Source organism: Simiduia sp. (assembly GCF_058345725.1).
The window spans coordinates 57220-114890 of record NZ_JBTUOC010000028.1 but is presented as its reverse complement, the minus strand read 5'-3'; the positions used below and the strand labels follow the sequence as shown (position 1 = coordinate 114890).

51 protein-coding genes (2 of these 51 only partly in view) are annotated in these 57671 nt (G+C 56.8%); 23 read left to right on the top strand and 28 right to left on the bottom strand.

Annotation, left to right across the window (positions count from 1 at the left end):
• Window positions 1-607: the 3' portion of a substrate-binding periplasmic protein gene (locus tag ACW8F6_RS06790; protein WP_491575102.1), read on the top strand. 197 nt of this gene lie to the left of the window's left edge; 607 of the gene's 804 nt are visible here — the last part of the coding sequence; its start codon lies beyond the left edge, outside the window; the stop codon is at window positions 605-607.
• A gap of 30 nt (window positions 608-637) precedes the next feature.
• Window positions 638-1066: a hypothetical protein gene (locus tag ACW8F6_RS06785; protein ID WP_491575101.1), complete on the top strand. Its 429-nt coding sequence runs from the start codon at window positions 638-640 to the stop codon at window positions 1064-1066.
• Window positions 1067-1308: 242 nt separating this feature from the next.
• On the opposite strand, the gene ACW8F6_RS06780 is transcribed toward ACW8F6_RS06785, so the two are convergent.
• The 4 genes from ACW8F6_RS06780 to rnhB form a co-directional block, all read right to left on the bottom strand.
• Window positions 1309-1851 carry a PEP-CTERM sorting domain-containing protein gene (locus ACW8F6_RS06780; protein WP_491575100.1) on the bottom strand — a complete coding sequence of 181 codons (543 nt, stop codon included), beginning with the start codon at window positions 1849-1851 and terminating at the stop codon, window positions 1309-1311.
• 604 nt (window positions 1852-2455) lie between these two features.
• Window positions 2456-3403 (bottom strand): acetyl-CoA carboxylase carboxyltransferase subunit alpha, encoded by a 948-nt coding sequence (locus ACW8F6_RS06775; RefSeq protein ID WP_491575099.1) that lies wholly within the window; start codon window positions 3401-3403, stop codon window positions 2456-2458.
• Between the two features lie 260 nt (window positions 3404-3663).
• Window positions 3664-7278 carry a DNA polymerase III subunit alpha gene (gene dnaE, locus ACW8F6_RS06770; RefSeq protein WP_491575098.1) on the bottom strand — a complete coding sequence of 1205 codons (3615 nt, stop codon included), beginning with the start codon at window positions 7276-7278 and terminating at the stop codon, window positions 3664-3666.
• A 2-nt stretch (window positions 7279-7280) separates the two neighbouring features.
• Window positions 7281-7901, bottom strand: coding sequence for a ribonuclease HII (rnhB, locus tag ACW8F6_RS06765; RefSeq protein ID WP_491575097.1), 621 nt, complete (start codon window positions 7899-7901; stop codon window positions 7281-7283).
• Between the two features lie 123 nt (window positions 7902-8024).
• On the opposite strand from rnhB, the gene ACW8F6_RS06760 reads away from it, so the two are divergent.
• The 4 genes from ACW8F6_RS06760 (at window position 8025) to ACW8F6_RS06745 (ending at window position 11466) form a co-directional block, all read left to right on the top strand.
• The gene (locus ACW8F6_RS06760; protein ID WP_491575096.1) at window positions 8025-8963 is read left to right on the top strand and encodes a Gfo/Idh/MocA family protein; all 939 of its coding nucleotides are present in this window, start codon (window positions 8025-8027) and stop codon (window positions 8961-8963) included.
• Between the two features lie 44 nt (window positions 8964-9007).
• On the top strand, window positions 9008-10102 hold the full coding sequence (locus tag ACW8F6_RS06755) for a DegT/DnrJ/EryC1/StrS family aminotransferase (RefSeq protein WP_491575095.1): 1095 nt from the start codon (window positions 9008-9010) through the stop codon (window positions 10100-10102).
• Window positions 10099-11253, top strand: a complete 1155-nt coding sequence (gene lpxB, locus ACW8F6_RS06750; protein ID WP_491575094.1) for a lipid-A-disaccharide synthase — start codon at window positions 10099-10101, stop codon at window positions 11251-11253. Before ACW8F6_RS06755 ends, lpxB begins: the two co-directional genes overlap by 4 nt.
• Window positions 11254-11334: 81 nt before the next feature.
• Window positions 11335-11466, top strand: a complete 132-nt coding sequence (locus ACW8F6_RS06745; protein ID WP_491575093.1) for a hypothetical protein — start codon at window positions 11335-11337, stop codon at window positions 11464-11466.
• On the opposite strand, the gene ACW8F6_RS06740 is transcribed toward ACW8F6_RS06745, so the two are convergent.
• Together ACW8F6_RS06740 and ACW8F6_RS06735 are read right to left on the bottom strand one after the other, a co-directional pair.
• On the bottom strand, window positions 11463-13655 hold the full coding sequence (locus tag ACW8F6_RS06740) for a discoidin domain-containing protein (RefSeq protein ID WP_491575092.1): 2193 nt from the start codon (window positions 13653-13655) through the stop codon (window positions 11463-11465). The two genes, ACW8F6_RS06745 and ACW8F6_RS06740, sit on opposite strands and share 4 nt — an antisense overlap.
• A gap of 639 nt (window positions 13656-14294) precedes the next feature.
• A complete protein-coding gene (locus tag ACW8F6_RS06735) occupies window positions 14295-15728 on the bottom strand; it encodes an aminotransferase class V-fold PLP-dependent enzyme (RefSeq protein WP_491575091.1) in 1434 nt (477 codons plus the stop codon).
• Window positions 15729-15859: 131 nt separating this feature from the next.
• Here ACW8F6_RS06735 and ACW8F6_RS06730 point away from each other — a divergent pair, with 131 nt between their 5' ends.
• Window positions 15860-16312 (top strand): Lrp/AsnC family transcriptional regulator, encoded by a 453-nt coding sequence (locus tag ACW8F6_RS06730; RefSeq protein WP_491575090.1) that lies wholly within the window; start codon window positions 15860-15862, stop codon window positions 16310-16312.
• A gap of 50 nt (window positions 16313-16362) precedes the next feature.
• Here the strand turns inward: ACW8F6_RS06730 and lpxL are convergent, their stop codons facing one another.
• The 15 genes from lpxL to rpsB all read right to left on the bottom strand — a co-directional run bounded on the left by lpxL (window position 16363) and on the right by rpsB (window position 31230).
• On the bottom strand, window positions 16363-17283 hold the full coding sequence (gene lpxL / locus ACW8F6_RS06725) for an LpxL/LpxP family Kdo(2)-lipid IV(A) lauroyl/palmitoleoyl acyltransferase (protein WP_491575089.1): 921 nt from the start codon (window positions 17281-17283) through the stop codon (window positions 16363-16365).
• Window positions 17283-18053, bottom strand: a complete 771-nt coding sequence (lpxA, locus tag ACW8F6_RS06720; RefSeq protein ID WP_491575088.1) for an acyl-ACP--UDP-N-acetylglucosamine O-acyltransferase — start codon at window positions 18051-18053, stop codon at window positions 17283-17285. The genes lpxL and lpxA (ACW8F6_RS06720) overlap by 1 nt, the downstream gene beginning before the upstream one ends.
• Window positions 18054-18063: 10 nt before the next feature.
• The gene (lpxA, locus tag ACW8F6_RS06715) at window positions 18064-18834 is read right to left on the bottom strand and encodes an acyl-ACP--UDP-N-acetylglucosamine O-acyltransferase (RefSeq protein ID WP_491575087.1); all 771 of its coding nucleotides are present in this window, start codon (window positions 18832-18834) and stop codon (window positions 18064-18066) included.
• Window positions 18835-18991: 157 nt separating this feature from the next.
• Window positions 18992-19429: a 3-hydroxyacyl-ACP dehydratase FabZ gene (fabZ, locus tag ACW8F6_RS06710; RefSeq protein WP_491575086.1), complete on the bottom strand. Its 438-nt coding sequence runs from the start codon at window positions 19427-19429 to the stop codon at window positions 18992-18994.
• A 79-nt stretch (window positions 19430-19508) separates the two neighbouring features.
• Entirely contained in the window at window positions 19509-20528 is a 1020-nt protein-coding gene (lpxD, locus tag ACW8F6_RS06705; protein WP_491575085.1) for a UDP-3-O-(3-hydroxymyristoyl)glucosamine N-acyltransferase, read from the bottom strand.
• A 141-nt stretch (window positions 20529-20669) separates the two neighbouring features.
• Window positions 20670-21185 (bottom strand): OmpH/Skp family outer membrane protein, encoded by a 516-nt coding sequence (locus tag ACW8F6_RS06700; RefSeq protein ID WP_491575084.1) that lies wholly within the window; start codon window positions 21183-21185, stop codon window positions 20670-20672.
• Window positions 21186-21246: 61 nt separating this feature from the next.
• Entirely contained in the window at window positions 21247-23895 is a 2649-nt protein-coding gene (bamA, locus tag ACW8F6_RS06695) for an outer membrane protein assembly factor BamA (RefSeq protein WP_491575083.1), read from the bottom strand.
• Between the two features lie 54 nt (window positions 23896-23949).
• A complete protein-coding gene (gene rseP / locus ACW8F6_RS06690) occupies window positions 23950-25302 on the bottom strand; it encodes an RIP metalloprotease RseP (protein WP_491575082.1) in 1353 nt (450 codons plus the stop codon).
• A 2-nt stretch (window positions 25303-25304) separates the two neighbouring features.
• Window positions 25305-26504 (bottom strand): 1-deoxy-D-xylulose-5-phosphate reductoisomerase, encoded by a 1200-nt coding sequence (ispC, locus tag ACW8F6_RS06685; RefSeq protein WP_491575145.1) that lies wholly within the window; start codon window positions 26502-26504, stop codon window positions 25305-25307.
• Window positions 26504-27337: a phosphatidate cytidylyltransferase gene (locus tag ACW8F6_RS06680; RefSeq protein WP_491575081.1), complete on the bottom strand. Its 834-nt coding sequence runs from the start codon at window positions 27335-27337 to the stop codon at window positions 26504-26506. Before ACW8F6_RS06680 ends, ispC begins: the two co-directional genes overlap by 1 nt.
• Entirely contained in the window at window positions 27330-28070 is a 741-nt protein-coding gene (gene uppS / locus ACW8F6_RS06675) for a polyprenyl diphosphate synthase (protein ID WP_491575080.1), read from the bottom strand. Before uppS ends, ACW8F6_RS06680 begins: the two co-directional genes overlap by 8 nt.
• A 16-nt stretch (window positions 28071-28086) precedes the next feature.
• Window positions 28087-28644 (bottom strand): ribosome recycling factor, encoded by a 558-nt coding sequence (gene frr / locus ACW8F6_RS06670; RefSeq protein ID WP_491575079.1) that lies wholly within the window; start codon window positions 28642-28644, stop codon window positions 28087-28089.
• Window positions 28641-29387, bottom strand: coding sequence for a UMP kinase (gene pyrH / locus ACW8F6_RS06665; protein ID WP_491575078.1), 747 nt, complete (start codon window positions 29385-29387; stop codon window positions 28641-28643). Before pyrH ends, frr begins: the two co-directional genes overlap by 4 nt.
• 119 nt (window positions 29388-29506) lie before the next feature.
• On the bottom strand, window positions 29507-30382 hold the full coding sequence (tsf, locus tag ACW8F6_RS06660; protein ID WP_491575077.1) for a translation elongation factor Ts: 876 nt from the start codon (window positions 30380-30382) through the stop codon (window positions 29507-29509).
• Window positions 30383-30486: 104 nt separating this feature from the next.
• Window positions 30487-31230 (bottom strand): 30S ribosomal protein S2, encoded by a 744-nt coding sequence (gene rpsB / locus ACW8F6_RS06655; RefSeq protein WP_491575076.1) that lies wholly within the window; start codon window positions 31228-31230, stop codon window positions 30487-30489.
• A 310-nt stretch (window positions 31231-31540) separates the two neighbouring features.
• Between rpsB and map the strand changes: the two genes are divergently transcribed.
• The 4 genes from map to nth are packed head-to-tail and all read left to right on the top strand — an operon-like array spanning window position 31541 to window position 36897.
• The gene (map, locus tag ACW8F6_RS06650; protein WP_491575075.1) at window positions 31541-32311 is read left to right on the top strand and encodes a type I methionyl aminopeptidase; all 771 of its coding nucleotides are present in this window, start codon (window positions 31541-31543) and stop codon (window positions 32309-32311) included.
• A complete protein-coding gene (locus ACW8F6_RS06645; protein WP_491575074.1) occupies window positions 32312-34990 on the top strand; it encodes a [protein-PII] uridylyltransferase in 2679 nt (892 codons plus the stop codon).
• Between the two features lie 60 nt (window positions 34991-35050).
• Window positions 35051-36235 (top strand): succinyldiaminopimelate transaminase, encoded by a 1185-nt coding sequence (gene dapC / locus ACW8F6_RS06640; protein ID WP_491575073.1) that lies wholly within the window; start codon window positions 35051-35053, stop codon window positions 36233-36235.
• Window positions 36235-36897 carry an endonuclease III gene (nth, locus tag ACW8F6_RS06635; RefSeq protein WP_491575072.1) on the top strand — a complete coding sequence of 221 codons (663 nt, stop codon included), beginning with the start codon at window positions 36235-36237 and terminating at the stop codon, window positions 36895-36897. Before dapC ends, nth begins: the two co-directional genes overlap by 1 nt.
• A 10-nt stretch (window positions 36898-36907) precedes the next feature.
• Here nth and ACW8F6_RS06630 read toward each other — a convergent pair whose 3' ends face one another.
• Complete coding sequence (locus tag ACW8F6_RS06630) at window positions 36908-37327, bottom strand: hypothetical protein (protein WP_491575071.1); 420 nt, start codon at window positions 37325-37327, stop codon at window positions 36908-36910.
• Between the two features lie 296 nt (window positions 37328-37623).
• Here ACW8F6_RS06630 and ACW8F6_RS06625 point away from each other — a divergent pair, with 296 nt between their 5' ends.
• The 9 genes from ACW8F6_RS06625 to ACW8F6_RS06585 all read left to right on the top strand — a co-directional run bounded on the left by ACW8F6_RS06625 (window position 37624) and on the right by ACW8F6_RS06585 (window position 48180).
• Window positions 37624-37962, top strand: coding sequence for an ArsC family reductase (locus ACW8F6_RS06625; RefSeq protein WP_491575070.1), 339 nt, complete (start codon window positions 37624-37626; stop codon window positions 37960-37962).
• 50 nt (window positions 37963-38012) lie between these two features.
• Entirely contained in the window at window positions 38013-39032 is a 1020-nt protein-coding gene (dapD, locus tag ACW8F6_RS06620) for a 2,3,4,5-tetrahydropyridine-2,6-dicarboxylate N-succinyltransferase (protein WP_491575069.1), read from the top strand.
• 303 nt (window positions 39033-39335) lie between these two features.
• Complete coding sequence (gene dapE, locus ACW8F6_RS06615) at window positions 39336-40469, top strand: succinyl-diaminopimelate desuccinylase (protein WP_491575068.1); 1134 nt, start codon at window positions 39336-39338, stop codon at window positions 40467-40469.
• Window positions 40470-40516: 47 nt separating this feature from the next.
• Window positions 40517-40999, top strand: a complete 483-nt coding sequence (gene moaC, locus ACW8F6_RS06610) for a cyclic pyranopterin monophosphate synthase MoaC (protein ID WP_491575067.1) — start codon at window positions 40517-40519, stop codon at window positions 40997-40999.
• Window positions 40996-41244 (top strand): molybdopterin converting factor subunit 1, encoded by a 249-nt coding sequence (gene moaD / locus ACW8F6_RS06605; RefSeq protein WP_491575066.1) that lies wholly within the window; start codon window positions 40996-40998, stop codon window positions 41242-41244. The genes moaC and moaD overlap by 4 nt, the downstream gene beginning before the upstream one ends.
• Window positions 41241-41693 carry a molybdopterin synthase catalytic subunit MoaE gene (gene moaE / locus ACW8F6_RS06600; RefSeq protein WP_491575065.1) on the top strand — a complete coding sequence of 151 codons (453 nt, stop codon included), beginning with the start codon at window positions 41241-41243 and terminating at the stop codon, window positions 41691-41693. Before moaD ends, moaE begins: the two co-directional genes overlap by 4 nt.
• A gap of 378 nt (window positions 41694-42071) precedes the next feature.
• A complete protein-coding gene (locus ACW8F6_RS06595) occupies window positions 42072-45047 on the top strand; it encodes a TonB-dependent receptor (protein ID WP_491575064.1) in 2976 nt (991 codons plus the stop codon).
• A gap of 107 nt (window positions 45048-45154) precedes the next feature.
• Window positions 45155-46666: a tryptophan halogenase family protein gene (locus ACW8F6_RS06590; RefSeq protein ID WP_491575063.1), complete on the top strand. Its 1512-nt coding sequence runs from the start codon at window positions 45155-45157 to the stop codon at window positions 46664-46666.
• Window positions 46663-48180, top strand: coding sequence for a tryptophan halogenase family protein (locus ACW8F6_RS06585; protein WP_491575062.1), 1518 nt, complete (start codon window positions 46663-46665; stop codon window positions 48178-48180). The genes ACW8F6_RS06590 and ACW8F6_RS06585 overlap by 4 nt, the downstream gene beginning before the upstream one ends.
• A 13-nt stretch (window positions 48181-48193) precedes the next feature.
• On the opposite strand, the gene ACW8F6_RS06580 is transcribed toward ACW8F6_RS06585, so the two are convergent.
• Together ACW8F6_RS06580 and ACW8F6_RS06575 are read right to left on the bottom strand one after the other, a co-directional pair.
• Window positions 48194-49708 carry a tryptophan halogenase family protein gene (locus tag ACW8F6_RS06580; RefSeq protein WP_491575061.1) on the bottom strand — a complete coding sequence of 505 codons (1515 nt, stop codon included), beginning with the start codon at window positions 49706-49708 and terminating at the stop codon, window positions 48194-48196.
• Window positions 49709-49776: 68 nt separating this feature from the next.
• Window positions 49777-50316 (bottom strand): dihydrofolate reductase family protein, encoded by a 540-nt coding sequence (locus ACW8F6_RS06575; protein WP_491575060.1) that lies wholly within the window; start codon window positions 50314-50316, stop codon window positions 49777-49779.
• Between the two features lie 242 nt (window positions 50317-50558).
• On the opposite strand from ACW8F6_RS06575, the gene ACW8F6_RS06570 reads away from it, so the two are divergent.
• Window positions 50559-51947, top strand: a complete 1389-nt coding sequence (locus ACW8F6_RS06570; protein WP_491575059.1) for an L-serine ammonia-lyase — start codon at window positions 50559-50561, stop codon at window positions 51945-51947.
• A gap of 11 nt (window positions 51948-51958) precedes the next feature.
• Here the strand turns inward: ACW8F6_RS06570 and ACW8F6_RS06565 are convergent, their stop codons facing one another.
• Complete coding sequence (locus tag ACW8F6_RS06565) at window positions 51959-53374, bottom strand: cryptochrome/photolyase family protein (protein ID WP_491575058.1); 1416 nt, start codon at window positions 53372-53374, stop codon at window positions 51959-51961.
• A gap of 56 nt (window positions 53375-53430) precedes the next feature.
• Entirely contained in the window at window positions 53431-54396 is a 966-nt protein-coding gene (locus ACW8F6_RS06560) for a DUF523 and DUF1722 domain-containing protein (protein WP_491575057.1), read from the bottom strand.
• An 89-nt stretch (window positions 54397-54485) separates the two neighbouring features.
• Here ACW8F6_RS06560 and ACW8F6_RS06555 point away from each other — a divergent pair, with 89 nt between their 5' ends.
• On the top strand, window positions 54486-54767 hold the full coding sequence (locus ACW8F6_RS06555) for a hypothetical protein (protein WP_491575056.1): 282 nt from the start codon (window positions 54486-54488) through the stop codon (window positions 54765-54767).
• A gap of 7 nt (window positions 54768-54774) precedes the next feature.
• On the opposite strand, the gene ACW8F6_RS06550 is transcribed toward ACW8F6_RS06555, so the two are convergent.
• Both ACW8F6_RS06550 and ACW8F6_RS06545 read right to left on the bottom strand, forming a co-directional pair.
• Window positions 54775-55581 carry a class I SAM-dependent methyltransferase gene (locus ACW8F6_RS06550; RefSeq protein WP_491575055.1) on the bottom strand — a complete coding sequence of 269 codons (807 nt, stop codon included), beginning with the start codon at window positions 55579-55581 and terminating at the stop codon, window positions 54775-54777.
• A gap of 31 nt (window positions 55582-55612) precedes the next feature.
• Window positions 55613-56827, bottom strand: a complete 1215-nt coding sequence (locus ACW8F6_RS06545) for a M24 family metallopeptidase (RefSeq protein WP_491575054.1) — start codon at window positions 56825-56827, stop codon at window positions 55613-55615.
• A gap of 306 nt (window positions 56828-57133) precedes the next feature.
• Between ACW8F6_RS06545 and ACW8F6_RS06540 the strand changes: the two genes are divergently transcribed.
• Window positions 57134-57671 carry the start of a substrate-binding domain-containing protein gene (locus tag ACW8F6_RS06540; RefSeq protein ID WP_491575053.1) on the top strand. 824 nt of this gene lie beyond the right edge of the window, so the window shows 538 of its 1362 coding nt (coding positions 1-538); its start codon is at window positions 57134-57136; its stop codon lies off the right edge, out of view.

Genomic DNA, 57671 nt, shown 5'->3' with positions numbered 1-57671 from the left:
GCAGCAGCTCGCGCGGCCAGTCACCTTTACGCGCGTGCCCCGACGCCGGATGGAGCTGTATTTAGCCGAAGGCAAAGCTCACGTCATGCTACTGGCCCACCCCAGCTGGATTTCGAACCCCCAAGCACTCGAGTGGACCAGTCCAATCATGACGGAATACGATTTGCTGGTGCAGCGCAAAACGCACACCTTTCCGGTGCATTCACTCGATGACCTTATCGGCAAGCGCATTGGCACCATACTTGGTTATCACTACCGTGGTTTGTCGGACGAGCCCTACCTCAGTCAGGTGTTGCGCGACGATGCAAAAACCATCGAAGCCAATTTTAAACGCCTTGCCAAGGGCCGCATCGATGCACTGCTAGACTCCAACATTCTCATTGAATACTTTTTGCGCCAGCAGCGCATGCACGATCGCTTCCAACTTGTCACCAGTTGGGGCATTGGCTACGAAATTGTCAGCGGCCTATCGCCCAAATCTCCGGTGTCTGCCGAGGCACTCTCCCAGGTTTACCAAGACCTGCACCGCACCGGGGCCATAGAAGCGGTCATTGAGAAATATGCCCCAGGCCACGCACAACTTGTCAGGCAGCTAAACTCGCCGTAGCATTGTGCGTTTTATATCAGGGAAGAGATCATGATAAATCACCGCGCACTCGCCGCTACGCTGCTTGTCTGGGTACTGTGTGTCCTAACGGCAACGGCCGCAGACAATGGCGAAACCATCGAAGGCTTTTTCGCCCGCGATGACCACCAACAAAAATTTCAATTGCTCCAGTCTAGCGGTCAGCTTGCCGAGCAAAGGCAGCACTACCTGGCCCAATGTGAAAAGCAAGCCAGCGACAGCGACGCCCCCATCCAATGCGACTGCTTTCAAAACGCCTTGCGGCAATTGAGCGATCAGCGTTTTTACTACGAAGCGGTGCTGGCCTACGAAGAATACATGGCACGCTTTCACGCCACACCCGAAGCGCGCGAGGCTCTCCGAGCTGAACAAGCCAAACGCCCCAACGCGCTGAAAGACATCGAGCAACAATGCTCGATGTCGACCGCGACACCCGAGTAGGACCATTGAAAGAGAATCAACCCTGCGCAGTTGCAGGCCGATGGCACAGCCTGTGAAACTTTACGCCCTATCCCTAGGGTCTTTGTCCCTAGGATCTTGCGCCGTGGAGTTATTGCACGAGACAGGCGACCACATCACTGCGCGACTGCGACTGTCTGCCACAGACAGAGGCAATCCAATCGGGCTGAAAATAACAGCCAGCCCGACTGAGTGTTAACATCGCCAGCTATTCGGCAGCGAGACTATCGGGCAGCGAGGGCAGCGCGACGCCTGGCGAGCAAACCCGCCAATCCCAATATCAATAGTCCCAACACACTTGGCTCGGGCAGTTCAGTACCGCGCACCCGCACATGGTGATCAGTAAAACCCGGTACATCTTCCAAAGACTCAATGGTGATCGAGTGCGAGCCTGCCCCAAAAATAAAGGAACCGCTGCTCCAAAGCGGGCTGGCAAATGCCACTTCCGGATCGGTTGTATAGTAGCCCGCATCAAAGGCACCCACACCCAGTTCATCGTAGTTGGGTAGATCTGCCGTTGAAAATATCAGGCCGCCAAAATCATAGACAGAGAATGACTCTCCAATAACGAAATGATCCGTAATATCAAATTTGACGGAAGTCGTCGAAGTCCACTCCCAAGTCGTTCCGAAAAATGATCCCGCCGAGCAGGGGTCGCAGACATCACCATGCCAGCTGCCATCCAACACCAGTGGCGTCGAAAATGAAAATTGCGAAAAAGACAAAATCCCGCCAAGCGCCACAGCCTTTAATAAATTGCCGTTCATAATATTTATTCCTTTAATGAATTACAAAAGTCACACCTATAGAGCACGGTAAAAGCGCGAACGCTAGCAGTACGCAATATTTGTTCCTTAGGGAAATTTACGCTGGCGTTACAACAACTTATCTTTCACAGTCGGCCTAGCCATCCGAAAAATGTAAATTCCTTCGACAAAAAAATGATTATTAAGAGGATTTTATTTAGAAAAATTTTGTATGGTGCGCTTTTTTGACACCACATTTCCGACCAAAGGATCGCCGCCGAGCCCTGACCCGCAGGCAGGGGGTGGTCACTAAAGCGGGGGAATGGCGGCGCGATAGTGTCTCTCGGCATCGGTATCGTGCAGTAGTGAACGTGGAATATTCCTAGATCCAATCACCTCCAGATTAGCGGCAATTTTCGACGTGTTAATCAGAGGTTTAAGGCATTAGTCAGCCGCGTCACCTACCCCGAAATTGACCGTCAGGAAAATAGACCCGTCACAATGTGCGGTAAATAAGGTGCACAGAAAGAGGTCTAATTAACACTCTCTGGCGCCGATCAAGGTACACCTAAAAAACACAAAAAAGGCCGCAAATGCGGCCTTTTTTGTACAGAGGATAAGTGCCTCAGTTACCGTAGCTCATCAGGCGCTGGTAGCGCTTCTCAATCAGCTCGTCGATACTCAAAGAGCAGAGGCGATCCATCTGTTCGCTCAATTTCCCCTGCAGGGTCATCGCCATCTGGTCGATATTGCGGTGCGCGCCGCCCAGCGGCTCGGGAATCGTCTCGTCCACAATGCCCAACTCTTCCAATACCGTCGAGGTGACGCCCATGGCCTTGGCAGCGTCGGGCGCTTTTTCAACGGTTTTCCAAATGATATTGGCACAACCTTCCGGGCTAATCACAAAATAGGTGGAGTATTGCAACATGTTCAGCTGATCGCCCACGCCGATGGCCAGCGCGCCACCGGAGGAGCCCTCACCTATCACGGTGCAGATAATCGGAGTGCGCAGGCGCGACATGACCGCCAGGTTCTGGGCAATGGCCTCACTGATGCCGCGCTCTTCACTGTCGATACCCGGATAGGCGCCGGGTGTATCAATCAGCGTGAGCACCGGCATTTTAAAGCGCTCGGCCATTTCCATCAGGCGCAATGCCTTGCGGTAGCCTTCGGGCTTGGGCATGCCGAAATTGCGCATGACTTTCTCGGGCACGGAGCGGCCCTTTTCCTCCCCGATCACCATCACTGGCTTGCCGTCCAGGCGTGCAACCCCGCCGATGATGGCGTGGTCGTCGCCAAAGTGGCGGTCGCCGTGCAATTCATCCCAATCGGTGAAAATGCGTTTGATGTAATCAGAGCTGTAGGGACGCTGCGGATGGCGAGCCACCTGCACTACCTGCCAGGGGCTGAGGTCTGAATAGATGCTGGCAGTCAACTTTTTGCTTTTGTCCTGCAGCTTGGTGATTTCCTCGGTGATGTTCAGGTCGTTATCCGACCCCACCAGACGCAATTCCTCGATTTTTGCTTCGAGGACGGCTATGGGCTGTTCAAAATCCAGATAATTCAGGTTCATCTTCGCCAATTCTTGGTTACGGGGCTTACGCCCACTGACTAGGCCCCCATTTGCGGGGCTGAAAATGTCGCTAAAGATACGCGAAAGGGACCGCGACGTCACCCTTCGAGGCCGCAAAATCGGCCCAAATCCACCCCTGTTTTGTCAGAAATCCCCAGTTCAAATACTAACTGGGGCCAAACAGTTGTTTGAACCTAGACCCTAATCGGCCACCATGGCAGTTTTATTATGGCCGGCTACACGCCCATGGGCCGGTAAGGCTAATACACCATGCGCACGCGCTCGGTACCGAACAGGTCGCGCAATTCACTCAGCAGCGCCTCGGAGGCTGTGACCTGCCAGTTGTCGCCCAAGTGCACCCGCCCGCGGGCAACATCGGTGCGAAAATCCACCGTCACCGGGCACTGGCCGCCGCGGTGTTGATTCAATACCCGCGTGAGCTGTTCCAGGTGCTTGTCCGTCACTTGATTATGGTGCCACTCCATGTGTACACCCTTGGCCATATTGGCGCGGGCCTCGCCCAAATCGCTGACCGTCTCGGCGCGCATTTTTAGCTGACCCGAATAGTCGTCGTGACTCACCTGCCCTTCGATCACCAGCAGCGCATCCTTCACCACTTTTTCGCGATAGTTATTGTAGGTATCGGAAAACAGCGCAATTTCGATGCGACCCGAACGATCGTCCAAGGACACAAAGGCCATGGTGTCGCCGCGCTTGGTTTTCATGGCTCGCATGGCCACCACCAGGCCGGCAATGCGCTGGTTGGACTTTTCGGGCTTCAGGTCGGCAATGCGGTTGGACACCAGATACTTGAGCTCGCGGTGGTACTCGTCGATGGGGTGGCCCGTGAGGTAGAGGCCCAGCGTGTCGCGCTCGCCGTCCAGCCGCTCGCGCATGGTCCAGCTGCGTACCTGGCTGAATTCGCTGTAAACGTCGCCGTTGGCCGATGCGGCGGTGGGCACCACCTCGCCAAATAAATCCATCATACCGGCACTGGCGTTGGCGTGACTTTGCTCTGCCGCTTTAACGGCCTCACCGATGGCGGCCATAAGTACGGCGCGGTCGTAATCCAAATTTTGTTGCGGGCCAATGCGGTCAAAGGCGCCCGATCGAACCAGGGCTTCCAATGCGCGCTTGTTAACCTTGCGCGGATCGATACGCGCGCAAAAATCAAACAGGCTGGTAAAGGGCCCGCCCTCATTGCGCGCGGCAATAATGTTATCCACCGGCCCCTCACCCAGGCCCTTAATGGCGCCCAGGCCGTAGACAATATGGCCCTCGGGGTTGACGTTAAACATGAATTCGCCACTGTTAACATCCGGCGGCAACAGGGTCAGGCCTATTTCCCGACATTCTTCGATAAAAGTAACCACCTTGTCGGTTTTATCCATGTCCGACGACATGGTGGCGGCCATGAAGTGGGCGGGATAGTGCGCTTTTAGCCAGGCGGTTTGGTAGGACACCAGCGCGTAGGCGGCGGAGTGGGATTTGTTAAATCCATAGCCGGCAAACATTTCCACCAGGTCGAAAATTTTCATCGCCAGGTCGGGATCTATACCCTGGCTTGCGGCGCCCTCCTCGAAGGTCGAGCGCTGCTTGGCCATCTCCTCTGGTTTTTTCTTACCCATGGCGCGGCGCAACATATCGGCGCCACCCAGCGTATAGCCAGCCAGCACCTGGGCGATCTGCATCACCTGTTCCTGGTAAACGATAACGCCATAAGTGGGCTCCAGAATGGGCTTGAGCGATTCGTGCTGGTAGGTGGCATCCGGGTAGGCTACTTTAGCGCGACCGTGCTTACGGTTAATAAAGTCATCCACCATGCCCGACTGCAGCGGCCCCGGCCGGAACAGCGCCACCAGGGCGATCATGTCTTCCAGGTTGTCGGGCTGCAGTCGCTTGATCAGATCTTTCATGCCGCGCGATTCAAGCTGGAATACCGCCGTGGTTTCGGCGCGCTTTAGCAACTTAAAGGTCTTGTCATCGTCCAGCGGCAAGGCGGAGATATCGAGTGGCGGCTCGCCCGTGAGCTGGCGATCGCGGTCGATCATTTTCACCGCCCAGTCGATGATCGTCAGCGTGCGCAGCCCTAGGAAGTCAAACTTCACCAGGCCGGCCGATTCCACATCGTTTTTATCGAACTGGGTGACGAGCCCGCCGCCCTCCTCGTCGCAATAGAGCGGCGCAAAATCTGTCAATTTGGTGGGTGCGATTACCACGCCCCCGGCGTGCTTGCCTACGTTGCGAGTCAAACCTTCAAGTTTAACCGCCATCTCCCAGATTTCCTGAGCTTCGGCATCGGCGGCCAAAAACTCGGTCAGTATGGGCTCTTCTTCCAGTGCTTGTTTTAGCGTCATGCCGGGCGTGGGCGGAATCATTTTAGACAGCTTGTCGGCCAGGCCGTAACTCTTGCCCAGCACCCGCGCCACGTCGCGCACCACCGCTTTCGCGGCCATGGTGCCGAAGGTGATAATTTGGCTCACCGCATCGCGCCCGTATTTATCGGCCACGTAACTGATGACCTTGTCGCGATTTTCCATACAGAAATCGACGTCGAAATCGGGCATGGACACCCGTTCCGGATTCAGGAATCGCTCGAACAGCAAATCGTATTCGAGCGGGTCCAAATCGGTAATCTTTTGCGCGTAAGCCACCAGCGAGCCGGCGCCCGAACCCCGCCCCGGCCCCACGGGAATGCCGTTGTCTTTGGCCCACTGAATAAAGTCCATCACGATTAGAAAATAACCGGGGAAGCCCATCTGCATGATGATATCCAGCTCAAATTTAAGCCGGTCCACAAACAGCTGGCGCTTGCTGGCGTACTCTGGATCGTTTTTATCCAAAATTCTGACCAGTCGCCACTCCAGGCCTTCGTAAGTAATTTTCTGGAAGAAAAAATTAACCCGCAGGGCCTCGTCGTACTCGGGGGTACCCTCTTTGCCGGCCCATTTTTCGGCCATGGCATTGGCCGCTTCGCTGCGCATAAACTCGCGCGAATAGATGTTAAAGATCTCGCCTTGATCAAAATCCTCGGGAATGGGGTAATCGGGCAGAAAGTAGGTGCCCAATTGAATATCCACCGTACAGCGCTTGGCAATTTCAACCGTGTTTGCGAGCGCTTCGGGAATATCGGCAAAAAGCTCGGCCATTTCTTCGGCCGTGCGCAGGTATTGCTGCTCGCTGTAGCGGCGCTCGCGCCGCGGGTCGTCAAGCGCCCGACCCTCGCCAATACACACCCGGGCTTCGTGCACTTCAAATTCATCGCTGTGCAAAAAGCGCACGTCGTTGGTGGCCACCACCGGACATTGAAACTGACTGGCCAGCGCCACTGCCGCGTGCAGGTAATCCTCTTCGTTTTCGCGCCCGGTGCGGCTTAGCTCCAGGTAAAAACGATTGGGGAAATCCCGCTGCCAAGCCTGTAGCAATTCCGTCGCCTGTGCCGCGCGACCACCGAGTAGTGCTTTGCCCACATCGCCCAGCCGTCCACCCGACAGCGCGATGACGCCCTCGGCGTGCTCGCTCACCCAGGCGCGTTGAATTTTAGCCACGCCGTGGTGCTGACCGTGCTGCCAGGCCTTGGATATCAGTTCCGTGATATTTTTGTAGCCGGCCCCATTCATAGCCAGCAGCGTCAGCAGCGTGGTGTTACCCTCCTCGTCGGCCAGGTGAAAATCGGCGCCCACAATGGGCTTAATGCCCGCGCCTTCACACTTGCTGTAAAACTTGATCAGCCCGTAAAAATTCGTTTGATCGGTGATGGCGCAGGCGGGCATGCCCAACTCTTTCAAGCGGCCAATCAAGCCGCCGATGCGCACCACAGAGTCGGACAGGGAAAATTCCGTATGCAGGCGCAGGTGTACAAAAGACGCATTCATGCTTAAAACAAATCCAATTGTTCAAGTTGCTTTTTAACCGGCCCGAAGGATTGCCGATGGTGTGGCGTCACGCCGAATTTTTCCAGCGCGGCCAGATGCACTGCGGTGGGGTAGCCCTTGTGATCGGCAAAACCGTAATCGGGATAGGCCTCGTGCAGGGCCACCAATTCGCGATCGCGGGTCACCTTAGCCAGGATGGAGGCGGCGCTGATGGCCGCCACTCGGCTGTCGCCCTTAACCACGGCCTCGGCCGGGTAGCGCCACTTGGGAATTTTATTGCCATCCACCCACACGTGCTCTGGCTGTGTAGTCAGGCCTTCTACCGCCCGAGCCATAGCCAGCAAGCTGGCCTGCAGTATATTCAGGCGATCGATTTCCGCCACCGTAGCCCGGGCGATGCAATAGGCCAGCGCCTTGGATTGAATTTCCACAAACAACTGCTCGCGCTTTTTCTCGGTTAATTTTTTAGAGTCTGCCAGCCCTTCAATGGGGGCCGAGGGGTCCAAAATGACCGCAGCGGCCACAACGTCGCCCGCCAGTGGACCGCGCCCAACTTCGTCTACCCCTGCACCCAGGGTGCCACAGTAGCTGCTGATAAAGGGCTCCAGCTTTGCTTTGCTCATTATTTAACCAAAAGGTGTCGCGAAATGGAGGCCGATGATACCACCGGCGCCAAGCATTTGCCCAAACCTTGGGCTACAATAGCGCCCCTGTTACGCTAGCATCGCACAGAGGCCCTCGCGCGCATGAACAAGCTCAATACCGCCGTCATTGGCGTTGGCTACCTGGGAAAATTCCACGCCCAGAAATACGCCAGTCTGCCCAACAGCAACCTGGTGGCCGTGGTAGATGCCAACCCCGACAACGGCAAGGTCATTGCCGCCGAACACGGCTGCGAGGCGCTCACCGACTACCGCGCCCTGTTCGGCCGCGTCGATGCGGTTAGCATTGCCGCACCCACGGTGTATCACTACCAAATCGCCAAAGACTGCCTGGAAAACGGCATTCACGTACTCATTGAAAAGCCCATTACCGTCACGGTGGCCGAGGCCGACGAGTTGATTGCGCTGGCCAAGGCGCGCGGTCTGCTGATACAGGTGGGGCATTTGGAGCGCTTTAACGCCGCGCTATTGGCTCTGGGCGATCGCTTGGGGCAGCCGAAGTTTATCGAATCACACAGGCTTGCGCCCTTTAACCCGCGCGCCAATGACGTCAATGTGGTGCTGGATTTAATGATCCACGATATCGACATTATCCAGAATATTGTGGGCGTGCCAGTGAAGCACATTGCCGCCTCTGGCACCCGTGTGCTGACCGGCTCCACCGATATTGCCAACGCCCGTATTGAATTTGAAAACGGCTGTGTGGCCAATGTCACCGCCAGTCGGGTAAGCCTTAAAACCGAGCGCAAGATGCGCATCTTTCAAGCCGACTCCTGCATCACCATCGACTTTCAAAATCGTGCCCTGAAACTGTACAGCAAAGGCGAGAAGGAGATGTTCCCCGGCATTCCCGAAATCGAAAGTGAAGAGAGCCTGTTCGACAATAACGATGCATTGAAAGTAGAAATAATCGCGTTTTTAGACAGCATTCAGCACGGCAAACCGACGCAGGTCAGCGGTGAGGACGGCCGTCGGGCACTGGCAACCGCGCAGGAAATTTCGCGCTTAATGCACGACCACTAGAACCTGCCCTTCCTATTTATTAAACCGAATACCGAGACACTGCCATGAAAATTCCAATGGTTGATTTAACCGAACAATACCACCGCCTGAAGGATCAGATTGACGCTGGCATGCGCGAGGCGATGGAAACTGCGGCCTTCATTCTGGGCCCCAACGTGCAGGCCTTTGAAAAAGAAGCGGCCGCCTACCTGGGCGTCAAACACGCCATTGGCGTAGGTTCAGGTACCGATGCCTTACACCTGGCGCTGCTGGCCTTAGGCATTAAACCGGGCGACGAGGTCATCACCACGCCCTTTACCTTTATCGCCACGGCCGAAGCAATTAAATACGTGGGCGCCACGCCGGTCTTCGTCGATATCAATCCAGATACCTTTAATATCGATTTAGCCGAAGTCAGCAAGGCCATCACCGACAAAACACGCGCAGTGATTCCCGTGCACCTGTTTGGCCAGCCGGTGGATATGCCCGCCTTGAAAGCGCTGTGCGATGCACATAAATTACACATTGTAGAGGACTGCGCGCAGTCCTTTGGCGCGCACATCGATAACCGGCAAACCGGCAGTTTTGGCGATTTGGGCGCGTTCAGCTTTTTCCCGTCCAAAAACTTGGGTTGCTATGGCGACGGCGGACTGGTATCCACCGACTCGGACGAACTTGCCGCGCTGGTTCGACAATACCGCAACCACGGCAGCAAAGTGCAATATCACCACAGTTTGGTGGGCTACACCTCTCGCCTGGACGAATTACAAGCCGTGGTATTGCGAGCCAAACTACCCCTCATCGACGAGTTCAACGACAACCGCCGTCGCGTAGACAGTTTATACCGTAAATACCTGGCTGATACCGACGTTAAAACCCCCGCACAAGACGGTGTAGGCAAACATGTTTTTCACCAGTATTGCTGCTTGCACCCCGACCGCGACAAAATTCTGCAAGCGCTGCGGGCGCAAGATATTGCCTGCGCAATCTACTACCCAGTGCCACTGCACAAACAAGAAGTGTTTGCCGAAGATTGTAAAAATGTGTCCTTGCCGGTGACCGAGTCGGTAATGCAACACTGCTTCGCGCTGCCTGTATACCCAGAGTTGACCGAAGACAAGATTCAGCGCATCGCCTCTGTGATTAAATCCGCCCTATGAGCCACGCCTACACCGTCATGATCAGCGCCGGCGAAGCCTCCGGCGATTTACACGCAGCCAACTTGATTAAGGCACTGCGCAAGCTGGCACCCGACACCCGGTTTAAGGGAATGGGTTCCGATCAAATGCGCGAGGCTGGCTGCGAGCTGCTCGTGGACTGCGCCGAGATCGCCGTGGTTGGCTTGTGGGAAGTGGTGAAGCACTACGGCAAAATCAAGCGGGCGCTGAACCAGCTAGTGGACGCCTTGCGCGCCAGCCCACCGGATTTATTAATCTTGGTCGACTACCAGGAATTCAACTTTAGGCTGGCGGAAAAAGCCAAGGCCATGGGCATTAAGGTGCTGTTTTATATCAGCCCGCAAGTGTGGGCTTGGCGCCCACACCGCGTACACACCATGGCTAAAAAAATTGATCACATGGCGGTGCTATTTCCCTTTGAAGAAGCGTTTTACGAGCAGGCTGGCGTGCCCTGTACCTTTGTGGGCCACCCGCTAGTGGACGAAGTAGCCCCCAACCGATCGCCAGAAGAATGTTACCAGCGCTACCAGTTGAATGCTGACCTACCCATAGTGGGGCTCTTTCCCGGCTCGCGCAAAAGTGAAGTGGCAAGGGTATTGCCGATACTGCTAGCCAGTGCGCAACAACTGCGGAAGCAAAAACCCGACGCCCAATTTATATTGCCGCTGGCCAGCACCATTCAGTTGACGGACATACAGGACCTGTTAGCACAAAACCCCTCGCTACAGGTGCGCGCCATTCGCGACCGCTCCTATAACGTCATGCAAGTGTGCGACGCCATTATGACCGCCTCGGGTACCGCCACCCTTGAAATTGCACTCATGGGAATTCCCAATACCATCGTGTACAAAGTGGCGCCCCTGTCCTACTGGATTTTGAAGCGCATGGTCAAAATCAAGGATATTGGCCTGGAAAATATCGTTGCAGAAAAACGCATTGTACAAGAATTCATTCAGGGCGACGCGCAGCCTGCAAAAATAGCCGCCGAAACGCACAAGCTGCTAGACGACCAAGCTTATCGCCAAACAATGATTAGCGAGCTTAACAAAGTACGCGGCAAGCTGGGCAAGGAAGGCGGTTCAGCCAACGTAGCCCAACTGGCATTGGATATGATTGAAGGGCGAGTGGCGTAATTCGCCTTCAGGACGAGAGGGCTCGGCGCGCCACACGCGGTACAAACTTGCGCCCTCCACGCTAGGCGCAGGGTTCGCGGTTTGAACGACAGCCCGAGCGACCAATACACCGTGTCTCTCGAGCTGCAGCCTTTTTTACTCAAGCGTGCTGCGCGCGCCATGGCAACCGGCCTGTTAACCAACAGCCGTATCGCGCTCAGCTTCCGCAGCTAAGGCGCCAGAGGGCCAACATCCGCTGAGGTTAGTGGCTGAGGTGGCGTTATGGCAGGCGCCTCATTGAGAATTAACACCTCCGAAGCACTTAAACTTCCCCCTGCCACGGCTGTGGCAGCGCCTGAGGCATAGACCTGGTTGGCAGACCACTGGTTGCTGGGCTGATTGGCGTAATTGTGAAATAAAATACCGCTGGCGCCACTCACCAGGTTGTCCGATACCCGAATACCCGTGGGCTGCTTGCTGTAATTGTCGCTGCCAATGTGAATACCGCCTACACTATTCACTATGCGGTTACCATAGACTTCAACGGCCGTGGAGACCTCATGGCTGTCGTTATTACTGCTGTCAGAGGTATCGCCAGAATCCACCAGAATAGGTCGACGCCAGCTCACGCCGGTCAACCCACGCATAAAATTATCGTAAATTTTATGGCCACTGCCGTAAACACGTATGCCGCCCGTTTGGTAATTGTCGTCGGTAACTGTGGCGCCCGCTCCTTCGCCGTAAAAATAGTTACCATAAGCTTCGTTGTTCGAGCCCAATCGGAAAGAGAGCGAACCCATGGAGTTTTTGAAGGTATTGTGCCGAAAGATATTATTTGACGTCTTCACCGTGATGATTTCGTTTTCGCCATCACAGTTTTCAAATAAATTGTATTCCACAAGATTGTTTGTCACCACGTCCTGTGAGTCGGCAATACCCATGGCAATGGCTTCACGATCCGAATCACCGGCCGGAACACCGTTAACAAGGTAGGGCGCGATGAGCTTAAAGTGGTTGCGATACACATGCAGATGTTTAGTCATGAGTGGATCATCGAACTGCGTTTTGATAAAGCTGCCGGTAATTTTCGATCCGTTTACCTGGCCAAGGTTTTTGTTCTTGAAAATATTGTAACCAATCGCAATATGCTCGCTGGCACGCGACGTCACTATGGCGGTTTGGTTGATGGTCACATCTTGGTGATCAAATGTATTTCGCAGCACCTGGATATTGGTACTGTTTTCAATTTTTAACAGGGTACTTTGATTTGATGGCCCAAACACGAAGCCTTCCAGCACAAGGTTACGGCTGTTTTTAACTGTGGCGTTTTCAAGCTGCGTTGCGCCGATAGTTGGCGCGCGAATGACAACCGGCGCACTGAAATCCCAACCCGACAGCGACAGGCTGCCCGAGCCTGTCACAATTACGGTATCGCCGGCGGCAACCTCGGCAAGCACAGCATTGAGATTATTCGGCGTCGCGTTGTGGGTATTGCCAGTGCCGCCCCCCGCACCGCCGTCAGAACCACCGTCAGAACCGCCGCCTGAGCCACCGTCAGAACCACCCTCGGCCAATACGCGAAATTCAGTTATGGAATTCCAGTTATTTGCACTATTGCCAGCACCCAGGTAGCGCACATAGCGCGCACTGCTGGTTGGCAAAGCAAAGGTCTCACGTTGTGTTTGCACACCCGAACTCGTGGCGCTTGAGAGAGCCGTCTGCCAGGAGGTGCCATCGCTGCTTAGTTGCACGTCGAAATACGCATGGCGTTGATCGCCTTTAAAAAACGCTATTTCGATACTGCCCACCGTTGTAACTGCGACCAAATCCAACGTGAGCCACTCGCCCACCCCCTGAGCTGACCAGCGCGTTGAAAGATCGCCGTCCAACACATTGCCCGGGCTATTGCCATCGTCGGAACTGGCAGACACTGAGATCTCGCCGCCACTACTGTCGTCCGGCAATGCAGCCACATCAATTTGCACCTCGGTTAAACTGTTCCAGCTATTAGCGGTATTACCATTGCCAACTATGCGGAGGTAGCGTCCTTGAGCGCTTGTGATCGGCACCGGCTGCAGCGCGAGCGTACTGGTGGGCTGGTTCCCGCTAAACAACGATACCCAATGAGCGTCGTCCACCGACACAAGCACATCCAGGGACGCCAGCCGCTGATCGCCCTTGTAAAAGGCCACATCTAAGCCTGTGATTTGTAGTATTTGGCCAAGGTCGAACTGAATCCATTGACCACTACCGTTTGCCGACCAACGGGTAGCCAGGTCGCCGTCAATTGTATTGTTAGGTAAATTACCGTCGTGCGCAGATGCCGTTACCGCAACAGGTGCGGCTGGGTAGGCCCAGGTAGCTGATGCGCAGCTTAGAAAACACAGCAAGCTGCCAACAAGAAAAAAACAAGAATTTTTCATTATAATATTTTCCGCAAGTCAATTACCCGCGCGCGAACCACCACCCATTGAGGGGTATCCAGCCACTGCGGGTAACGTGATTGAAATTACAAAACTGCGTTAGCTCCATTCCTTAAGCTATTTGTAATTAAGTTAATCCCGGCTTTGCACCTTCGTTTAGATTAACTTCAAGCGACGCATTCCTGGGTTTCGAGTGCCTTAGCACGCAGCGAACCTGGGCGCGATATTGCGAATAACGTTTTTTTAATGACGTTTTATTATTGTTAAATAGCAAACACTTACTGCCAATGTTCGCATTTCATTGCCCGCCAAATAGTTAGTATTGCGTGCGAATGAACAAGTCGCGGCCTCTATACTGGCGCGAGTGAAAGGCTAGCATGACGCCGCTCGATACACCACAGAGACCACCGCACAAAGCGCGCAATTGGTGACGCCAGTCACTGCTTTGCGTCGCCATTAATTGCCTGTCTGATCAATAGTCACGCTAAAACCGTCGCACAATCGCCACAGTGGGCTAGCTATTAAAAACATAGACTTTGGCTATTGCACCGTTACTTGCTGGACCAATATGCGCTTACTGCTTACTGCTCACTGGGTCACGCGTTATGGCACCTAAAACAATGCGCGCTCGCGTCGCATTCAGACCAACGCTCCCCAAATATCTGCGCCCTGCGCTCGGCTAGGACGCAACTGTGCGGGTCCCATCTCTGCAACAGCAGCGACGGCGTCGGCAATGGCGTCGACATCTGCGGCTGTCATACTCGGGTGAAAGCTGATGCGAACCCAGCCGGGTTTATCGGCTTCGCCATTCTTATCCAGTTGATCGGTGATAGATTTAGAGGCACAGCGATCGATGCCGAGCAGTATGTGGCCGTAGGTACCTGCGCAGGCGCATCCACCGCGCGCCTGAACACCGAAGTGATCGCTGAGCAGTTGCACTGCTAACTTGTAGTGCACCCGCTCAAACACGATGGAAAAAATACTCAATCGATTGCGATGCTGCGGCGCCAATATGCGCACCCCAGGAATGGTTTCCAGACGTGCAAAAAACTGTGCATTGAGTGCAGCCTCACTGCGATGAATGCGGTCGACACCCATAGCCTCCTTCAACTGAATAGCTAGGGCCGTTTTCAAGGTTTGCAAAATGCCAGGGGTGCCGCCGTTTTCGCGCTGAGCAATATCGTTAATAAAGCGATGCTCTCCCCAGGGATTGGTCCACACGACGGTACCACCGCCGGGCTGCTCCGGCACCCGGTTGCAGTAAAGCTTACTGGAAAAAATCAGTACGCCCTGGCTTCCGGGGCCGCCTAAAAACTTGTGGGGCGAAAAGAATAACGCGTCTAACGACTCGCGCTCATTGGGGTGCATATCAATGGCGTCGTAGGGCGCTGAGGCGGCAAAATCGACAAAGCACAGTCCACCGTGATCGTGCATTAGCCCCGCTATTTCGCGGTAGGGTGTACGCACGCCAGTCACGTTACTGGCGGCGGTGACCGAAGCCAGCTTCACGCGACCGGGCGCCTCGCGTGCCAGATCCTGGGCGAGCCAGCGCAGGTCGATGTTGTCGCCTGCCAAAGCTGGGATCATGCGCACCTCTGCCAGACTCTCCAACCACATGGTGTGATTACTGTGGTGCTCGCGGTGGCTAATGTACACCAGCGGACGCAGCTCGCCGGCGGCGCGTTGTGCTGCCCTTACAGCCGGCTTGTGGCGCTCGTGTGCCCACCAGCCCAGCATGCGAATTAATTTACCCAGGGCACCGGTCATGCCGCTGCCGGTGGAAATTAGGACATCCGTCGGCGCGGCGTTGACGTGCGCCTTAATTCGCTCTTCGGCCTCATGTAGCCAGTGAGTCATGAAGCGGCCACTGAGGCTGTCTTCCGTGTGGGTATTGGCCATGTAAGCGCCGATCTCCTCGCTCAAACGCGTTTCGATGGGGCGGTAGAGGCGCCCGCTCGCGGTCCAATCCGCGTAGAGAAAAGGCTCCTGCGCAGGGTTGACGACGCCCGCGCGGAGCGCCGCCCAAAAGGCATTGTCGGATTCGAAAGACGAGGGCTGAACGGCGGCTGGCATGGCGTAGGCTCCAAAACAAAGTATTAGCACAAAGTCTATGCCTTAAAGCCCGCGTGTACTTTTTAACTTTTACCAATATATAGAGTAATATCGGTATAATTTTCTACATATTTAATTTTACCGAGCAAATTATGCTAGATTCCATCGATAAGCAGATTCTGGCCCTATTGCAGAAAGACGCCACCCTGGCCGTCCAAACCATCGCCGAACGAGTGAATTTAACCACCAGCCCTTGCTGGCGGCGAATTCAGCAACTGGAAGCGCAGGGCTTTATACAACAGCGGGTGGCACTGCTCTCGCGCGAGCGCTTGAACCTGGGGGTTGATGTGTTTGTATTCATTCGCACCGATCAGCACAACGACGAGTGGCTCAATGATTTTGCCGAGGCCCTGCAATCGCTGCCTGAGGTGATGGAGGCCTACCGCATGAGCGGTGACGTTGATTATTTGCTGCGCGTGGTGGTGTCGGATATCAAAGCCTACGACCGATTCTATAAACAGCTGGTGAGCAAGGTGCGGCTGGCGGACGTGAGTTCGAGTTTTGCCATGGAGAGCATGAAATACACCACCGCCCTGCCCCTCTAAGCAACCCTGTTATCGCTCACACGCGAACTAACAGCGGCTCAGGTAGCTGACTAATAGGGCCTGGGCTCACCTGCCGGGCGGGTTTTAAAGCGGCGGTGCACCCACAGATACTGCTCGGGCGACTGACGGATTTGAGCCTCGATTAAGTGGTTGATGTGCTGCACATCCTCCAGCTCGCTCTCGCTTGGAAAATTGTCTAGCGGGGGCGAAAACGCCAGCCGGTAACCCTGGCTGCCCGGAAGACGAACAAAATCCATCATCAGCACCCGCGCCTTACCCAACTTGGAAAAACGCGAAGTGGCCGTGACCGTCGCCGCCGGCACGCCAAAAAACGTTGCCCACACGCCTTGCTTGATCCCGTAATCCTGATCCGGCGCATAAATAACCTTGGAACCCCGACGCAAAAAACGCAACATGGTTCTGACTTCCTTGCGTTCGAAGGCCTCGCAGGCCGTATCCATTCGCTCGCGGCAGCGGCGCTGTACATAGTCCATGACGGGATTTTTATGGCGCCGATACATTCCCGCAAACGGGTGATAGAGCGTGGCCGCCACAACGGCTAATTGCACACTGCTGGTGTGGCGCGTAACCACAATGGCGCCCTGCTGGCCAAGCGCGGCTATATGTTCCAGACCCGCGACCTGGATCAGCCGCTCCAGACGCCGCCTTGGCATAAACCAACCGATATTTTGCTCCATAAAGCCTATCCCCATGGCCAACATATTGGCGCGCAGGAGAGACTGTCGCTCAGTGTCGGACATTTCAGGAAAACACAGGCTCAAATTGACTTCGGCCACATGGCGCCGCTGACTTGCAAAGCGGTACAGCAGCCGGCCAACACCCCGTCCCAACCCCAATTGCCAAGCGAACGGCAAACGCGCCAGCATTGCGCATAGTGCCAATGCCAACCACAGCAACCAAAAGCGCGGGTGCAGCAGTGCAAGCGAAAATTCCGGGCGGGATTGCTGCATTATTTAACGATACCGCGCTGGCTTGCTTCCACAAAGGCGATAAACTGGCCGACCGCTTCAAATTCCGCTGCCAGCGGCGCCAGCCGCTCATGTGCCTGCGCCGGCGACAGCCGCTGGCGCACCAATAATTTATAGGCCAGCGTGATCGCCGCAATGGTTTCTGCACTGAATCCTTTGCGCTTGAGGCCCACTTTATTGATGCCAAACGAGCGCGCGTAATTGCCCGATACAATGACAAAAGGCGGGACGTCGCGATTAATGGCGGCTCCCATACTGGTAAACGCATGCGAGCCAATTTGAGTGAATTGATGCACGAGTGAAAACCCGCCCAAAATACATTGATCGCCCACGGTTACATGGCCAGCCAGCGACGCAGAATTTGCAAACACATTTTTATGGCCCACGCGACTGTCGTGGCCCACATGGGTGTAAGCCATAAACAAATTGTCGCTGCCCACGCGGGTAATGCCGCCGCCTTTGGGCGTACCGCGATTCATCGATACATATTCGCGCACGGTATTGCGATCGCCAATTTCCAGCCGCGTGGGTTCGCCGGCGTAACTTAAATCCTGCGGCTCCTCGCCCAGCGAGGCATACTGAAATATCCGATTGTCGCGGCCAATCGCGACCGGGCCATTAATGGTGACATGGGCGCTAATGCGCGTTCCCTCGCCAATCTCTACGTTTGGACCAATAATTGTATAAGGCCCAATGGCAACGCCTGCGGCAATCTTTGCAGTGGGGTCAATAATAGCGGTGGGATGGATCATGATGGGCTGCTCAGCGCACAATGCCCCGCTCAGAGCTGCGCAGTGAATCGATTAAAACCGTGAGCGCGGGTTCGTTGCTTGCGAGCGCCTCAAGGCTGCTCAAGGCTTCTTCCAGGCGCAAGCCCCTGCGATAAATCAGTTTAAACGCCTTGCTGAGCAAGGCCAGCTGCTCTTTGGTAAAACCGCGTCGGCGCAAACCTTCCGTGTTAATACTTTTCGCTTCTGCCGGATTGCCAGATACCGTTACATAGGCCGGCACATCTTTTCCGATAGCTGAACCCATGGCAGTAAACGCATGGGCGCCAATTTTGCAAAATTGATGCACTAGCGTAAAGCCCCCCAAAATAGCCCAGTCGCCAATGTGCACATGGCCCGCCAGGGCAGCATTATTAACCAACACGCAGTGATTACCCACGATGCTGTCGTGCCCTACGTGCACATAAGCCATTAACAAATTATGGCTGCCAATGGTGGTTTCAGATCGATCTTGCACTGTGCCGCGGTGTAGCGTCACCCCTTCGCGAATAACATTGTGATCGCCAATCACCAAACGGGTGGGCTCACCCTTGTACTTCAAATCGGGAGTCGCTTCACCCACTGAGGCAAATTGAAAAATATGATTATTTTTGCCAATCTTTGTGGGCCCCTTCAAAACGGCGTGCGATTCAATAATGCAGCCGCTATCTATTTCTACATCGGGCCCGATAACCGTAAAAGGCCCCACCTGCACATCAGGTGCCAGCGTGGCGCGTGGGTCTACTATGGCTTTGGGATCGATCAATCGAAATACCTTTGGGTTTATATCATTGGGTTCAAGTGCAATTAAGGGCCCGGTTGCCAGCTTTCACTGTGGCCGCCAGCCTGCAAGACATTAGTGAGCGAACCAGACATTCGCTTTAACCGCTTCGCCCCCGGCAATTATAGGCACTACTGACCGGCTATACCTGTCGATCTGCGCACAAGATGGTGGCCGAGGCTGCCAGCTGACCATCCACGGTGGCCTTGCACTCGAACTTCCAAATACCGCGTTTTGCAGACACCACCCGAGACTCCAATCGCAATTGATCGCCAGGCACCACCTGACGTTTAAAGCGAACATCGTCGATACCGGCAAACAAGTAAATAGAGCCGTCGGCCGGTCGTTTATCCAGTGTTTTAAAGCCCAGAATACCCGAGGCCTGCGCCAGCGCTTCGATAATCATCACGCCGGGAAATATAGGCGCCTGAGGAAAATGGCCGTTAAACACATCTTCGTTGGCCGATACGTTTTTGATGGCAACAATATGCTCGCCTTCCACCAACTCCAAGACCCTATCCACCAATAAAAACGGGTAGCGATGGGGCAAATATTCTTTAATTTCACTGATGTCCATCATAATCATTCCTTAAGTCATCGCAGCGCGCCAATTGCGCCGGATGGGTGTCGCGCCTGTGATTGCTCGACGGGCGTAAACATTATGACCGTTTCTCTAAATCGCGTACGCGCTTAGAGAGCTTATCCAACTGACCAAACCGAGCCGCCTGGCGACGCCACTCGCCGGTGGCCAGCATCGGCGTTCCGGAAGACCATGAGCTATTGGGTTCGACAATCGACTTGGTCACCACCGTTGCTCCCGATACGTGGACACCGTCGGCGATGGTAATGTGCCCAGTCACCGCCACACAGCCGGCAATCGTGCAGCGCTGCCCAATCTGGGTCGAGCCCGCCACCGCGGTATGGGCGGCAATAGCGGTGTGATCGCCAATGACCACGTTGTGGCCAATCTGAATCAAATTGTCCAACTTAACGTCGTCGCCGATAATGGTATCGTCGAGTGCACCACAGTCGATACAGGTATTTGCGCCAATCTCTACCTTATTACCGATGCGCACACCGCCCAGCTGATGGACTTTCACCCAACCCTCGCCACTGGGGGCAAAGCCAAACCCATCCGCACCAATGACGGCCCCGCCGTGCACAATGCAATCGGCACCGAGCGTTACCTGCCCGTACAGCGTCACATTGGCAGCCAAACGGGTGCGCGGCCCCACCACAGAGCCGGGGCCAACCACCGTTGCGGCGCCCACGATAGCCTGAGCCTCGATACGGGCGCCCGCCTCGATCACTGCGCGGGGCCCAATGGTCGCCGTTGGATCAATGACGGCGTCACTGGCCACCACGGCGGTAGGGTGCACCCCCGTCGCGCCCGTCGGCGCAGGGGCGAACAGCGCGGTAATTTGGGCATAACACCGGTAGGGGTCTGAATGAAGGAGCTTATTCCCCGAAAACTGAGACGCCATGTCGGGGTGAATAACGAGGATGCCGGCGCGGGTAGAACTCAGGTATTTGGCGTAGTGCGCATTGGCCAGAAAACTGAGGTCCTGCGCCGAAGCGCGCTGCAATGTGGCGAGGCCCGTCACCGTGTAGTCGGCGTCGCCTTCAAAGGCCGCGTCGACGGTCTGTGCCAGCTCGGCAAGCGTATAGTGAGTTGCCATTGTCGCCCCCAATTGTTCTCTAGCGCATCTTATTTCAGCGTACAGAGGGCAGTCGCTCCGCCCCATAAAAGGCCGAAAAGGCGACCCAATACTGGCATCGCCTTTAAACGTAGGGGGCTACGCAAACCCCGTTACATCACCTTATTTGGCTTTGTTGAGTTTCTCGGTCACTTTAGCAGTGATATCCAGAGATGGCTCGGCGTAGTAAGCCGTTTGCGTGCTCAACACGATACCGATGCCCTCGGCACTAATCACTTCCTTTAAAGCCACCTGCGCCTTGGGGTTTAACTCTTCCATAACCCGTTGAGCAGTCGCGTTGCGCTCAGCTTGCAATTTTTTAACCACCAGCTCTAAATCAGCGCGCGCATACTCCATCTTTTTGCGGTGCTCTGCTGCCTGCTCTTGGTTCCAGGTAACGCCATTTTTTTCGGCTTCTTTGGCCATTTTCTGCAGGTCGGCGCGCAGCGACTCAAACTTAGCCTGCATGGAAGCAAACTCGCTATTGGCCTGCATTTCCTGCATGCGCTTTTTGGCCATATCGGTATTCAAAATGGCCGACTGTAAATCGAATACGACCACTTTATCAGCGGCGGCCATGGCCATTGGTGCCGCCATGAGGGTGATGGTTAACAGTAAAATTGATTGCAATTTAGACACGATTATTCTCCGTAGTGCTCATTGTGTGCCACACCAGAATGCGGCGCTAAGTTATGCGATATCAGAAGGCGGTACCCAGCGAAAACTGGAAGGTTTCGCGATCATCTTCTGGGTTATATTGGAACGGCCGCGAGAGGCTGAAGGTCAAGGGGCCAAAGCCGCTAATCCAAGTCAGGCCGATACCATAGGATGCCGACAGGCGACTTAAATCCACGTCGAAGCAGTTTTGTTGATAGAAGCCGCACTCGGTATTGAACACATTGCCCGTATCCACAAAAAACGCGGTTTGCAGCATCCGCTGATCCTTAATGAAGGGTAATGGGAACAGCAATTCAACACTGCCTTCAATCAGCACGTTACCACCAAAGGGCAAGTCATCGCGACCGATCACCTGCGCCATTAGCTTATCTTGTACGCAAACCGTTGCGCCGCTTTTATAGACGATATCCGTGGGGTTTTCGCACAGCACGTAGCCGTTCTCGACGGTGTCGTACTTGCCGTCGCCATCGGTATCCTGCGCGGAAATGGGCTCCACCATGTAATTCGCAGCAGGGGTACTGCGCGGGCCCAGGGTATTGCGTTTAAAACCGCGCACCGAGCCAAAACCACCGGCGTAGAAGTGCTCGAAGAAAGGCAGCACACTGGTTTTGCCGTAGGAGTTGGCATAGCCGAGATCGCCCCGAAAGCGCAGGGTAAAGTCGCCGTAAATGGGCTGAAAATACTGACCAGAGTAACGCAGCTTATAAAATTCCATATCGCTGCCGGGCACGGAAAATTCTAGCGACAGATTGTGCGCTGAACCCCGAGTGGCCAATTGGCCGCGATTAAGTGTAGATTTTGCCCAGGACAGGGTAAACGGGAAACTGTCAAAGCGATCGCCGTTGGCGTCGATAAAGCCGTCGGGATTGTTAAGTGTGTGGATAACGTCCTCGACCGGATTGGCAAAATCCACCAAGGCCGGCGCACCGCCGGGAATGGGATTATCGTTAGCCGCTTTAATAGCCGCGTCCAGCGTGACTAAATCTGATTGCGTAATGTAGCGCGGCTCTAGACCCTCGTACAAATTGGGGCTGCGCTTAATTTCCTGTACTGCCGAGCTACCGGTTTTAATAAACATATTGGTGTAGCCAATACCAAAACCAATGCGCTCGACTTCCGAAATAGGGTAGCCAAAATTTAAATTAGCGCCGTAGGTATTGGTCGAATAACTGGCTACGTTTATCTGACTAAAATCGGTGGCGCGATAGAAGACGTTAAAACCGCGACTCACACCATCGACGGTGAAGTAGGGGTCCATGTAGTTAAAGCTGTAAACCTGCTGGTATTTACTGGTATTGATGGAAAAGCCCACGCGCTTACCCGTACCAAACCAGTTATTTTGTTGAATATTTGCACCCAGCACCAAACCGGTACCCTGGGCATAGCCCACGCTGGCGCCTATGGAGCCAGAGGGTTGCTCTTCTACGGTGTACTCAACATCCACTAAATCTGACGTGCCAGGCACTTCTTTAGTGTCGACTCTGACCTCTTTGAAATAGCCCAGTCGCTCCAAACGCACCTTGGAGTTCTCAATGGAAATCGACGCCGCTGAGGCACTTTCCATTTGGCGCATTTCCCGACGCAAGACTTCATCTTTGGTTTTAGTATTGCCGCGGAACTCGACGCGGCGCACATAGGCGCGCTTGCCCGGATCGATAAAAAAGGTGATGTCAACCAAACCCGTTTCTTTGTTAAGTTCGGGGATGCCCTTGACCTCGGCAAAGGTGTAACCCTCGTTACCCAGGCGCTTGGTAATGTAATCTGAGGTTGTTGTCATCAGCACTTGGGAGAACGTTTGTCCCTCGCGCACCAGCACCAATCGACGAATGTAATCCTCCGGCAAAATCGGGTCGCCCGCGAGTTCTACCTTACCCACCTTAAACACATCCCCCTCGGAAATGTTCACGGTGATATAAACCGACTCTTTGTCCGGGCTTACGGACACCTGTGTGGATGGCATTCTAAAATTAAGGTAGCCGCGATCCATGTAGTGGGACTCAAGCCGCTCGATATCGCCCGTGAGTTTTTCCCGCGCATATTTGTTATCACTGGTAATCCAGCTTAACCAGCCAGTGGTTTTTAGCTCAAACAGCTCCAGCAATTCTTCATCGCTGAAAGCCGTATTACCCACCAAGTTAATATGCTCAATGGCGGCAACCTTGCCCTCATCGATGGTGATTTGAAGTTTTACCTGGTTGCGCGGCAGGTCAATCACTTCAGTTTTGACACTGGCGCTATAGCGTCCTTGGGCAACGTACTGCCGCTGCAGCTCCTGCCCCAGACCTTCGAGCGTTACCCGCTTAAATATTTGTCCTTCCGACAAACCATTCTCCCGCAAACCCTTCATCAGGTCTTCGGTTTTAATGGCCTTATTACCCGTCAGAACAATTTCACTGATGGCCGGTCGCTCTTTTACGGTGATAACTAATACGCCCTCGTCGCGACCAATTTCGATATCGGCAAAGTAACCGGTGGCAAACAGTGCTCGAGAAGCGCCTTGAATTTCGAGCGTGTCCATGAAATCGCCGATACGCACAGGCAACGCGGCAAACACAGAGCCTGCAGAAACCCGTTGCAGCCCTTCAACCCGGATGTCGGTAACACGAAAGCTTTCGGCATAGACCAGTGTTGAAAACACCAGAGAAACAAATAGTAAGACAAGACGCTGCATAATTTCTGTTCTAATTTATAAATTCAGTACTGCAAACTGGCTGCTCTGGCGGTGTCAGAGTCGCATGATATCGTTGTAAATCGCCAACATCATGACACCTAAAACAACCAAGAGGCCCAGCTGGTAGCCAAGCATCTGCACCTTTTCCGAAACCGGGCTGCCCTTTACGACTTCTACCAGGTAGTACAGCAGATGACCGCCATCCAACACGGGGATAGGCAGGAGGTTGAATACGCCCAAACTCACGCTGAGCAATGCCAAAAAGCCGACGTAGTATTCCCAACCGGCCTTTGCCGAAGCGCCCGCCACTTTAGCAATGGTTATGGGGCCGCTCAAGTTTTTCGTTGAGATTTCACCCACTAACAATTTTTTAACTGAAAGCAAGACAAAACCCGATGTTTCCCAGGTTTTTTCGACGCCGCGCCACAGACCTTGCACAAGATTGTAATCCTGGTGACGCAGATAGCCCTCAGGCCATTCGGGCACAACTGGCCCTACGCCCACTTGCCCCACCCACTCGCCATCGCGCTCCTTGCGCTCGGGTGTGACGTTAAAAGTCAGTTGTTCGACCCCGCGCTCAACGGTTAGTTCAATGACCTGTGCGGGGCGCGCCTGCACATAGCAGGCAAAATCTTCCCAGGTAGCCACGGCAACGCCATCGGTAGCCAGAATCAAATCCCCTGGCAGCAGGCCCGCTTGTGCGGCAGGCGAATCGGGTAGCACTTGACTCAGCTCCGCCATATACACGGGGCGGTAAGGCGTGAGCCCAATGCCTGCCATCACATCCGGCTCATCTTCGCCCGCCAACCAATCGCTGAGCTCGGCCTCCGAGGTATACTCGAGGCTTGAGTTGGGATAGCGCACGGTGAAAGTAATGCGGCCAGTCTCTCCCAAGCGCTCCAACAAGCGCTGGTGAACGGCTTGCCAGGAATCCGTGCTTTCGCCGTCGAGGGCAACGATCTCCTGCCCCTCCTCGATTCCAGCTCGTTCGGCGATGGAGCCTGGCGCAACGGCACCCACAACCGGCGCCACTTGGGTAACGCCTGGCATCACCATGATCCAGAACAGCACAATGGCCAATAAAAAGTTGGCCAGCGGCCCTGCCACCACGACTGCGATACGCGCCCAAACGGATTTCTGGGTAAAGGCCTGACTCAGCAGTTCTGCGGGAACCTCGCCCTCGCGCTCGTCCAGCATTTTGACGTAGCCACCCAGGGGAATCGCCGCTATGCAGAATTCTGTACCCTGCTTGTCGTACCAACGCGTTAACGGTTTGCCGAAGCCCACCGAAAAGCGCAACACCTTAATGCCGCAGCGCCGCGCCACCCAGAAGTGACCGTATTCGTGGATAGTGACCAATAGCCCCAAGCCAAGAATAAACCAGATAATTGTTTCTATATGTGCCATGACTACCTCTCGGCCTGCTGCGATGCGCGCCGCAGCGTAGCACGTTCAAGGCCCTCGCGGGCAACTCGGCGCGCCTGCGCATCCACAGCGAGTACTTCGTCGATGCTGCGGGGCACCGGCGGCTGCAGTTGCTCCAATGTGCGCTCGTTGACTCGCGCGATATCGTTAAACGGTAACTCTCCCACCAAAAATGCCGCCACCGCGATTTCGTTGGCAGCATTGAGCACCGTCGAGGCTGCGCCATTTTGTGCCGCCTCATAGGCCAACCGCAGGCAGGGGAAACGGTTCAAGTCGGGGGCTTCAAAATCCAAGCGCGCCGTAGCAATCAGATCTAGGGGGGCAACCCCCGAAGCCATGCGTTCCGGCCAAGCCAGCGCGTGCGCAATTGGTGTGCGCATATCGGGGTTGCCCAACTGGGCCAGCACCGAGCCGTCGGTAAACTGCACCATAGAATGGATCACGCTTTGCGGATGGATAACCACGTCAATTTGGTCAGACGTGGCATTGAACAACCAGCAGGCCTCAATCAACTCGAGCCCCTTGTTCATCATGCTGGCGGAATCCACCGAAATTTTACGCCCCATCGACCAGTTGGGGTGCGCACAGGCCTGGTCGGGTGTTACTGCCGCCAGCTCCGCGGGTGCCATGGTTCGAAAGGGGCCGCCCGACGCGGTTAGCAATATTTTACTAACCCCCGCTGCACCGGGCGTCTGATAGTGCGCCGGCAAGCACTGAAAAATGGCATTGTGTTCCGAGTCGATGGGCAACAAGGTGGCGCCGTGCTCGGCCACCGCCTGCATAAACAATGGGCCGGCCATCACCAGGGCCTCTTTATTGGCCAACAGCACTTTTTTGCCGGCGCGCACGGCAGCCAATGTGGGTAATAAACCCGCAGCACCGACTATGGCGGCCATAACGGCCGCCACTTCAGGGGCGGAGGCAACCTGTGCCAGCGCCTGCTTACCGGCCAATACCTGTGTATCAGTGCCCTGTAGAGCCGTCTGTAAATCGCCTGCGTACTGTTCGTCCGCAATCACCGCGTAGCGCGCATTGTGGGTTACTGCCAGCGCCGCCAGCTGCTGCCACTGGCTCGCCGCCGTAAGCGCGTAAATGCGGTACTTGTCGGGGTGCCTAGCCACCACATCCAAGGTACTGAGGCCGATAGAGCCCGTTGCCCCAAGCACGGTTAATTGCGCAGGCATCATTGCAGCGAAAAACCGGTCATCAACACACCCAGCGCCATGAGCGGCGCCGCCGCCGTGATGCTGTCTATGCGATCAAGTACGCCGCCGTGGCCGGGCAGCAATTGGCTACTGTCTTTGATACCCCGGTGGCGCTTGAGCATGCTCTCCACCAGGTCGCCTAACACCGATACCAGGCTGGCGGGAATCACAATGGCCAATAGCAGCAACAATCGCCCCTCGCCCAGCCACAGGCCCAGCGCGCTGGCCCACAGCACATTGGTAATCAAGCCGCCCCAGAAACCCTCCCAGGTTTTTCCGGGGCTCACAGCGGGCGCGAGCTTGTGTTTGCCAAACTTTCGGCCAACAAAATAGCCACCGATGTCCGCACCGGCAACCACGGCCACCACCATAAGCATGAGCCACTCACCGGCCGGCTGCTCCCGCAGATAACACAGCCCCAGCCATGCCGGCACCATCACCAGCCAGCCAATTAGCAAACGCGGCAGCCGAGCCCCCCACAATAGCGAGCTGGATGGATAACCCTGCACCCAAAGTAGCGATAATGCCCACCAGCCGCCTCCCAGCAGCAGCAGATTGCGCAGCCAACCATGGTCCAATTCGCGACTCAGACCGGAAAGATAACCCGCCGCAGCCATGATTAGCGCCGTAGCGCCAACATAGGCTATGCGTTGACCATAGTGGCTGAGCCCGGATAAATTCGACCACTCCCAAGTGGCAATGAGCACCGCAGTAGCCAGCAGCAACTGAAACAGGGGGATTGGCAAGTAGTGCAACGCGGCCAATAGCACAGCCACCAACAGCAGCGCCGTAATGATGCGTTGTTTAAGCACCGACGACCTCCCCTGCTTCCGACACTTGATCGCCGCTCAAACCGAAGCGACGCTGGCGCTGATAGAACGCCTGGGCCGCTGCATGCAGAGCCTGCTCGCCAAATTCTGGCCAGTAATCGTCGCAGAAATACAACTCGGCATAGGCGGCCTGCCACAGCAGAAAGTTGCTGATGCGCAACTCGCCGCCTGTGCGAATCAACAGATCGAGCGGCGGCAAGTCCGCCAGCTGGGTATAGCGGTGCAGCAGTTGATCATCCACGCTGTCGGCCGACATCTCGCCCTGGGCAACTAAGTGAGCCACCTGTTGGGCCGCGTTGGCGATATCCCACTGGCCGCCGTAGTCCGCCGCGATCACTAGGCGCGTAGTGCCCGCTGCCGTGAGAGCTTCGGCCTCTTCTATAGCGCGGGTAATTTTGGCGCTAAAGCGATCGCGCCTGCCAATCACCTGCAGGCGTACGCCTTCATCGCGCAATTTGCGCGCTTCGCGTTGAAGATAGAGCTGAAACAGCGACATCAACGCGTCCACCTCTTTGGCCGGACGCTGCCAGTTTTCACTGCTGAAGGCGAACAGTGTCAGGACTTCAACACCTTCCTTCTGACAGGCGCGCATAACATCGCGTATGCGCTCAACCCCTGCCTTATGGCCGGCGGCGCCGGGTAACTTTCGCTGTTTTGCCCAGCGATTGTTGCCATCCATAATGATGCCAACATGGCGTAAACGATTGCTTGTCACTGAAATCTCCAGGCAATCAGATTGCCATCAGATCCTGCTCTTTCGCCGCCAATGCCTTGTCTACTTCAGCAACATATTTATCGGTGATTTTCTGGATTTCATCGGCGGCGCGACGCTCGTCGTCCTCGCCAATTTCCTTGTCATTCACCAAGCCTTTCACCTGAGCCAGGGCATCGCGACGCACGTTGCGAATTGACACGCGAGCGTTTTCCGCCTCGGCTTTGGCCTGCTTGGTGAAGCCCTTGCGGGTTTCTTCCGTCAGCGCAGGCATGGGCAGACGAATCACGCTACCGGCTGTGGAGGGGTTTAAACCTAAATCGGATTTCATAATGGCGCGCTCAATCTCGGGCACCAGGTTCGGCTCCCAAGGGCTCACCGACAGGGTGCGACCATCTTCCACCGAAATATTAGCAACCTGGCTCAGGGGTGTTTTAGAGCCGTAGTAATCGACCTGTATCGAATCCAGCAGGCTGGGGTGCGCGCGGCCAGTACGAATTTTATTGAAATTATTGCTGAGCGCCTCGATGGCTTTGTGCATGCGACTGTCGGCGTCTTTCTTAATATCTTCAATCATTTTTCTTCCCCGTTTTTACTTTCTTCTATGAGGGTACCTTCGTTATTGCCAACGGCAATGTTCAACAGCGCACCCGCTTTATTCATCCTAAATACACGTACCGGCATGTCGTGCTCGCGACACAGACATATGGCGGTCAAATCCATCACCTGTAACTTTTTGTCCAGCACCTCGTCGTAAGTCAGCTGGTCGTATTTGGTGGCACTAGAGTCCTTCATGGGATCTGCGGTGTAGACGCCGTCCACCTTAGTGGCCTTCAATACGATATCCGCTTCCACCTCGATACCGCGCAGGCAGGCGGCCGAGTCAGTGGTAAAGAAGGGATTACCAGTGCCGGCGGCGAAAATCACCACCTCGCCGCCCTTCAGGAAGCGAATGGCCCGGCGGCGGTCATAGTGCTCCACAATACCGCTCATGGGGATGGCCGACATCACCCGCGAGGAAATATTGCTGCGTTCGAGCGCATCGCGCATGGCCAGCGCATTCATCACAGTGGCCAACATACCCATGTGATCGCCCGTGACGCGATCCAGACCGGCGGCGCTCAAGGCCGCACCCCGAAACAGGTTGCCGCCGCCAATGACCAGACCGACCTGAACACCAATACCCACCAACTGGCCAATTTCCAGCGCCATCTTATCGAGCACTTTCGGGTCTATCCCGAAGCCCTCCTGACCCATCAGCTCTTCGCCGCTGAGCTTTAACAAGATGCGTTTGTACTTTTTGTCCCGACTACTGGCCATGGTCCGCTCCGCGCTCAAAAAATTCGTGGCAGTTTAACAGCAAAAAGAGGTTGGGCGCGACACCCAACCTCTTCTTTTACAACGCCCTCAGCCCTCGCGAACCAAGGGTTTCACAGGGATTAACCCTTGGAGGCTTGAACCTGCGCGGCAACTTCAGCAGCAAAGTCCACCTCGGCCTTTTCGATGCCCTCGCCCACTTCAAAACGGGTAAATGCAACTACTTCGGCACCGGCGTCTTTCACCAGCTTACCAACGGTCAGCTCGGGATTTTTAACGAATGCCTGCTCGGTCAAGCTCACTTCTTTCAGGAACTTGTTGATGCGACCGACCATCATCTTCTCGACAATCTCAGCGGGCTTGCCGGCCATATCTGGCTGGGCCTTGATGATGTCTTTTTCTTTCTCGACCACTTCGGGTGAAACCTGATCGGGATTAACCACCTGCGGGTTAACAGCAGCAACGTGCATAGACACATCTTTGGCCAACTCTACATTACCACCTTTCAGCTGGGTGATTACCGCAATACGGTTGTTTGAGTGAACATAGGCGCCCACGCAACCATCGGTGGCTTCAATGGCTACAATGCGGCGCACGCCGATGTTTTCGCCAATTTTCTGAACCAGCGCAGAGCGCGCGTCTTCCAACTCACCCGCCATCAATGCGGCAACGTCGGTTTGCTTGTCGGCGAATGCCTTGTCAACCACCTTGCCCACGAAGGCCAGGAAGTTTTCGTCGCGCGCAACAAAGTCAGTCTCGGAGTTAACTTCTACCAATACGCCAAAGCTGCCGTCGTCAGCAACCTTCACGGACACCACGCCATCGGCGGCAGTGCGGTCGGCTTTTTTAGCGGCTTTCAGACCAGAGGCCTTGCGCAGATTGTCGATGGCCAGCTCGATATCGCCCTCGGACTCAACCAGTGCTTTTTTGCACTCCATCATGCCCAAACCCGTGCGCTCGCGCAGCTCTTTAACCAGTGAAGCAGAGATAGCTGACATAAACCTATCCTCTTAATTTAATTGACTGTTCATGGGAAAAAGGGGGCCAAGCCCCCTTTTATTGGCGGCAGCCGGTGGGGCCGCCGCTGTGACAAGACGCCGAATTACTTGGCCGCAGCTTCGTTAGCTTCTACATACTCGTCTTTGTTTACTACAGCCGCACCACTGGCAGCGATGCCTTCCAGGCACGCATCGGCGGCAGCTGTCACGTACAACTTCACCGCGCGGATGGCGTCATCGTTACCGGGGATAACGAAGTCAACACCCTCTGGGTTGCTGTTGGTATCCACGATACCGAACACAGGGATACCCAGGTTGTTCGCTTCCTGAATCGCAATACGCTCGTGATCAACGTCGATCACAAACAGTGCGTCGGGCAGACCGCCCATATCCTTGATACCGCCAATAGAGTTGTCCAGCTTCTCCATCAGGCGCGTGCGCATCAGCGCTTCTTTTTTGGTCAGCTTGTCGAAGGTACCGTCTTGACTCTGGGCTTCCAGCTCGCGGAAACGCTTAATCGACTGGCGAATGGTTTTGTAGTTGGTCAGCATACCGCCCAACCAGCGGTGGCTAACAAAAGGCTGGCCAGCGCGCTGGGCCTGCTCTTTGATCACCTTCTGCGCTGCGCGCTTGGTACCCACAAACAGAATCTTCTTCTTTTGGGCAGCCATGGTCTTCAACGCGTCTAAGGCGTTATTGAAGGCCGGCACAGTGTGCTCGAGGTTGATGATGTGAATTTTGTTGCGGGCGCCAAAGATGTATTTACCCATCTTCGGGTTCCAGTAACGGGTTTGGTGGCCAAAGTGCACACCAGCCTGCAGCATTTCGCGCATGCTTACTTGAGACATAACATTTTCCTTTCGGGTTGAGCCTCCATGACCCCCACTGACCAACCCTCAAACCGCCATTCGGCAACCCCAAATGGAGCAACACCAGTAATTGCGCGGCTTTCAGGCACCCAGGCCAAGCGTGACGGACCATGTGTGACGTTAAGTTAATTCGCCAGATCGTTCCAGCGGCGCGCTTTATACCACACTGGCGCTCAAAGGCAAAGAAAAAGCCGTCCCAGAGAGCCTGCCGAGGCCCGCCAAAGTACGCTACAATGCCGCCCTTTGACCCACTAAGGGCAAGCCAAAGCAGTCAAGGAACCCCTACATCATGTCCGCAACCATCCGAACTCCCGACGAAATCGCCAAAATGCGGGTCGCAGGCCGCATGGCCGCCGAGTGCCTCGAGCTGATCGAACCCCACGTGGTGCCGGGCGTGACCACCGAGGAGCTGGACCGCATCATTCACGACCATATCGTGCATCAACAAAATGCCATCCCCGCCTGCTTGGGCTACAAGGGCTTTCCAAAATCCGTGTGCACCTCCGTCAACGAGGTTATCTGCCACGGCATCCCGTCGGAGAAGAAAGTCCTGAAGAAAGGCGACATCATCAATATCGATGTCACCGTGATTTACGATGGCTACTTTGGCGACACCAGTAAAATGTATTTTGTGGGCGAGGTACCCAGCCACGCCCAACGCCTGGTGCAGGTGACCCAGGAGTGCCTCTATAAGGCTATAGAGCTGGTTAAGCCCGGCTGCCGCCTGGGCGACATCGGCGCCATTATTCAGCAGCACGCGGAGAGCAACTACTACTCAGTGGTGCGGGAGTACTGCGGCCACGGCATAGGCGATGTGTTCCACGAGGACCCGCAAATCCTGCACTACGGCACCGCCGGCACCGGCATGGAGCTCAAAGAGGGCATGTGCTTCACCATTGAACCCATGATTAACGCCGGCAAGGCCGGCACCAAGCTACTGGGCGACGGCTGGACCGTCATCACCAAAGACCGGCGCCTGTCGGCCCAGTGGGAGCACACCCTGGCCGTGACCAAAGACGGCGTTGAAGTTCTCACCGCGCGCAAGGAAGAGTCCTTCTAAGTGAATACCACGCCCTACTTTGACCGCACCCCCTTTTTCTTTGATCAAAATCATTTTCGGGAGCGTTTACAAGAGGGCAAACCCATTGCCATCTTTAAAGATGCCCTGCACGCCGCCAAGGTCAACTTCGACCGGCGCTACCGCGAGGGCGAAGACATCCGCACGCTGGTGTACGAGCAGGCCCACTTTGTAGACCTAATGCTCCACTACGCCTGGCATCAGTTTCGGTGGACCGACGGCGTCTGCCTGATTGCAGTGGGTGGCTACGGGCGCGGGGAGCTGCACCCCGCCTCGGATATCGACCTGCTGCTATTACACGACGAGGGCGCCCACACCGACAACCTCGCCGCCATCGAGGGATTTTTTACCCTGTTGTGGGATATCGGCCTGGAGATAGGCCACAGCGTGCGCACCCTGCCGCAGTGCGTAGAGATTGCAAAAACCGACATCACCGTCGCCACCAACATCATGGAAAGCCGCGTACTGCAGGGGCAGGCGGATTTGCGCGAACAGCTGGTGGCGCAGACGGCGCCCGATAAAATCTGGGCACCGGCAGCTTTTTTTAAGGCCAAGTGGCAAGAGCAACAGGAGCGCCACGCCAAGTACGACAACTCGTCCAACAACCTTGAGCCCAATGTCAAAAACGCCCCCGGCGGGCTGCGCGACATTCAAATGATCGGCTGGGTGGCCAAGCGCTTTTTTAATGTGCGCACCATCCGCCAACTGGAGGGGCGCGGCTTTTTCACCGAGGAAGAATTCGCCATTTTGCTCACCGGCGAAGAGTTTTTGTGGCGCGTGCGCTACGGATTGCACATGCTCGCCAAGCGCGGTGAAGAGCGTTTGCTGTTCGATCACCAGCGCGAGCTGGCCGCCCTGTTCGGCTACAAGGATACGCCCGAGCGACTCGCCATCGAACAGTTCATGCACCGCTACTACCGCATTGTGCAAGCGCTACAAGAACTCAACGACGTGCTACTGCAATTTTTAAGCGAGGCCATCCTACAGGCGGGCCAGCAGCAAAATGTCGAACCCATCAACGCCCGCTTTCAATTGCGCAACGGTTTTATCGAGGCGGCCTACACCAAAGTCTTCGAGGAAGACCCGAGTGCACTGCTCGAAATATTTGTACTGATGGGACGCGACAAACGCATCCTGGGCGTTAGGGCTTCCACCATCCGGCTCATTCGCGAGTGCCGCCATTTGGTGGATGAATCCTTCCGTCAAGACCCGGACAACACGGCCCTGTTCATGGAACTCATGCGCTCGCCTTACAGCCTGGTACGGCAGCTTAAACGCATGAAGCGCTACGGCATTCTGGGCCGCTACCTGCCCGAGTTCGATAAAATCACCGGGCAAATGCAGCACGACTTGTTTCATATTTACACTGTCGACGAACACACGCTGCTGGTAATGAAAAACATGCGCCGATTCCGACTGCCGGCGGCGCAGGAAAAATATCCCGTGGCGCACCACATCATGAAGCGCCTGGCCAAACCCGAGCTGCTGTACATTGCCGGCCTTTACCACGACATTGCCAAGGGCCGCGGCGGCGACCACTCCATGCTCGGCAAGGTGGACGCCGAAGCCTTCTGTCAGCGCCACGGTCTGAGCGGGCGCGAAACGCGACTGGTGAGCTGGCTGGTAGAAATGCACCTGTTAATGTCGGCGGTGTCGCAAAAGCAAGACATCTCGGACCCGGACGTCATCCACAAATTTGCGCTGCTGGTTGGCGATCAGTTGCGGCTGGATTACCTGTACCTGCTGACGGTGGCGGACATCAACGGCACCAACCCAGATCTGTGGAATACCTGGCGCGCCAGCCTGATGCGCCAGTTGTATTTAGAAACCAAGCGCGCCCTGCGTCGCGGTTTGGAAAACCCCATCGACCGGCAAGAAATGATCGTGGAAACCCAGCAGGCCGCCATTCGCAAGCTGGAGGACAAAAATTTCTCCGAGACGCAAATTCGCCAACTGTGGGGCGACATGGGCGACGACTATTTCCTGCGCGAATCCCACCTGGATATCGCCTGGCACACAGAGGCCATCGCCTGCCATCGCAGCGACGAACCCCTGGTGCTTATTCGCCAGAGCCGGTTCAACGGCATGGAGGGGGCTACCCAGATTTTTGTGCGCACCAAAGATCGCAACAATGTCTTTGCCGCCGCCGCCAATGCACTATCGGGCCTGCACCTGGATATTCAGGACGCGCGCATTTACAGCTCGCCCGACGGCTACACCATCGACACATTTTTTGTGCTCGACGAAAACGGCGAACCCACGCACCAAGATCGCTTTGACACCATCCGCCGCTCGCTGCACGACGAACTGGCACTGGTTGACGAGTACCCCGACATTATCCAGCGCCGCACGCCGCGCGTGCTCAAACACTTTGCCATGCCCTCGCGCACCATGATCAGCAACGATCTGTTGGCGGCTGCCACGGTGCTCGAAGTAATCAGCCCCGATCGCCCGGGCCTGCTGGCCGCCATTGGTCGCGTATTCCTGAGTTTTGGCATTCAATTACAAAATGCCAAAATTGCGACACTGGGTGAGCGGGTGGAAGATATCTTTTTTATCACCGATCGCGACGGCCAACCACTGTCGGACCCGCAGCTGTGCGAAGCCCTGCAATCAAGTATCTGCAAAGCATTGGATGAAATTGTCGGCCAGCACAGTTAGCCCCAGACAACAAAAACAACATCGCCAAAGAGTCACATTCAAATCACATTAGAGTCACCCATGAATCCCGACTTATTAAAATTGCAGGCCTACCCCTTCGAGCGACTAGCCCAGCTCAAGCAGGGCGTCGCGCCGGCGCCACTGCCGCACATCCCATTGAGTATTGGCGAGCCCAAGCACCCGCCACCGGCCTTCGCCCTGCAAGTACTCACCGACAACCTGGCGAGGCTGGCCAATTACCCGGCCACCAAGGGTCTGCCCGAACTGCGACAGGCCATAGCACACTGGCTCACTCAGCGATTTGAGCTAAGTGGGGTCGACCCAGAGACGCAGGTGTTGCCCGTCAACGGTACGCGCGAGGCACTGTTTGCCTTCGTGCAGGCGGTGATCGACCGCGCCAAGCCGGCACTCGTCGTAAGCCCCAACCCGTTTTACCAAATTTATGAAGGCGCGGCCTTTTTGGCCGGTGCCGGCATCCACTTTTTAAATTGCGACGCCGACAATCGCTACCTGCCCGACTACGACGCCGTGCCACCGGAAGTTTGGCAGCAGTGCCAAGTGCTTTTTGTATGCAGCCCTGGCAATCCCACCGGCGCAGTTACCACCGTAGCCATGTACCAAAAGCTCATTGCACTGGCCGATCAATACGATTTTATTATCGCCAGCGACGAATGCTATTCGGAGCTGTATTTTGATGCGCCGCCGCCTGGCTTGCTGCAGGCGTGCGAATTGATGGGGCGCACCGACTACCACCGCTGCGTGGTATTTCACTCGCTGTCAAAGCGCTCAAACCTGCCGGGATTGCGCTCGGGTTTTGTGGCCGGCGATGCCGACGTGTTGCGCCCATTTTTGCTCTACCGCACCTACCACGGCTGTGCCATGGCCGTGCCCCAGCAGTTGGCCTCGGTGGCCGCTTGGCAGGACGAAGCACACGTGATCGACAACCGCCGGCGCTACGCCGAAAAGTTTGACGCTGTACTCGATACACTGGGTGGCTGCTTAGACGTAACCAAACCAGAAGCCAGCTTTTACCTGTGGCCCAAGGTGACAATGACAGACACAGAATTTGCACGCGCGCTCTTTGCCGCGCAAAACATCACCGTCCTGCCCGGCACCTTCATTGCGCGCGACACCGAGCGAGGCAATCCCGGCGCGCACCATGTGCGCATTGCACTGGTGGCCGAACTCGACGAGTGCGTGAGCGCGGCGCGGCGTATCAAACAATTTGTCACAGCAGGCAGTTAATGAGCAGTCCGAAAAAAGCCGAGCGGGTTGAAAAAATTTTAACGGAACTCGAACGTCTATACCCCGAAACACCGGTGCCGCTCGACCACAAAGACCCCTACACCTTGCTGGTGGCGGTACTGCTGTCGGCCCAGTGCACCGATGAGCGCGTCAACCAGGTTACCCCAGCACTTTGGGCGCTGGCCGATAATCCCTTCGACATGATGCAGGTACCGGTGGAGGCCATTAAAGCCGTGATTCGCCCCTGCGGCTTGTCACCCAAAAAATCCCAGGCCATCTCTGAGCTTTCGCGCATATTGGTGGAAAAATACCAGGGTCAGGTACCCAGAGAGATGGCGCTGCTTGAAGAATTGCCGGGCGTGGGGCACAAAACTGCAAGCGTGGTGGTGGCACAGGCCTTTGGCGTACCTGCCTTTCCCGTCGACACCCACATTCACCGTTTAGCGCAACGCTGGGGGCTCACCAATGGTAAAAATGTTGTGCAAACGGAAAAGGATTTAAAGCGGCTATTCCCCAAGGACAAGTGGAACAAATTGCACCTGCAAATTATCTTCTATGGGCGCGAATACTGTACGGCGCGCGGCTGCGACGGCACCGTGTGTCCACTCTGCCGCTGGTGCTACCCCAACCGCAAACGCCCAAAAATTGTCGCCAAGGCGTGATTCGCTACCCTTAGCGCCTGGCAAAACCATTGCTCACGTCGCGCGCGGCAAAGGGGTTGCGCCGAGCCGGCGCCGGCGCAACCACCTCCTCCAGCGGCGACAGCGACAAGCGATCGGCATCGAGCGAGGACTCCAAAAAAGAGGGCGTGTGGCGCTCGGCCAGCTCGCCATCCAATCTGACCGCTTGGCAGCATTCAATTCGACACTGCGCACCCATGCGCTGTAACTGGACGCACAAATGCCGCGCCCGCGCCTCCGTCAACCCCGCCTTCAAGGTCACCAATCGCCCGCTAAAGAAATAGCGCAAGCGCGCCAAATCGCTCACTTTAAATTGCTGCGCAAATCGCTTAGCCAATAGATTGCGCGAGACACCCGCCTGCGGCTGCCCCCAGAAAACTACCTTAAACTGCCCTAAGTCACTCATAGTCATGCATTCACGTCCTGTGAAACCTCTGTCTTCACTTGCCGGCATGCCCCAGCGGGCGCCGGCTCAAATCTGTACCGCCCGCGACGGTGCGCAGGCGCACTTGTACGCCTTGCTTTAGTGTAAGTAAAGGATTGAGGCGCCATTAGACCAAAGAGTGTTAACAATGGCCCAATTGGTTATTTACTTAGTCTGTTTCGTGCTTAAAACCACCCACAGGCGCCCGCCCTTGTCATGCAGCCTGCCGCTATCTCTGGTATCCTTGCCGCCCTCAATGGACCACCAACTCATACTAAATTGCGATGATTACCCTGTACGGCATTAAAAATTGCGACACTGTGAAGAAAGCCCGCAAGTGGCTAGACAGCCAAGGTATCGAATACACCTTCCACGATTTCCGCGCCGACGGCCTGTCCGAGAGCCAGACCCGCGCCTGGCACGAGGAGCTGGGCGATGCGCTGCTGAACAAACGCAGCACCACCTGGAAGCAATTGAGTGCCGATGCGCAAGCTCAGGCCCAACAGGCACCAGCGGCGCTGCTCGCGCAGCACCCCACGCTCATCAAACGCCCTCTGCTGGACACGGGACACACCCGCCGCGTGGGCTTTAACGCCGACGAATACGCGCAGCTACTGGGTTAATTAATACTCCGTATTGCACAACTTATTTCGCTAACTTTGCAGGTAGAACCATGTCTTTATACGCATTAGGGCTGGGTGTAGGCACCCAGAACAGCCAGGGCCAGTGGCTCGAAGTTTTTTACCCGGCACCGCGCCTGAACCCCTCGAGCACTCTGTGCGATGCGCTACTCCAGAACTTTGGCAGCGCCGGCAGCCACGCCATGAGCGGCGCCCAGGCTGCAAGCCTGGCCGATAAGCTGACCGCCGCCGATGCCGAGCTGGCCGGTACACTCAAAACACTGAGTCGCGCCGAGCGCCCGCTAGTGGCAGTGTTGCTGGCAGAAGACGCGGCACCCGCCGACGTGCCCGCAGCCTACTTAAAGCTGCACTTGCTGTCGCATCGCTTGATTAAGCCACACGGGACCAAACTCGATGGCATGTTCGGCGTTCTGCCCAATGTGGCCTGGACCAACGAGGGTGCCATCGACTTGGCCGAGCTGCCCGCGCGCCAGCTGCAGGCCCGCTGCGAAGGCCGCCTGCTGGATGTGGCCTGCGTCGACAAGTTCCCCAAAATGACCAACTACGTGGTACCTAAGGGCGTGCGCATCGCTCACACAGCACGCGTGCGTTTGGGCGCCTACCTGGGCGAGGGCACCACCATCATGCACGAGGGCTTTGTGAACTTTAATGCCGGCACCGAGGGGCCCGGCATGATTGAGGGGCGCATCTCGGCGGGCGTTTTTGTGGGCGCTGGCTCCGATCTGGGCGGCGGCTGCTCCACCATGGGCACCCTGTCTGGCGGCGGCAACATTGTGATTTCTGTGGGCGACAACTGCCTGTTGGGCGCCAACGCCGGTATTGGTATTCCGCTGGGTGATCGCTGCATTGTGGAGGCGGGGCTGTATATTACCGCAGGCACTAAAGTGCGCTTGCTCGACGATCAAGGCGAACTGGTACAGGAAACCAAGGCCCGCGATCTGGCTGGCCAAAGCGATTTGCTGTTTCGCCGCAACTCGCTCACCGGCGCCATCGAATGCAAGACCAACAAAACCGCTATCGCGCTGAACCAGGCGCTGCACGCTAACAACTGAGCAGGCTGAGGGCAATATTAAGGGCGCCACAGGCGGAAACCCGGGTACGGCACCCGGAACCGCCAGGCCAGCGGTAAGCACTGCTGGGATGCGCCGTAAATACCCTGCGGGACCGGCCACCCGAGCAACGGGCGGCGTACGGCGGCGCGCGATGTAATGGTTCGCAAATGCTGCCTCACCCCTGTCGGCTCGGGACGGCGTGCGTGCCGCCTCGAGCTACTGGGAAGTATATATGCGTGTCCTGACCGAGTGAGTACCCTGGCCCGGCACCCAAATTAAACAAATGACGAACCGGAATTTCCCATGACTTCACCTACTCTACAATTGGCCTGCGCCCTGATTGCCCGCCCCTCCGTCACGCCCCGCGATGAAGGCTGCCAGGAGATGATGATTGCACGCCTAGAAGCCATTGGCTTTCAGGTTGAGCGCTTGCGTTTTGGTGAGGTCGATAATTTCTGGGCCGAGCGCGGCGAGTCCGGCACCCTGCTGGCCTTCGCTGGCCACACAGACGTGGTACCCACCGGCCCCGCCGAACAGTGGCGCTTCCCGCCCTTCGAGCCCACGGTGCACGAGGGCATGCTCTACGGCCGTGGCGCCGCCGACATGAAAGGCAGCCTGGCGGCTATGGTCACGGCTTGCGAAGATTTCGTAGCAACACACCCCGATCACCCGGGCCGCATCGGCTTTTTAATCACCAGCGACGAAGAGGGCCCCGCCGTAGACGGCACGGTGAAAGTGGTCGAGTGGCTGCAAGCCAACCAAAAAAAGATTGACTGCTGCCTGGTGGGCGAGCCCTCCAGCACCCACCAGGTGGGCGACGTCATCAAAAACGGCCGGCGCGGCTCGCTGGGTGCCAAATTGATTGTGAAAGGTGTACAAGGCCACGTGGCCTATCCGCATCTGGCCGACAACCCCATTCACGCCCTGGCGCCCGCACTGACCGAATTGGCGGCGGAAATGTGGGACGGCGGCAATGAGTTCTTCCCCGCCACCAGCTTTCAAGTGTCCAATATTAACGGCGGCACGGGTGCCACCAACGTGATCCCTGGCGATGTGCAAGTGCTTTTCAATTTTCGCTTCTCGACCGAGGTAACCGAGGCCATTCTGCGCGAGCGCACGGAAGCCATTCTGAAAAAGCACGGCCTGAACTACGCCGTCGAGTGGAATCTGTCGGGCCAGCCCTTCCTCACCCGCCAGGGCGAATTGGTAGACGCCATCGTGGGCGCCATCGAAGACGTGGAGGGCCGGCAGACAGAGCTATCCACCGCCGGCGGCACCAGCGACGGACGTTTTATCGCCCCCACTGGCTCCCAAGTGGTGGAACTGGGCCCAGTCAACGCCACCATTCATAAAGTAAACGAATGCGTCAGCGTGGCCGACCTGGACAAACTGCACCGTATTTACCTGCGCACCCTGGAGCGATTGCTGCTCGGCTAGTGCGCAGTGTTTGATATTATGGAAGCTTACTGTGACGGGAGACTCGCGTGTCTGATTTAACGCACCTTAATGCCCGGGGCGAGGCGCACATGGTAGATGTGGGCGCCAAGGCTACCACTCAGCGGGAGGCACGCGCCGAGGCCTATGTGTATATGCAGCCGGACACCCTGGCGCTGATAGCGCGCGGGGATCACAAAAAAGGCGACGTCTTTGCCGTCGCGCGCATCGCCGGCATTCAGGCCGCCAAAAAGTGTGCCGACTTGATCCCCCTCTGCCACCCGCTGTTGCTGACCCATATCCACGTGGCATTGGAACTCGAGCCGGCGCACCAGCGCGTGCGTATTGAAAGTTGCTGCCGCCTGGCCGGTCAAACCGGTGTGGAAATGGAAGCCTTAACTGCCGCATCGGTGGCGGCGCTCACCCTCTACGACATGTGTAAAGCCGTGGACAAAGACATGGTCATCTCCGGCACTCGGGTACTGGAAAAGTCTGGCGGCAAAAGTGGCCACTACCGGGCGGAGGCGCCGTGATCACAATTAAATTTTTCGCGCGCCTGCGCGACCAACTCAAGACAGACGAGCTGCAACTGACGGTAGAGAATCTGCACTCCACCCAGGATGTGGTCGCGCACCTAGTCGCCCTGCACCCCCACTGGCAGGCTCCACTTACCGACACTCAACTGCTGGTGGCCGTCAATCAAACCATGGCCCAACCGGGCAGCCCGGTGGCCGACGGCGATGAAGTGGCATTTTTCCCTCCGGTGACCGGCGGATGAATCATCGCGTGGCCGTGCAAACGGGCGATTTCGATCAGGCCGCACTTTATCGGGAGCTGCAGCAGGACTGCCCCGGCATTGGCGCCATAGTGACCTTTACCGGACTGGTGCGCGACCTCAACCTGGGCGACAGCGTGGGCGGCTTGTTTCTCGAGCACTACCCAGGCATGACCGAAAAATCGCTCACCACCATTGTCGAGGAAGCGGCGCAGCGCTGGCCCATTGCGCGCTGCCTGCTCGTGCACCGCGTCGGCCAGCTCAACCCCGCCGACCAGATTGTCTACGTAGGCGTCAATGCCGCGCACCGGGGCGATGCCTTTGATGCCTGCGCGTTCATAATGGATTACCTGAAAACACGTGCGCCCTTCTGGAAGCGCGAGTCCACCGCCCAAGGCGAACGCTGGGTGGAAGCCCGCACCTCTGATCAGGACGCCGCTAAGCGCTGGTAGCGTCCAAGCTAGAGCTGGCGTCGCAGGTTCTCGCTCGGGAAATTCCGCAAACCTGGCCTATGCACAGTTTTATCGTCACAACCGAACCTCAAGCAATGATTAACCCAATTGGTTAACATTTTTAATACAATAAACTAATTTTTTCGTAAAAATACGTTATAACACTACGCTAGCAGCCGTAAATATTTAACTTATATTCATATTGAACATAAGTCGATCGTATAATATAGTGGCTTAAGGTCAGAAATACTTTAAGGTATCTGCTGACCTGTTCCGCGCTGTGTATTTAGGGCTGAGACCTACGGCCGGTTCAGGACTGCCGCAGCCAATTGCGCTGTGGCCACAAAAATAATTACGCCCACTTCAAGAGGGGAAAGCATGAGCAACGCAAAAACGCATTTTCAAAAATCACTGCTGGCATCCAGTATCGCCGCCTGTATGCTTGGTGGCGGCAACTTTGCCCTAGCCCAATCGGGTGCCGATGGCATAGAAGAAGTTGTCGTGACCGGGATTCGCAAAGCGCAGGAAGACTCGGTCAGCTTAAAACGCGACGCCGCCCAAGTGGTCGACGGTATTTCCGCAGAGGACATCGGTAAACTGCCCGACGTCACCATCGCCGATTCACTGCAGCGCATTCCCGGTGTAGCGATAGAGCGATCCGCGGGCGAAGGCTCTAAAGTCAGCTTGCGAGGCTCGCCACAAGTGGGCTCTCAACTCAATGGCGAAGCCTTCATGAGCGCCGGCTCCATCACCACCGTGCAGCCATCCTTTGGCGATTTACCGTCCCAGCTGTTCAAGGGCGCCGAGGTCTATAAAACGGCCACGGCCAACCAGCTCAACGCCGGTATCAGCGGCACCATTAATTTGAAAACCCGTCGCCCCTTCGAATTTGACGACGGCATAACTGCCGCCGGCAGTGTTGAAGTACAGCGCGGCCAGGAAACCCAGGAAAACGACCCCGTCGCCAGTGGCTTAGTGAACTGGAAAAACGACACAGTGGGCGTCATGGTCAGTGGCTCCTATGCCAACACCAATCTGGCCAACTACTACAACGGTTTTAACACCGGCAATCCCACCGGCGATGCGGGCTGGGTCAACGGTGTGAACGACTGGGGCGGCAGCCAGCCCAACAACTACATTTCGCCCCAGGGCTTTGCCGCGTGGAACCAGGTCACCGAGCGCGAACGCGCAGGCCTGAATGGCTCTTTCCAGGCGGATTTGGGCGAGGGCTTCCAGTTTACCGCCGATGCCTTCTACACTCAGCAAGACGAATACAACCGCAAAGTGGGTATGAGTGTCACCAACAAGTGGCAGGGGCTCGAGTGGTTTAATGATGTCCAGGGTCGCGAAACCGGCGTGGTCACCGGTGGTAGAGAGTGGCTGGCCGTGCAGCGTTGGGACATGAACCCCAAGCGCCTCAAGTCCTTCACCCAAAACGACAGCTACCTGAATGAATCGACCAACGTCAACCTGCAGCTCGACTACGACAACGGCGGCAAGCTGACCGGCTCGGCGCGCTTTGTCACCGGTGAAGCCAGCAGCAAGCGCCGGCACGGGTACAACGAGGGCGACCTGACCGACGGTACCAGCACTGGCATCAACCCCTTCTACCCCAGCGAGCACTGCGCAGGTCAAACGGTGGTCGGCGATCTGGGCGGTTGCTACGCATCACCCAATCCGCTGGGTTATAGCGAAAACCCACAACTGGTGCTGGACACCTCCGGCTCGCACGGCCACTGGAGCGGCTTCGACAATGGCCTCGCCGGCGGCCTGAGTCCGAGTGCCACTATTGCCGACTATATGAGCAATCTCGGCAGTTATAACATCGGCGCCTTCTCCTCCGAGAATAACGCCGACAGCGAGGCAGACTTTAATGCATTCCGTGTAGACGGAAGCTACGAGTTGGACGACGGCAATTTCTTTACCAGTGTGGATATCGGCGTGCGCACCTCCAGCCGCTCCATCGAAGAAACCCGCTACCACCTGTTCTCGCCCTTCTACGCCGGTAAAACCAACATCGACGGCGACGTGAATGCCGAGGGTTGCGGGGTTCAGTGGAAAGCCACTGACGTGGTCTTGGGCAACGAAAGCGGTTGTACCGCCGGCGAAATGGTCAACGGTGAATTTGTGGGCTACACGGCTCTGCCGCCCACGGCCCTGGATGCCTACAATAACGTGAGCTTTATCACAGACTTTGGCCCGGTCACCGGCATTCCCGGCGTATGGGCAGTGAACCCGGAAGACTACGACGACCCAGAAGCTTTCCACCGCCGAGTCTTCGGCTCAGTGTCTAAGGCCATCATTCCCGGCACCTCGTACGCCGTCGATCTGCGCGAAGACAGTTTCTACCTGCAAGGTAATTTTGAGCGTGGCATTCTCTCCGGTAACCTCGGCTTGCGCGTGATTGAAACCACGCTCAACGTGAAGCAAAACGTGGCCGGCGATGTTATTCCCTACGGCAACACCAACATTGACGCCGGCGATCAGGTCACCAAGACGTCCTTCCGCGACGTATTGCCGAGCCTGAACATGGCCTTTGCGGTCACCGACGACGTGGTGGTGCGCGCAGCCTACGCGAAAAACATGACGCCGCTGGATCTGAATCAATGGGGTGACGGCCTGTCGGTGCAAACGTCGCTGGACGCCGACACGGGCAAGTTTGTGGTTAACAACGCCTCGCTCGGCGGCAACCCGAACCTGAAACCCTGGCGCTCGCAAAACTACGATTTGTCGGCCGAGTGGTACGCCGGTGAAGCCTCGATGATGTCCGCGGCCCTGTTCCGCATCGACATCAGCAGCTTTATCTCCAACGGCACCGTGCCCATGGACTTTGACGACGGCAAAGGCGGCATGCGCACCATTCAGGTGGGGGCACCTGTGCAAGGTAAAGGCGGGACCATTCAAGGTCTGGAGCTCGGCGGTAAATTTGCGTTCTCCGATTTCACCGACGGCTTCATCAGCGGCTTCGGTATTGACGCCAACTACACCTACGCCCCTTCGACCCAGGAGCAAACCGATATCGAAGGCGAGAAATTGCCCTTCGAGCAAAACTCCAAACACCAGTACAACCTGGTGGGCTGGTATGAAGCGCACGGCTTCCAAGCGCGGATTGCCTACAACTACCGCTCCGAGCGCCTGGACGCACGCCAGGGCGATTTTGGCATCTACCAGGATGGTATTGCCTTCGTCGATCTGTCTGCTAGCTACGACATCAACGACGATTTCACTGTGTATCTGAACGGCTCCAACATCACCGGCGCCTACGAAGATTACTACATGCAGTGGGAAGACCAGTACGCCTTCCAGAACTACTACGAGCCACGTTACACCCTGGGATTGCGCGCACGTTTCTAACCGTGGCGCACCACTAGGTTAGCCTTACGGCCGCCACAGCATTGCTGGGCGGCCTTTTTTTTCGAGGGCAATCACGGCATGATGAATTCCAAAAGCCAGAATAAGCTATGAAGACTCAACCCATTACTCAGCTGGTAATCGCCGGTGGCGGTACGGCCGGTTGGATGGCCGCCAGCGCACTCGCGCAACACTTTCAGCATACGCCGCTGCGCATCACTCTGGTGGAGTCCTCCGCCATCGGCACAGTGGGTGTGGGCGAAGCCACCATTCCCACTATCCGTCGTTTTTACCGCCAGCTAGGTCTTACCGACGGCGAGGTCATGCAGGCCACCCAGGCCACGGCAAAACTCGGCATTGCCTTCGAAAACTGGAAAACGCCCGGACACCGGTTTATCCACCCCTTTGGCCGTTTTGGGCAAGACCGCAACGGCACCGCCTTCCACCATTTTTGGGCCCGCCTACATAAGCGGGGCCTGGCCAAGCCCCTGGGCCACTACTCGCTGCCGGTCGCGCTGGCCGAAGCGGGCAAATTTACGCCGCCCGCCGCTCAACCCGGTAACGCCTTGGGGCTTTTCGATTGGGCGCTGCACCTAGACGCCAGTGCGTTCGCCGCCCTGCTTAAACGCAAAGCCCAGGCACTGGGCGTCACCGCCATCGACGCGCGTATCACCGGTGTCGAGCAGCAACCAGAGACAGGTTTTATACGCGCCCTGCATTTGGATAGCGGCGCGCGCCTCGAGGGTGAACTGTTTATCGACTGCACCGGCTTTGACAGTTTGCTGTTGGGTAAAACACTGCAAGTGGGCTACGAGTCCTGGCAAGCGCAGCTGCTGTGTGATCGCGCCGCTGTGGTACAAACCGAGCGCAGCGGGCCGCCGCCCTCGTGCACCTTGGCAAGCGCGCAAGGCGCCGGCTGGCAGTGGCGCATTCCACTGCAGGAGCGCCAGGGCAATGGCTATGTGTTTGCCAGCAGCCACCTATCCGACGATCAGGCCTGCGACCAACTGCTAAAAAATGCCGGCGCAACAGCCCTTCACTCGCCCCGCATTCTGTCGTTCACGCCGGGCCGGCGCGTCAACTGCTGGGAAAAGAACTGTATCGCCCTTGGCCTTAGTGCGGGCTTTCTAGAACCGCTGGAAAGCACCAGCATTGCCTTGATAGAAACTGGCATTGAAAAAATCAAACAGCTATTCCCAGAGACCGATTGCGCACCCGTGTTAATCGACGAGTTCAATCACATGACACGCCTGGAATACGAGCGCGTTAGGGATTTCATTATTCTGCATTACACGCTCAACCAACGCGAGGGCGAACCCTTTTGGGATGCTTGCCGCAGCATCGCCCCGCCCGACACACTGACGCGCAAAATGGCGCTCTTCAAAGCGCGCGGCCACCTGTTGAAATACCGCTGGGAAATATTTCAGAATCCCAGCTGGGTGGCGCTCTACGCTGGTTTCGATTTCCTGCCCAACGCCGTTGATCCCGCCGCTAACGGGCCCGATGAACAGCAGCTGGTTCAGTGGCTGACGGCAATGGAAAAAGGTCTGCAACACGCCGTTGCCGACGCCCCCGAACACCAGGCGTTTTTACAGTATTTACACGAGGCCGCACCGGCATGAAAACACGCGCTGCACACTGGGTTATTGTCGGCGGCGGGACCGCCGGCTGGATCGCCGCTTCGGCCCTGGCCCACCAGTTTCCCCGCGACCAAGTCAAAATTACCCTGATCGAGTCCTCGACTATTCCCACCGTGGGCGTTGGCGAGGCCGTCATTCCGCCGTTTCTAACCTTTATTCGCAACCTTTGTATTAACGAACAGGAATTTGTGGCAAACGTTGCCGGCAGCTTTAAGCTGGGCATCGAATTTCGCGATTGGTACGCCAAAGGCTCGCGCTACTTTCACCATTTTGGCAGCCTGGGCCGCGCCTTTAACGGCAACGATTTTTACAGCTGTTGGCGCAAAATAGCGGCGCAAGGCGACGCGGGCGAGCTAATGGACTATGCCCCGGCCGCGGTGATGGCCCAGCACAATAAATTTTTTCTGCCCTTTAAACTGTCGCCGCAGTCGGGTTTCGACACCGCCAGCTACGCGTTACATTTTGATGCGGCACTGGTGGCGCAAACCTTAAGCCGCTTCGCGCAAGCCAAAGGGGTCGAGCGTATCGATGCCAAAGTGGAACAGGTAGCGCAAGCGCCCAATGGCGACATCGATTCGCTCACGCTGGATACAGGCGGCACCATCAAGGGCGACTTCTATATCGATTGCAGCGGATTTCGCGGCCTATTGATCGACCAGACCTTAAAAGCCCCCTACCTGGATTGGCGCCAGTGGCTACCCTGCGACAGCGCAGTGGCAGTGCAGTCGGCGCACACGGGTCAAACGCCGCCCTACACCACCGCCAGCGCGCAGGCAGCGGGCTGGATCTGGCGCATCCCGTTACAGCACCGTTTTGGCAATGGCTATGTCTACTGCAGCGACGACATCAGCGACGACGAAGCCGAGCAAACCCTGCGTCAACAACTCCAAGGCGACTTGCTGCACGCGCCTCGCACACTGCGCTTCACCACCGGTGTGCGTCCCGAAAGCTGGACGCGCAACTGTATTGCCCTGGGACTCGCAGGAGGCTTTTTGGAACCGCTAGAGTCCACCGCGATTCACCTGGTTACCCGGGGCGTGCAATTTTTATTGTCGCTGTTTCCCACGCCCACCATGCAAGCCGAGCAGTACGCGCCGCTGGCCCGCGAATTCAATCGGCGCATGCTGGCCGACTACGAAGAAATCCGCGATTTTTTAATTCTGCACTACTGCACCACAACCCGCGAGGACACCGCATTCTGGCGTCGCTGTAAAACCCTCCCCCTGCCAGACACCCTGCAGCACCGGCTGGCTTTGTTTAGCGCGCGCGGACAACTACCGCCCGAAAACGATGAGCTGTTTAAGAAAGGCAGCTGGCAGGCGGTACTGCACGGTATGGGCGTTCGCCCTGCGCACCTGCACCCGGCAGTGGATCAAATACCGGTGGCCGAGTTATCGGCGGCACTCAAGGCCGGTCGCGATCATCTTCAACAGGGCGTACAACAACTGCCCGATCACGACCAATTCCTGCGCGAGTTTTGCCCGGCGCCTCGCTAACCCGCGGCCGACGCTAGGCGGCTGGGGCGACACGACAGTGGCGATCGATAAACGCGCTATGGCTGCCGGCCTGGCTGGCGGCCTCAGCAATGACCGAGCGCACCTGGGCGCAGTGCGCGACCACTTGCTCGATAGGCAGCGACTGGGCCTGCAAGTCGACCGCTTGCGGCTGCACGCCCAGGCCCTGATAAAACGTCAACCAACTGGCCGGCTGAAAGGACTCCAATTCGTGCTGCACAATGTGCCCGCGAGTCTCGTACACGGCAATTTTATGGGCCAGCGAATCGGGCAGCGCCATGTTCCGGCAATAATGCCACAGCTCGCCGTCGGTACGCGCTGAGCGGCAGTAGTGCAGGATCAAAAAATCGCGCATGTTTTCCATCTCCAGTGCCGCCAGTCGATTGCACTCCGCCACCTCGGCCGGATTGACACCGGCAGTGGGCATAAACATCAGCAGTTTGGACAGGCCAGTCTGAATCAAAGCGATACTGGTGCTTTCGAGAGGCTCGAGAAAGCCACTGGCCAAGCCCAAGGCCACACAGTTTTTATGCCAAAACTGGCGCCGCCGACCGGTGGTGAAACGCAAGCGCTGCGGCTCAGTCAAAGCGCCGCCCACGCTGTCTGTCAATTGTTGGCGCGCCGCTTCCGGGTCGATAAACGCGCTGCTGAACACATAGCCATTGCCCGTGCGCTGTTGCAGGGGGATCTGCCACTGCCAACCGCCAGTACGAGCGCTGGCGGTGGTGTAGGCGCCCGCTTGCGGTAGCGGCTTCGACGCCAAAGCCCAGGCCCCATCCACGGGCAGCCAGTGCGACCAATCGTCAAACGCCACTCCCAGCGCCTGTCCTAACAACAGGCTTCGAAAGCCACTGCAATCGATAAAGAAATCCCCTGCCAGGCGCGTGCCACCGGCCAAATGCAGCGCGTTGATGTCGCCGCATTCGGGATCGAGTGCCACATCGGTTACTTGATCGTCTATGCGCATTACCCCGAGCGCCTGGGCATAATCGCGCAGCAATTTGGCGTAAGCGAGGGCGTCGAAATGAAACGCGTATTTGTAGTCGGCCAAGGGGTTGGCGGGATTGGCGTGCGGCTGCGCAAAACCGCCGCGCCCGGCCAGCGCAGCCGCAAAACTGTACTCGTCCAAGGCCCCGACGGCCAGGCCCGCCTGTTGCACGCGTTGATAAAGCGCGTGAAAGTGCACGCCGTTGAGCGGCGCACCGTAATCCGAGAAGGGATGAAAAAAGCGGCGGTCTTGGCGCTGCCAGCCCCGGAAATCAATACCAAGTTTAAAGGTCGCCTGGGTTGCCTTCACAAACGCCACCTCGTCTATGCCGAGGCTGGCATTAAAGTTTCTGATGCCGGGCAAAGTCGCTTCGCCCACCCCCACAGTGCCCAACACCGAGGATTCCACAAGGGTGATGCTCACCGGTTGATCGCGCAAGTGGTGCGCCAGGGCAGCGGCGGCCATCCAGCCGGCAGTACCGCCACCAACAATCACCAGTGAAGAAAGACGTGTGTAGGGCATAGCGCAAGTCCGCTCAGTTCAGATTGACTCGATAATCCCAACCCACCCACTAATAGTCAATAGTGATATTAGTGGCGCAGGTAGTGACTTTGCACCAGCCCATTAGCCCAGGTAAAGGTTTTTTGGTGGGCCCAGCTAACTGCGGGTTTAGCCCCTGGCAGCTCGCCAAACAACGGCAGCCCACGACCGATAAGTACCGGCACCTGGGTGACAATCAATCGCTGTATCAAATCGTCGGCGATAAAAGCCTGTATTGTTTCGCCGCCATCCACATAGGCGTGCTTGAAGCCCTGATCGGCCAAGGTCTGTAGCAGTTGACGCGGTTCGCCGCTCATCTGGGTCACCTGCTCTTGCAAACGCGCGGGTATGTCGACCCCCTTGCGGCTCAGCACACGCACTGGCAGCTCGTAGGGCCACTCGCCGAAACTCACCACTTTCTCAAAGGTATGGCGCCCCATCACCAAAATATCCACTGTGGCAATAAAGTCGCTGTAGCCCATATCGTTGCTGGCGCTGGCCGACGGCAACCAATCGAGCTCGCCGTCGAGCCTGGCAATGTAACCATCTAGACTGGTGGCAATAAAAACAGACGCTTTACACAAGGCCATGGGGACTCCGCTGAGGGTGAATGAATCAGTCCACAGTGTAGGCGATGGGCCCTTCTGCCCCCAGTTTATGGAAAAGTTTCAAGGACATTGCCAATCTCAATCAAAAATTGCCTATTGGAAACTATTGTTGACTATTGGAAACACCGAACCTAGGATTCGACTCCTCGGTCGCCGCCAGCGGCTCGCTACTGGCGAGGTGCGACTAAACTGAATCTCACGCTCAACCACGCGCAGGACTGACCATGGCGATCTCTGTTTTCGACCTTTTTAAAGTGGGTATTGGACCGTCAAGCTCGCACACCGTGGGCCCGATGATTGCCGCGCAGCGTTTTCTGCGAGAACTACCCATTGCGCTGGAGCAGGTGGCGCGGGTACGCGTGGACCTGTTTGGCTCGCTGGCCATGACCGGCGAGGGGCACGGCACCGACACGGCCGTGCTTTTGGGACTCGCCGGCAAGGCCCCTGCGACTGTGGCCGTGGACGAAATAGCACCACTGCTCGCGAGCATTCGGTCCGAGCAAAGCCTTGCACTGCTCGGCACCCACAGGGTGGCTTTTGAGCAGCAAAATGATTTGGTATTTAACAAAGGCGCCAGTCTGCCCCAGCACCCCAACGGTCTAACCTGTAGCGCCTTTGACAGCGCCGGTCAGGCCCTGTTTCGCAAGAGTTATTTTTCTATTGGCGGCGGTTTTGTGCTGGCCGAAGATGAATTTGCCGAGGCCGAAAACTCCGGCTTCGCCGCGCCCTACGATTTTCAGTCTGCGCGCGAACTGTTGGCCATGGGCAAACGCGCCGGTTTGCGCATCGATCAAATGGCCATGGCCAATGAAGTGTCGCAAAAACCCGAACAAGCCGTACTCGATGGCGTCTACCAGATCTGGAAAGTGATGGACGCCTGTATTGCGCGCGGTTGTCAAACCCGCGGTACCCTGCCCGGCAGCCTGGGCGTCAAACGGCGCGCAGCAGAGTTGCACGACGACCTGCAAGAGCGACTCGAAAACGGCGTGCCCGATGCGCTGGCCGTGATGGATTGGGTGAGTTTATTTGCGCTCGCCGTCAACGAGGAAAATGCCGCCGGCGGCAAGGTGGTCACCGCCCCCACCAACGGCGCCGCCGGTGTTATACCCGCGGTATTGGCCTACTTCGTCAAATTTGTGTACACGCCCGACATGGGCGGCCTGAAAAAACTGGTGGTGCAGTTTTTGTTAACCAGCGCCGCCATTGGCATGCTGTTTAAACGCAACGCCTCCATCTCCGCCGCCGAAGTGGGTTGCCAAGGCGAGATCGGCGTGGCCTGCTCAATGGCCGCAGCTGGACTTACCGCCGTTATGGGTGGCACTAACGAACAGGTGGAAAACGCGGCTGAAATTGGCATGGAACACAACCTGGGACTCACCTGCGACCCCATTGGCGGCCTGGTGCAAATCCCCTGCATTGAGCGCAACACCATGGGCGCCATCAAGGCCATCAACGCCTCGCGCTTGGCCCTGCGCGGCGACGGCAGCCACCATGTATCGCTGGATTCGGTGATTGAAACCATGTTCCAAACCGGCAAAGACATGCAGGCCAAGTACAAGGAAACCGCCGAAGGGGGGCTCGCAATCAACGCCGTCAACGTGGTGGAGTGCTAACGCCTGCCCCACTAAAGGGCCGCAAAGGCGTCGATGGCCTGCTGGCGGCTGAGTTTCAAGTCCACCAGCGGCGCCGGGTAGTCGCCGCGCAGCGCGGGCTTGGGCAGGTGAATTTGCCTGTTGTCTAAATGGGCCAGCACCGGCAACCAGCGTCTGATGAATGCGCCCTCGGCATCGAACCGCTGCGACTGGCTGACCGGGTTAAACACCCGGAAGTAAGGCGCCGCGTCGGTACCCGTGGACGCGCTCCACTGCCAGCCGCCGTTATTGGCCGCAAAATCCGCGTCCACCAATTGCTGCATGAAAAACGCCTCGCCCAGACGCCAGTCAATCAACAGGTTTTTCGTTAAATACATGGCCACCACCATGCGCAGGCGATTGTGCATCCAACCGGTGGCGCGCAGTTGCCGCATGGCGGCATCCACAATGGGTACACCCGTGCGACCGTCGCACCAGGCGGCAAAGGCCTCGGGGTCCTGGCGCCAGGCGAGCCGCCGGGTTTTATCCACAAAGGGTTGATTGCGCGATACCTTGGGGAAGTGCCACATCACATAGTGGTAAAAATCCCGCCAGGCCAGCTCGTTTAACCACACCTGCAAGGCGGGGTGATGCCAATCGCCGCCGGCGGCATTTAGCCAACCGGCCACACATTGGCGCGCGCTAATGCTGCCCACAGATAAGTAAGGCGACAAGCCCGAGGTGCCGGCCTGGGCCGGAAAATCTCTGGCCGTGCCATAGTCCGCAACCCTGTCGCGCAAAAAAACCTGCAAGCGCCGTGCAGCCTCCGCTTCACCAGCAGGCCACAGCCGGTGTAATTCGGGCAGGCGCGAATCGTCAGCAGCAAAGCCCCAGGCCTCGCCGCTGGGCAGTGCACCAGCTGAGCCTGCCATTGCGCCTGGGCGCTTGCGAAGTGCCGCCCGGGGCGGCTGCCACTGCGCCATCAACTGCTGCAACCAATTGCGCTTGAAGGCAGAAAATACCTTGTAGGGGGTGCCACCGCCCGTCGAGACAGACTCGGGCATGACCAGGCATCGATCGTCGGCAACGTCTGTTTCCAGCCCGGCAGCGCGCAGTATGTCAGCCGTCAATCGGTCGCGCTCGCGCTCGTCCCAGCCGTATTCGCGGTGCCACAGCACCCGGCGGCACTTGAGCGACTGCGCCAGGTGCAACAAGGTAGCTGGCAGCTCGGCAAAGGAATCGACCTGCAACAGGTGCAAGGTAATGCCTTTGTGGGCCAGAGCGTCAGCCAGCGCCGCCAGCGAGCGGGCCCAGAAATCCAGTTTTGGCAAGCCCAAATTGTGGCTGCGCCACTGGCCGGGCGATAGTACAAACACCGCGTGCACGGGTTCACCCGCCTGGCAGGCCAGGGTTAAGGGCAGGTGATCAACGACCCGTAGGTCGGCGCGAAACCAGACTAACTGCGCCATGTAACCTCTCGTTTTCTATGAAGGTAACTCATCGGGTTTATACAGCGCACAACATTTCAAATGGCACTGCGCAAGCCGAGTTCCGGCGCGTGTGGCTGCCAATATATTTGCGCTTGCAAATAACTATCGGGAGTTTGTCGCAAATGGTGGCGCAGTAAGGTCAACGGGGTGATCAAGGGTACAATACCCTGCCGGTACTGATCGATCACAGACAGCGCCTCTTGGCGATCGGCGGCGTCCAGATGGCGCCGGAAATAGCCCATCAGGTGCAACAACACATTGGCGTGCCCCTTGCGATTGGCCAACTGCTTCAAGCCCGCCATGAGCGCCGCAATAAATTGCTCGCCTACGGCGGCTACCGGTAGTTGTTCGTGATTGGCCAACAACCTTCCCACCTGCTTGTACACCACCTGCGAGTGCGCCATCAGCAGATATTTGTAGGGACTGTAAAATTTAATCAAGCGACCCATGCTGAGCGGCTGTACATTGAGCCGGCGCCAGTCGCGGTAGACACCTATGCGCACCATGAAATTTTCCCGAATCGCCGGGTCGTTCAAGCGCCCCGCATCCTCAAAGGGCAGCAAGGGATTGGCCTGCTGTACGGCCTGCGCAAAGGCACCCACGCCTTTGCGGTCGGCCTGATAGCCATTGGTGCGATAGGTTTTGACATTGGCCGGGCCGCAGCTTGGGGAATCGTTCATAAATACAAAACCGTCCAGATCGGGATATTTGCTCATAAACGCGGCGCCCACTTCCGCCAACGCCGGACCGTAGTCCACAGCTGGCTGATCGCCAATGCTGGGCTCCACGCGCAGGCCCGACTCGCCATCGCGCACCAAACGAATAGCCTGGCGCGGCACCGGCAAGCCGATCGCCACTTCCGGGCAGACGGGTAATAGCTCGGCCTGTGACGCCAGCGTAGTGGCACAAAAATCACTGCGTTTGTGACCGGCGTTAAAACGCACTTTCTGACCGAGCAGACAAGCGCTGATACCCAAGGTAAACGGTTTGCTAGAATTCACGGTGGCACCTCACTAGGACGATTGCGAGTGTGTACGGACCAGCGGCAGAAATGGATCATTTGCTCCTGCCAAGCTGCTAAACTCGGCCTATGATCACTCGCGTACATCAACGGTGCTGGCAGGCGTTAAAGCGCCACTATCAAGCCCCCCTCACCCAGGTATTTGCCCAGTTCAAGCTGGGGGCCATGGTATTTTTTTTGGGTTTGGTGCTGGTGTACATGGCCGCGCAGCTATTGCCTCCCTCAAGCCGCCAGGAGTGGATCACCCTGTTGGGGCTGGCGCTGGCCGCCTTGGGGTTTGTAACCGCCATGGCTGCCCACGTGCGCATGTTAATCAGCCGCCTGTGGGCATTTTTCAGCCGCGACGGTTAAGGCCCCGTTAAAGGCTGGGCCAGTTTGGTGCCAAAGGTTCCGGTAGTTTTTTGAGGGGGTAGATATCAAAGCGGCTCGATTTACCGGCGAGCGTCAAGGGTGGCGGGCTATCGGCCAAACACGGGGCCTTGCGCGGACGTTTGACCACTACACGGTAACGGGCTGCCGACTGGGCCGCTGCCAACAGGGCGTCCTGATCGGCATCCTCACCCACCAGCTCGTGAAATGCCGCCATCTCTTTTTTGACCGCTGCCTGCTTGCCGCGCACCGGGAACATGGGGTCCAGGTACACCACGTCGGCTGCCATCATGGTTTGCGTAGAATCCGTCTGATTGGGCAGTAGCCGCAAACGCCGAGAAACATCCTGCAGGGCCGGCCGCGGATCTGCCGCAAGGCGCGCCAATCCGTCGGCCAGCAGCGCGTGCACAATGGGATTGCGCTCTTGCAGCAACACACAAGCACCCAGGCTGGCCAGCACGAAGGCGTCGCCGCCCAACCCCGCCGTCGCATCAAATACCAAGGGGCAAACCCCCGACTTTAAACCGACGGCCTTGGCCACCATTTGGCCCCGGCCACCGCCAAATTGGCGCCGGTGATCGGCGCTACCGCCGGTAAAATTTACCCAAACGGGTCCGGGTGCCTTGGGCCCGGTGTGCTGTAGCTGTAAGCCCGCCGGCGTCAACTGCAGTACAAAACGCACTTCCTGCACTTGGCGCGGATCAACCATGCCCAATAACGACAGGCGCAACTGGTCAGCCAATGACGCAGCGCCCGCAGCCTGGGTTGAATCGGTAAAAATAATGGGACAGTGCAAGACCTTCTCTCACATCAACAAAGCGTCTGCCTCACAGGCCAAGAGGATTGTCCAGTGACGGCGACGGCTGGGTAAACCACTGGGGGCCATTGTCGGTCATGTAGAAGTGATCTTCCAGTCGCACGCCAAACTCCCCAGGCAATACCAACATCGGCTCATTGGAGAACACCATGCCCGCCGCCAAGGGCGTATCGTTGCCCTGTACCAGATAGGGCCACTCGTGAATATCCAGTCCGCAGCCGTGGCCGGTGCGATGGGGCAAACCGGGCAGCGAATAGTCGCCGTTAAAACCCTGCGCGGCGAGCACTGCGCGGGCCGCTGCATCGGGCGCACTGCAGGGCGCACCAATTTGCGCCGCCGCAAAGGCGGCCAGTTGTGCCAAACGTTCCGCCTCAAACGCCTGGCGCTGCCGCTGTGTAATCTCGCCAAAGGCGTAGCTCCGGGTAATGTCGGAGTTGTAACCCTGCAGACGGCAACCAGTATCGATTAAGACCCAATCTTGCGCCTGCAAAATTTGCGGTTCTTTCACACCGTGGGGAAAGCTGGATGCCAACCCAAACAACACGATGCAAAACGATGAGCCACTGGCGCCCACGGCCTGATGCGCCCGGTGGATAAATTGCTCCACGGCCAGGGTACTGATGCCAGGGCGCAGGATGGAGGCCGTCGCCCGGTGCACGGCGAGCGTCATGTCCATGGCGCGCTGCATTAACGCCAATTCCGCAACAGATTTTTGACGCCGGCAGCGGGCGATCACACAATCGGCATTGACCCACTGGTAGCCGTCGCAGGCTTGGCGCAATCCGTCGGTAACAAAAAACGGCGTAGATTCATCGATGCCAATGCGGCCTTCGCACACCGCCAATTCGCGCAGTAACTCGCCCACCAATCGGTAGGGGCACTCGTGCTCCTGCCAGCCGTGAAAGTTACCCGGCACCCACATGTATTGATTGAGCGTTTGCTCCTCAAAGGCCGGGCCCACAAAATGCAACTCACCGGCGGCGGTGAGCAAAGCGCCCACCAGACGTTCACTGGCGTACCAACGCAACCCGGTAAAGTAGTAGAGATTGGTGCCGGCATTTAAATAAAGTGCGGCAATCTGGTGTTCCCTCATGTATTGCTGCGCGCGCGCTATTCGCTGTTTAAATTCTTCGGTGGGTATCGGTTGAACATCCGCGGTCATATCAGTCAGCTGTGCCAGCGCCTGTTCGGGTGTCGATCCCCCTACGCCCAGTGAAGTTGCCATAGTTAAGTACCTTGTAAGAGTGAGGCCACACATGTTTGGTGTTACATGCCGCGCTACGAGCAAAGCGCAGCTTGGGCCGACGTGCCAGTCTGCCGCAACCGACGGGTTTTGCTCGGCCGTTGCCAATGAATGACCTGCGCACCTGTAGGACAGATAACGCAGGGACTTCCTCAATCATTGGGACCGCAATTTCTACAGAGACCGGCAACTCGTCATAAAGCCGTCATATTTCTGTCATAGATTTGCCGCTCTTTGCCAACACAGTGGTGATTGGCGCGGATTCACTTTCTACAGCTAGGAATTACCATGACCCATTTAATTGCGAAGTTTAAATGCTGGTCGCGCAGGTGGGCTCTGTGCCTGTTGCCTGCCGTTTGTCACGCTAACGACCTGTCCGCCTTTGCCGACCCTGTGCAAGGCAGGCTGTTTACCGCCAAAGGCTCCAATACCGTGGGTGCCACACTCATGCCTAGCCTTGCAGAGGATTACCTGCGCGCCAAGGGCCTGATAAACGTCTCGCGCATCAATCTGCCCGCCGAGAACGAAGTGCGAGTGCAGGGCTATGCCGCCCACCGGCCAAACAGCGCCCCCTTATTTATCGACATCGCCGCGCACGGCTCGTCGACGGGATTCACCGGCTTGGCCGACGGCAGCGCCGAGCTGGCCATGTCGTCGCGCCCGATCAAAATTGGTGAAGTCCAGACACTGGCATCGATGGGTGACATGACCCATTTTGATGCGGAAAAAGTGATTGCCATCGACGGATTGGCCATCATTGTGCACCCGGCCAATCCACTCGGGAAGCTATCCATTACCCAGGTAGCACATATTTTTGCCGGTAAAA

Coding starts and splice junctions, on each gene's coding strand:
- ACW8F6_RS06785 (WP_491575101.1), top strand. CDS start 638: ATGATAAATCACCGCGCACTCGCCGCTACGCTGCTTGTCTGGGTACTG.
- ACW8F6_RS06780 (WP_491575100.1), bottom strand. CDS start 1,851: ATGAACGGCAATTTATTAAAGGCTGTGGCGCTTGGCGGGATTTTGTCT.
- ACW8F6_RS06775 (WP_491575099.1), bottom strand. CDS start 3,403: ATGAACCTGAATTATCTGGATTTTGAACAGCCCATAGCCGTCCTCGAA.
- dnaE (WP_491575098.1), bottom strand. CDS start 7,278: ATGAATGCGTCTTTTGTACACCTGCGCCTGCATACGGAATTTTCCCTG.
- rnhB (WP_491575097.1), bottom strand. CDS start 7,901: ATGAGCAAAGCAAAGCTGGAGCCCTTTATCAGCAGCTACTGTGGCACC.
- ACW8F6_RS06760 (WP_491575096.1), top strand. CDS start 8,025: ATGAACAAGCTCAATACCGCCGTCATTGGCGTTGGCTACCTGGGAAAA.
- ACW8F6_RS06755 (WP_491575095.1), top strand. CDS start 9,008: ATGAAAATTCCAATGGTTGATTTAACCGAACAATACCACCGCCTGAAG.
- lpxB (WP_491575094.1), top strand. CDS start 10,099: ATGAGCCACGCCTACACCGTCATGATCAGCGCCGGCGAAGCCTCCGGC.
- ACW8F6_RS06740 (WP_491575092.1), bottom strand. CDS start 13,655: ATGAAAAATTCTTGTTTTTTTCTTGTTGGCAGCTTGCTGTGTTTTCTA.
- ACW8F6_RS06735 (WP_491575091.1), bottom strand. CDS start 15,728: ATGCCAGCCGCCGTTCAGCCCTCGTCTTTCGAATCCGACAATGCCTTT.
- ACW8F6_RS06730 (WP_491575090.1), top strand. CDS start 15,860: ATGCTAGATTCCATCGATAAGCAGATTCTGGCCCTATTGCAGAAAGAC.
- lpxL (WP_491575089.1), bottom strand. CDS start 17,283: ATGCAGCAATCCCGCCCGGAATTTTCGCTTGCACTGCTGCACCCGCGC.
- lpxA (WP_491575088.1), bottom strand. CDS start 18,053: ATGATCCATCCCACCGCTATTATTGACCCCACTGCAAAGATTGCCGCA.
- fabZ (WP_491575086.1), bottom strand. CDS start 19,429: ATGATGGACATCAGTGAAATTAAAGAATATTTGCCCCATCGCTACCCG.
- lpxD (WP_491575085.1), bottom strand. CDS start 20,528: ATGGCAACTCACTATACGCTTGCCGAGCTGGCACAGACCGTCGACGCG.
- bamA (WP_491575083.1), bottom strand. CDS start 23,895: ATGCAGCGTCTTGTCTTACTATTTGTTTCTCTGGTGTTTTCAACACTG.
- rseP (WP_491575082.1), bottom strand. CDS start 25,302: ATGGCACATATAGAAACAATTATCTGGTTTATTCTTGGCTTGGGGCTA.
- ispC (WP_491575145.1), bottom strand. CDS start 26,504: ATGCCTGCGCAATTAACCGTGCTTGGGGCAACGGGCTCTATCGGCCTC.
- frr (WP_491575079.1), bottom strand. CDS start 28,644: ATGATTGAAGATATTAAGAAAGACGCCGACAGTCGCATGCACAAAGCC.
- pyrH (WP_491575078.1), bottom strand. CDS start 29,387: ATGGCCAGTAGTCGGGACAAAAAGTACAAACGCATCTTGTTAAAGCTC.
- tsf (WP_491575077.1), bottom strand. CDS start 30,382: ATGTCAGCTATCTCTGCTTCACTGGTTAAAGAGCTGCGCGAGCGCACG.
- rpsB (WP_491575076.1), bottom strand. CDS start 31,230: ATGTCTCAAGTAAGCATGCGCGAAATGCTGCAGGCTGGTGTGCACTTT.
- map (WP_491575075.1), top strand. CDS start 31,541: ATGTCCGCAACCATCCGAACTCCCGACGAAATCGCCAAAATGCGGGTC.
- dapC (WP_491575073.1), top strand. CDS start 35,051: ATGAATCCCGACTTATTAAAATTGCAGGCCTACCCCTTCGAGCGACTA.
- nth (WP_491575072.1), top strand. CDS start 36,235: ATGAGCAGTCCGAAAAAAGCCGAGCGGGTTGAAAAAATTTTAACGGAA.
- ACW8F6_RS06630 (WP_491575071.1), bottom strand. CDS start 37,327: ATGACTATGAGTGACTTAGGGCAGTTTAAGGTAGTTTTCTGGGGGCAG.
- ACW8F6_RS06625 (WP_491575070.1), top strand. CDS start 37,624: ATGATTACCCTGTACGGCATTAAAAATTGCGACACTGTGAAGAAAGCC.
- dapD (WP_491575069.1), top strand. CDS start 38,013: ATGTCTTTATACGCATTAGGGCTGGGTGTAGGCACCCAGAACAGCCAG.
- dapE (WP_491575068.1), top strand. CDS start 39,336: ATGACTTCACCTACTCTACAATTGGCCTGCGCCCTGATTGCCCGCCCC.
- moaE (WP_491575065.1), top strand. CDS start 41,241: ATGAATCATCGCGTGGCCGTGCAAACGGGCGATTTCGATCAGGCCGCA.
- ACW8F6_RS06595 (WP_491575064.1), top strand. CDS start 42,072: ATGAGCAACGCAAAAACGCATTTTCAAAAATCACTGCTGGCATCCAGT.
- ACW8F6_RS06590 (WP_491575063.1), top strand. CDS start 45,155: ATGAAGACTCAACCCATTACTCAGCTGGTAATCGCCGGTGGCGGTACG.
- ACW8F6_RS06585 (WP_491575062.1), top strand. CDS start 46,663: ATGAAAACACGCGCTGCACACTGGGTTATTGTCGGCGGCGGGACCGCC.
- ACW8F6_RS06580 (WP_491575061.1), bottom strand. CDS start 49,708: ATGCCCTACACACGTCTTTCTTCACTGGTGATTGTTGGTGGCGGTACT.
- ACW8F6_RS06575 (WP_491575060.1), bottom strand. CDS start 50,316: ATGGCCTTGTGTAAAGCGTCTGTTTTTATTGCCACCAGTCTAGATGGT.
- ACW8F6_RS06570 (WP_491575059.1), top strand. CDS start 50,559: ATGGCGATCTCTGTTTTCGACCTTTTTAAAGTGGGTATTGGACCGTCA.
- ACW8F6_RS06565 (WP_491575058.1), bottom strand. CDS start 53,374: ATGGCGCAGTTAGTCTGGTTTCGCGCCGACCTACGGGTCGTTGATCAC.
- ACW8F6_RS06555 (WP_491575056.1), top strand. CDS start 54,486: ATGATCACTCGCGTACATCAACGGTGCTGGCAGGCGTTAAAGCGCCAC.
- ACW8F6_RS06545 (WP_491575054.1), bottom strand. CDS start 56,827: ATGGCAACTTCACTGGGCGTAGGGGGATCGACACCCGAACAGGCGCTG.